The sequence below is a fragment of the Bacillus sp. KH172YL63 genome (genome assembly GCF_011398925.1).
Taxonomy (GTDB): domain Bacteria; phylum Bacillota; class Bacilli; order Bacillales; family Bacillaceae_B; genus Rossellomorea.
In genome coordinates, this window is record NZ_AP022842.1 from 1,742,625 (window position 1) to 1,800,295 (window position 57,671).

Genomic DNA, 57,671 nt, shown 5'->3' on the forward strand with positions numbered 1-57,671 from the left:
TGGATGAATATAAAGAGATAATGGGTGTGCCCCTTCCCGTCGTCTGGGGCACACTGCTTCCCCATCACCCGGTGGATGTGAGGAAGACGATGAACGAAATTTTTCACGAACGATTGATTGAAAATATATACAGAGGAAACGGTTCGCTGTATCCACACGCTGCTGACCTGTTTGAATACTTATCACAAAGAGGATACCCAATTTATATTGCCAGTAATGGACAGCCCAAGTACTTAAAGGCAATCGTAGAGCATTACAGGCTGGGCAGATGGATATCAGATTATTACAGCATCCAGAGTATTCAATCGGGGGATAAAGGTGAATTGATCCGGAGTATCAAGGAGGAACATCAACTGTCTTATGGAATGGTGATTGGTGATAGACTTTCAGATTTTATGGCGGCACACGCGAATCAGTTTCTTTCCGTCGGATGCGCATTTGATTTCTCCCAGGCACATGAATTAGCTGAAGCCGATATTGTTGTGGATGATTTGATTGAGGTCAAAAAGTTCTTGGAGAAAGTCAAGGAATGACAGGAGGGTTAGCGATGGAAGACGAGAAGTTAAAAATATTTGATGAAAACGGAAATGAGCGGGGTGCAGCAAGCAGGGCAGAAGTCCATCGCAAAGGATATTGGCATGAAACCTTCCACTGCTGGATTACCCATTTCGATGAGGCGGCAAAAGAAACCTATATTTATTTCCAATTGAGAAGTAAGGGCAAAAAGGATTATCCTGGCCTGCTTGATATCACAGCGGCAGGACACCTGCTGGCTTCAGAAACGATTGAAGACGGTGTCAGGGAGCTTCATGAAGAGTTGGGTCTAGACATTCCCTTTCATCTTCTGCAGCCACTTGGCAAGCTGAAGGGGGAACTTCATCAACCAGGCATGATCGACAGGGAAATCACCCATCTGTTCCTTTATTCAAAACCTGTCGATTATGGTGAATTTCATCTCCAATTGGAAGAAGTATCAGGCATCTTTCGGTCTACATTAAAAGATTTTAAGGACCTGCTCCTTGAAGTGATAGAGGAAATCTTCGTGGAAGGCTTTGAAATAAACGGGGAAGGGGAAAAGAAATTCCTCGGACGAAAAGTAGGGTTTCACCATTTCGTACCCCATGAAAAATCCTATTTGTTAGAAGTACATAAACGCATTTCCCAGTTTCTTTAAGAAAGTGATTCTTCCTGCCCATGGTCATAGAGGAGTGAAAAAGGGTATGATATTCATTTAGTACATACCAATCGGTGGAAATAGGGGGACTCAATTGAACGGCACAGCACATATGGCAATCGGAGCAGCAACAGGATTTACCGTGGCCAATTCATTCGGTTCAGATCCCGGCATCACAGCGACACTCGTCACGATCGGAGGGATCTCTGCCCTTATGCCAGATATGGATATTGATGGGAAACTCAGCAACAAACTGACTTTCTCTTCCTCCATGATAAAGGCAGTGGCGCAGATCATCGGGTTTCTTATGATGGTGTACAGCTATCTTGAGGGCTTTGGAAGGGAACGATGGCTCGGCATTGGATATGGTGCCGGCATGATGATCCTTTCAGCATTCATTACACAAAGAAGGATGCTGACAATCACAGGTATTGGAGTGACCGCCTGCGGATGGCAGTTGGATGAAACCTGGTTATGGTTGATCGGACTATTCATCTTCATCGCTTCCTTCGTTTCTCACAGAAGCTATACCCACTCGATCCTTGGTATCCTTTATTACGGAATTGTGGCCCATTACTTAGAGGCTTCCCTCATGATAGACGGTGTATTTGAGGCGTGTGTGACAGGGTACGCAAGTCATTTGATAGGGGATATGAAATTCCTTCCCTTCAATAAAAGGGGCATCAAGCTTTTCCTTCCGTTGTCTACGAAAGAACTGTAAAAATAAGCAATTGCCTATTGACCATTATTTTCCCATACATTAAAATAATGGAAACAGTTGTATATGGATATGCAATGATGAAGAGAAGTAACCGGTCGGAATACTGAAGAGAGCTGATGGCAGGTGGGAATCAGTGTAGGAAACCCGGTGAATGGACTTCTGAGCATCCATGCCGAACATAAGTAGGCTTTGGCGGATCCGGCCCACCGATAAAAGGGCAAGTGTATCGGAGTTGAACTCCAGTACATGACAAGTGCGTTTGCGAAATTGCAAACGAATGAAGGTGGCACCACGGGTTTCTCGTCCTTTTTATAAGGACGGGGAGCCCTTTTTGTGTTCCTGAAAACATAAAGAGAGGGGAATCGCTATGAAAAAACAAGTACTGACCGGCATCAAGCCAACCGGACGCATTCACCTGGGAAATTACATCGGCGCCATCAAACCCGCCATGAAGCTTGCAGATTACGAGACCTATGAAACAGCTTATTTCGTAGCCGATTATCACGGTCTTACAAAGATACATGACCGGGATGAAATGAAGGATCTTTCCTACGGTGTGGCAGCTGCATGGTTGGCACTCGGCCTGGATCCAGAAAGGTCGATCTTTTACAGGCAATCGGATATTCCGGAAATCTTCGAGTTAAGCTGGATACTTGCATGTTTTGCTCCGAAAGGATTATTGAACCGTGCCCATGCCTACAAATCGATCGTGGAAGAAAATGCCGTTGCCGGCCGGGAGTCCGATCATGGAGTGAATATGGGGGTGTTCACGTATCCGATCCTGATGGCCGCAGACATCCTCCTCTTTCAAACAGAATTGGTCCCGGTGGGAAAAGATCAGGTCCAGCACGTGGAAATTGCACGGGACATCGCTGAGAATTTCAATAAAGTCTACGGGGAAACATTCACTCTGCCAGAGTATGTCATAGAAGAAGATACGGCTGTCATACCAGGATTGGACGGCCGGAAAATGAGCAAAAGCTATAATAATACGATACCTCTATTTGAGGAACCGAAAAAGCTGAAGAAATTAATCAATAAAATCAAAACAGATTCTTCATTGCCTGAAGAACCGAAAGATCCTGACACATCGATCATTTTTTCCTTATATAAAGAATTTTCAACTCCTGAACAAGCGGCTGTCATGAAGGAAAAGTATCATTCAGGAATCGGATGGGGTGAAGCCAAATCAGAGCTGTTTCAAGTGATGGATTCCTACTTAGAGAAACCAAGGTCCAGATATAACGAATTGATGGCCAATCCGCACGAAATCGACCGGATTTTACAAAGAGGAGCGGAACGGGCGAGGGAAAAGATCACTCCATTCATGAAGGAAATCAGAGAAAGAATTGGCATGTGATCAGGAAAGAGCCGCATCCGGGGAAAGATGCGGCTCTTTATTTATGGTTTAAGAATGACTTTGATATTTCCATCCGCTTTCTTATCAAAAATATCATATCCTTTTGCGGCATCTTCCAGCGGCAGGACATGGGTGATGATGTCTGTAGGATCAAATTCATTGTTCTCGATCATATCATATAGTTTGGGCATCAGGTGGATGACAGGTGCCTGTCCCATTTTCAAAGAAACATTTCGGCTGAAGAAATCTCCCAATGGGAAGCGGTTGGCTTCCGTTGCATACACGCCGGTCAACTGAACAGTCCCAAATTTACGGACGGCTTGTGAAGCGGTTTTAATCGGGCTGATTGTCCCGAACTGATTATCGAACTCAGAACCGAATGTTTCATTTGGCTGGACGGTTCCATCCATCCCTACACAATCAATCACAACATCAGCACCGCCCTTTGTATCTTCATGTAAAAGGGAGCCGATATCTTCATAGTTTTTGAAATTATAGATGTCCACTTGATTGGTCCGTTTCGCATGATCAAGACGGTGATCGACCTGGTCGACAGCGATGACCCTTTCGGCACCTTTCAATTTAGCGAATTTCTGTGCCATCAATCCAATCGGCCCACTCCCAAGTACGATGACCGTATCTCCTTTTTTGACGCCACTGTGCTCTACACTCCAAAAGGCGGTAGGGATGACATCTGACAGAAACAGGACGCTTTCATCTTCCAACTGACTTGATTCAGGGACTTTGAATGATGTGAAATCGGCATAAGGAACGCGTAAGTACTGAGCCTGACCTCCGGGATATCCCCCGTTCATTTCAGTGAAACCGAACAGACCCCCTACCTCACCATGAGGGTTGGACTCATCGCATTGACTCTCCATCTGGTTCTCGCAGAAAAAGCAGCTTCCACAGCCAATGTTGAAAGGGATAACGACGCGGTCTCCTTTTTTCAGTGTTTTTACGTCAGGTCCGACCTCTTCTACGATTCCCATCGGTTCATGACCAACCACGTAATCCTTCTCAGGCTCGATCCCTCCTTTATAAAGATGAAGATCAGAACCACATATGCCACTAGCCGTAATTCTCACAATCATATCTGTTCGTTCTTGAATGGCAGGGTCCTCTACTTCTTTCACGACCATTTTTTCTTTTCCTTGAAATGTAACACCTTTCACCTTCATCACTCCTGTCAATTTTGTAAGATTCTTCTATGTGTATACACCATTTCCATGGGACGTAAACCAACGAATGTTTTAAACCTTAGGGGATCACATCCTTGGTGTTCAATAAACGTTGCTAACCAGCAGTGTGAAAAAGCATAAGTATGGAATGAATTACCAAATGCATGGTGTGGAAGATTCAATGAGAACATTCCACATTGATCTAAAGTTTGTTCTGTTAAATGACCGGTTGTGAGTCATAGCGAATAAAAAGTAATTGCGTTTCTTTTTTAAAAATTCTCACTTTTCATTGACAGCCATGCTTACTTGTTATAAAGTATGAGAAAGTTAAACTTCACACAATCAAATAATTTCTTATCTAGAGAGGTAGAGGGACTGGCCCGACGACACCTCAGCAACCAGCCGCAGTTACAGGTATGGTGCTAATTCCAGCAAGTTGATGTCAACTTGGACGATAAGAGGGAGAAAGAATAGACAAAACCTTCTTATTTTATAAGAAGGTTTTTTGTTTTTTCCCTTTTCGATTTCAGTGGAAGAAAAGGAGAGAATGAACGTGAGTAAACATATTGAAACGTTGCTTGTTCAAGCGGGTAACCGGAAGGACCCTGCTACGGGAGCGGTGAGTCCGCCCATTCATTTATCGACCGCTTATGAACATAAGGGAATCGGGCAATCGACCGGTTATGATTATTCAAGAACAGGGAATCCGACGAGAGCCACGTTAGAGGATGTGTTGGCCGGACTGGAAGAAGGTTATGGTGGATTTGCCTTCAGTTCAGGGATGGCAGCGATTCAGGCCGTTTTGTGCCTTTTCTCTTCAGGGGACGAACTGGTTGTCTCGAAAGATCTCTATGGCGGCAGTTACCGTTTATTTACTCAATATGAGAAGCAGTATGATATGATCTTTCATTTTGTAGATACAAGTGATATTGCAGCCATCACCAATAAAGTGAACGGAAGGACGAGGGCGATTTTTCTTGAAACGCCTACCAACCCGTTGATGAATGAAGCTGATATTTCGGAAGTTGCACACTTTGCGCAGGATAATGGGTTACTTCTGATCGTAGACAATACGTTTTATACTCCGGTTCTGCAGAAGCCATTAACAGATGGGGCAGATATAGTGGTCCACAGCGCCACCAAGTATCTGGGCGGACATAATGATGTATTGGCGGGGGCAGTGATCGTACAGTCCAGGGAGCTCGCTGAAAAAATCTATACGATCCAAAATTCAATCGGATCGGTGTTGGCACCCTTTGATTGTTGGCTGTTACTGAGGGGGATGAAAACACTCAGCCTCAGAATGCGCCAACATGAGGAAAATGCCCGTGCACTTGCCCGCTATCTTGAAGAACACCGGTGTGTAACGGACGTACTGTATCCGGGAAGGGGAGGCATGCTTTCTTTCCGCCTTGAAAAAGAAGAATGGGTCTCCCCGTTCCTTCAAAGGTTAAAGGTCATTACGTTTGCAGAAAGTCTCGGCGGCGTGGAAAGTTTCATCACCTATCCAGCCACCCAGACGCATGCGGATATTCCGGAAGACGAACGAAACAAATTGGGCATTTGTAACCGGCTGTTAAGATTTTCAGTAGGAATCGAGCATATCGACGACTTAATCGAGGATTTGGAGAATGTTTTTCATCAATTGGAAAAAGAGGTGCATACGTATGAGTAAAAAACCATTTTCAATTCAGACGTCACTCATCCATTCCCACGGTATCCATAAAGAAACAGGGGCAGTTTCAACACCGTTACATCATGCCACCACATTTCATCAACAGGATTTTGATCAGTACGGCAAGTACGACTACAGCCGATCAGGAAACCCGACAAGGGAAACAGTGGAAGAAACCATCGCTGAGCTTGAAGGTGGCGTGAGGGGCTTTGCCTTTTCATCGGGAATGGCGGCCATCTCAACAAGCTTTTTATTATTATCGAGCGGTGATCATGTGCTTGTATCTGAAGAAGTTTATGGAGGAACTTATCGCATGATCACAGAAGTCCTGACCAAATTCGGCATAGACTATTCGTTCGTAAACATGAAAGATCTTCATGAAGTCGCCTGTTCAATCAAAGAAAACACAAAAGTGATTTATATGGAGACACCATCGAATCCACTCCTGAACATCACGGATATACAAGGGGTAGTGAAGCTGGCAAGGGCGAATGGATGTATGACATTCCTGGATAACACATTCATGACGCCCCTTCTTCAAAGGCCGATCTCCCTGGGTGTGGATGTTGTGCTGCACAGTGCAACAAAATTCCTTGCCGGACATAGCGACGTTCTGGCGGGCCTTGCTGTGACGGGAAGTGAAGAAATTGCAGAGAAGCTTTCCTTCCTGCAAAATTCATTTGGTGCCGTATTGGGTGCACAGGACTGCTGGCTTTTGTTGAGAGGTTTGAAAACACTTCATGTACGATTGAAGGAATCGTCAGAATCGGCTTATAAGATCGCTACGTTTCTGGAGAAAAGAAAAGAAGTCGAGGAAGTCTACTATCCAGGTTTGAGCTATCATCCTGGACGGGAGATTCAGATTCGCCAATCAGAAGGTCCGGGAGCGGTGCTTTCGTTTAAGTTAAAGGGAGAAGAAGAGGTAAAAAGATTCATAGAGAATATCAATATACCTGTTTTTGCAGTAAGCCTCGGGGCGGTCGAATCGATCCTTTCCTACCCTAGCAGGATGTCCCACGCCTCTATGCCGAAAGCAGAAAGGGAAAGGCGGGGAATCACCGATGGATTATTGAGGCTCTCGGTAGGGCTTGAGAACGCCGAGGAGCTTATAAAAGACCTTGAACAGGGGCTGGACAGTTTAAATAGAAATAAAGGAAACAGCGTCATTAATTTATAGAGAAGGAGGGAATGTGTTGAAACCGTTACTGGATGCACTGAAAGAAAAGATACTGATCGCAGACGGGGCGATCGGGACCCTGCTGTACTCATACGGAGTGGACCGATGCTTTGAAGAGTTGAATCTGTCTCATCCGAATGAAGTGGTAAAGGTTCACAGGGAATATATCGAAGCTGGAGCCGATATCATTCAAACGAATACGTACGGAGCGAACTATCAGAAGCTGTCAAGGTACGGCCTTGAGGACTCTGTGAAGGAAATAAACACTGCGGCGGTCCGTCTTGCCAGAAAAGCAGCAGGTCAGGACACATACGTTCTTGGCACCGTCGGCGGGATCCGGGGGATCAAGCAAAATGTCCCCTTGGAGGAAATCAAAAGAAGCTTTCGGGAACAGCTTTATTGTTTATTATTGGAGGGCGTCGACGGGCTCTTGCTTGAAACGTATTATGACTTTGAAGAATTGACAACTGTATTGAAAATTGCCAAACGTGAAGCAGACATCCCTGTGGTTGCACAAGTTTCCCTTCATGAAACCGGTGTGCTGCAAAATGGCATGGAGGTAGGGGAAGCGCTGAAGCAGCTGGAGTTACTCGGAGCGGATGTCGCAGGAATAAACTGCCGAATGGGACCGTTTCATATGGTCAACTCACTGGAAGAGGTCCCATTACCGAAAACAGCTTTCTTATCGGTTTATCCGAATGCAAGTCTCCCGAACTATGAAGAAGGCCGCTTCTATTATTCTGCTGAACCGGGGTATTTCGGGGATATCAGTAATGAACTGAGGCTGCAGGGGGCAAGGATCATCGGCGGCTGTTGCGGTACAACACCCGACCATATCCGGTCTGTTGCCGAAAAATTAAAGAGCAGGGAACCGGTGACTGAAAAAGTGGTGAAAAGAAAAAAAGCCGTGGAAATTTCTTCACCAGCAATCAGGGGGAAACTGCTTCATGAACAAGTGAAGGAAAAGAAAACAATCATTGTGGAACTCGATCCGCCGAAACATCTCGATACCACATTGTTTTTTCAAGGGGCGAAGGCTTTGAAGGAGGCAGGAATCGATGCGTTGACCCTTGCTGATAATCCGCTTGCCTCACCTCGTATCAGCAATGATGCCATTGGGAATCTGATCCACTCGAAATATGACCTTACCCCGCTCGTTCATATTACGTGCCGGGACCGGAACTTGATCGGACTTCAATCCCACCTGATGGGGCTTCATACGCTTGGCATCCATAACATACTCGCAATCACCGGTGACCCTGCAAAGATCGGGGATTTTCCGGGAGCGGCTTCAGTGTATGATTTATCTTCCCTTGAACTCATAGAGTTGATTAAACAGAATAATGAAGGTTTATCTTTTTCGGGTAAATCATTAAGGGAGAAAACAAGATTCTCGGTGGGGGCTGCATTCAATCCGAATTTCCGACATCTGGACGCTTCTGTTAAAAGACTGGAAAAGAAAAAGAAGGCCGGTGCAGATTATTTCATTTCTCAGCCGGTCTTTGGAAGGAATCAGCTGATGCAAATTCACGAAGCTACGAAGCATCTGGACATTCCCATCTTCATCGGGATCATGCCTCTGATCAGTTCTAGAAATGCCGAGTTTCTTCATCATGAAGTACCGGGCATCAACGTTCCTGAAGAAACAAGGAGAAGAATGAAAGAAGCGGGTGCTGATCCTGTCATAACAAGGTCGGTCGGAATGGAAATGGCCAAAGACCTGCTTGAAACAGCACTTGAATTATTCAACGGGATTTATCTTATCACACCATTTGTAAGATACGACATGAGTATCGAATTGATCCAGCATATCCAACAACTCAATGCAGAAAGAGAGGTTCCCTATGGCCATCACATTATTTGAAGAACAACTGAGAAAGAAAATACTTGTCCTTGATGGGGCGATGGGAACAATGCTTCAGCAGGCCAATCTATCCCCTGAAGATTTTGGCGGGGAAGCGTTTGAAGGGTGTAATGAAAACCTTGTATTGACAGCTCCGGAAGTCATTCACCGCATACATTCAGAATACCTGAAGGCAGGGGCTGATGTGATTGAAACGAATACATTTGGTGCAACGCCTGTCGTGCTTGATGAATATGATCTTGGCTATAAGGCGTATGAAATCAACCGGGTGGCAGCAGAAATAGCCAGGAATGCAGCAGATGCTGTTACTACACCTGAATGGCCCAGATTTGTCGCCGGGTCCCTCGGCCCCACAACCAAGACACTATCGGTTACAGGGGGGATCAGTTTTGACGAGCTGACAGAGAATTATCGCATTCAAGCCGAAGGCCTCCTTGACGGGGGAGTGGATGTGCTGCTCCTTGAAACAAGTCAGGATGCCTTAAATGTGAAAGCCGCGAATCTCGGAATACGATCGGCATTTGCATCAAGGGGGATCGAGATTCCCATCTTATTATCAGGTACGATTGAGCCAATGGGAACGACACTGGCCGGTCAGAATATCGAATCATTTTATATTTCCCTGGAGCATTTAAATCCATTGGTGGTTGGCCTGAATTGTGCGACGGGCCCTGAGTTCATGCGTGACCATATCAGGACTTTATCGAATCTCGCCACATCCTATGTTAGTTGCTATCCCAATGCAGGATTACCGGACGAAGAGGGTAATTATAATGAAACGGCCGAGTCATTAAGTGTGAAAATGAAAGGTTTTGCCGAGAAAGGCTGGTTGAACCTTGTTGGAGGCTGCTGCGGTACGACGCCTGAACATATCTCTGCCCTTTCAGAAGCCGTGAAGAATTTTCCTCCACGAAGGCCAAACGTCTCCCATCCTCATGCCGTTTCTGGGATTGAAGCATTTGTTTACGAGGATGAAGACAGAAGGCCGATTCTAGTAGGTGAACGGACCAATGTCATCGGTTCACGCAAATTCAAGAGACTGATAGCAGAAGGGAAGATTGAAGAGGCATCAGAGATTGCCCGGGCTCAAGTAAAGAATGGGGCACAGGTGATCGATATTTGTCTTGCCGATCCCGATCGTGAAGAAGAGGAAGATATGGATCAATTTATTCAAGAGGTTGTAAAGAAGGTGAAAGTTCCCCTCGTTATAGATTCGACTGATGAAAAGGTGCTTGAGACAGCATTGAAATATTCTCAGGGGAAAGTGATCATCAATTCAATCAACCTCGAGGACGGGGAAGAGCGGTTCGAGAAGGTTGCAGAGCTCATGAAGCAGTACGGGGCCGCGGTAGTGGTCGGAACGATTGATGAGAAAGGGATGGGGGTATCTGCTGAAAGAAAAGTGGACATCGCTGTCCGGTCTCATCAGCTCTTAACCGAGAAGTATGGCATCGCGTCTGAAGATATCATTTTCGATCCCCTCGTCTTCCCTGTCGGCACAGGTGATCAGCAATATATCGGATCTGCCAATGCAACTGTAGAAGGGATCAGGCGGATCAAGGAAATCTTGCCTGAATGCCCTCATATATTGGGGGTGAGTAACGTTTCGTTTGGTCTCCCGCCAGTCGGAAGGGAGGTTCTCAATGCGGTATATCTTTATCACTGTACAAAGGCTGGCCTTGATTACGCGATTGTGAATACGGAAAAGCTGGAGAGGTTTGCTTCCATCCCGGAAAAAGAAGTGAAGCTTGCCGAGAAACTGTTATTTGAGACGACAGATGCTACCCTGGCTGAATTTACTGCATTTTATCGTGGGAAAAAGAAAGAAGTCAAAGTTCCCGTCAATACGATGAGCCTTGAGGAGCGGCTTGCACATTACGTGGTGGAAGGAACGAAGGAAGGACTGCTGCAAGACCTTGACCTGGCCCTTGAACAATATGAAGCCCCCCTTGATATCATTAATGGTCCGCTCATGGAAGGAATGAGTGAAGTCGGCAGATTATTCAATGACAATCAACTGATCGTCGCAGAAGTATTACAAAGTGCAGAAGTGATGAAGGCTTCGGTTGCACATCTGGAACCGCATATGGAACAAAATGAACATTCCTCTTCAAAAGGGAAAGTAATCCTGGCTACGGTAAAAGGTGATGTTCATGATATCGGGAAAAACCTGGTAGACATTATTCTCAGCAATAATGGCTATAACGTCATTGACCTGGGTATCAAGGTGACGCCACAGCAGTTGATCGAGGTCATCCGTGAAGAAAAGCCGGATATTGTCGGTTTATCAGGCTTGCTTGTAAAGTCTGCCCAGCAAATGGTCATCACTGCCCAGGATCTGAAGCAGTCGGATATTTCCGTTCCCCTTGTAGTAGGAGGAGCAGCGTTGACCCGAAAATTCACCACTGGCAAAATCGGTCGTGAATATGACGGTCTAGTGCTATATGCAAAAGATGCAATGGATGGTCTTTCTATCATGAACGGAATCCAGCATGAAGAAACCAGGCAGCAGTATGAAGAAGAAAGCAGGGAAAAGCTCAGTAAACTTTCAATAAGCGAGGAAACAGTGGACCAGACAGATTCCAGCGTAGCGCTCAAGGTCAAATCGGATGTATCAAAGGACGTTAGGGTTCATGTACCTTCAGACCTTGATCCACATACCATCAACGGTTTTTCCCTTGATCAAATCCAGCCGTACATCAATCAACAAATGCTCCTTGGTCATCATCTTGGGATCAAAGGAAAAATCAGCAGATTGTTGGAAGAAAGAGATGAACGTACTGTCGGATTGAAAAACATGGTAGATGAATTATTTCAAAGTGCAAAAAGAAAAGGCATGATTCAGGCATCGGCCCGTTATCAGTTCTTTCCTGCACAGTCTGATGGGGATGATGTGATCGTTTATCATCCGGAAGATTTCTCTGTCGAGATCGAACGCTTTCACTTTCCGAGACAAAAAGGAAACCAGCATTTATGTTTGGCAGATTATTTACGATCTGTTGATAGTGGAGAAATGGATTATGTCGGCTTTTTTGCCGTTACCGCAGGTGTAAAGATCAGACAGTGGGCAGCTGAACTCAAGCAGGAAGGCAGATTTTTGGAAAGTCATGCATTACAGGCGCTGGCATTGGAAACGGCAGAAGGCTTGGCTGAAAGGGTCCATGAAATGATGAGGAGCCGCTGGGGATTCCCGGATCCGGTGGATATGACGATTCAAGACCGGTTCAGGACCCACTACCAAGGTCAGCGATTTTCATTTGGCTATCCTGCCTGTCCCGAACTTGATGATCAGAAGAAGCTGTTCAAACTGCTTCAACCGGAGAAAATCGGTATCCAATTGACGGACGGATGCATGATGGAACCGGAAGCATCAGTAACAGCCATGGTATTTGCCCATCCGGAAGCGAGATACTTTAATGTTTTATAAGAAAAGAAAAGGCAACTCCTAAAAATGGGGTTGCCTTTTGGTGTAAATATAGTTGAAAGTCTGTTCTAATCGCATAAATTGAAAGTGATTGACGAAAAATTGGTGTTCGACAGTGGTGGCAATTCAATATACATGAGAGAGAAGAGTTTGGAGAATATGATAGGGAAATACGATGCTTGTAGAGCTTAGCCTTCTTTGGTAAGAGGATTTTCACAATAATTTGCTTCGATTATTTCTAGAATTCTTTCATCCGAGAATCCGGTGATTAAGGATAGATTCGTTATAGTGGGTTTGATCCCGATAGAATCGCAAAAATCATATGCGCTTTGAATACTAAGGTTTTCAATGGACCGTCTTGATAGATTATTTTTCATTCTCTCATCAGCTCCCAACTTTAATAACGAAGAAGGAGGGATACGAAATTGGATAAGATCTGTTGCAGGAATCTTATACGAGAATCTCAATTTCAAGATCGTGAAACTTTCTAAGTTATTAACCCCATTATACACTTTATATTTTGAATTGTAAGAGGGAATCTCATTATTTTATGGAATTTTTAGAATCATCCTATAATTACCGCGGAAATCTATATAATCAGAAGTAAGTATATGGAAAGACATCTGACAGAGAATGATTGAACTATTGTTTCAGGGAGGGGAATCTGTGAGGAACCAACAGGTGAATATTCAGGGAATTCTAAAAGAATTGAAAGTTGGTGAAGTGGAGTCCTTCACTTCAATATCTAATGGAACGGCGAGCATTGTATGGAAAGTCAGCAGGAAATGTGGCAGGTCACTTGCTGTCAGATTGGTAGGAAGCGGCCAGCTTCATCAATGTCGAAAAGAACAGAAAATTATGGAAGTGATGCGGGAGGAGGGGATGCCCGTCCCAATCGTCCATCAGGTCAAGGAAGTGGACAGGTATGCTGTGATGGTATTGGACTGGGTCGATGGAAAAACAGTGGTTCAGCATCTGCTCGAGAGGCCGGGGGATGCACATGTGATAGGGGGTGAATTCGGAGAGATGCAGGCTGCGTTACATCGTCTCCCCCTGAACTTTGAACCATCAGGTGAAGGGGACTGGCTGACAGCTGAAACCCCTGCGGAAAAGGAGCTGTTTATCCACTTGAATACGGGGGATCGTTCATATCTCCATCTTGATTATCATCCTTTGAACGTCATGCTTTCTGAAAGAGGGATCATTGACTGGACAAATTTCGCTTTGGGTGATTACCGTTTTGATCTGGCCAGAACATTATCAATACTAGAAATTCATGGAGGGCAATACTTTTCGGAAGAAGTGCTTCACTCTTTTATAACCGGCTGGAAAGAAGGCTATAAATCGAAACGGGGATCGATCGGGAAACTGACCTCCTATATTGCGTGGGCAGGGGAACGGATGAAGAGGGATCTTGGTGATTCTATGGATAAAGAAGTGGAAGCAAGGATCGATGATTGGGTGCATAAACAAAGAGGGGAGGGCTTTTAATATGGGGTCGAGGGTGATGCATAGTATTATCGCTTATCAACTTGCAGCCAAATTCAGGTGTGAAAATAAAGCATCGTTTGTCATTGGGGGGATCGCTCCGGATGCCGTCACTTACAAAGATAGAAGCCACTTTTATACAGGAGATGTAGAGGATCATTCAAGAGAAATCGATTATGAAGGGTTTCGGGGTAAGTACGCCTCCCGTCAACACACGCCATTTATCACAGGGTATGCAGCACACCTCATTGCCGATGACTTATGGCTACAGGGATTCTATTTGCCATGGCTGAAAAATCGACTGACAGCCGATCCCTCCCTGCATGAAGCATATCATCGGGATTTTAGAAGATTGAATGCCCAATTGATACATCACTATAATCTGAAAGAAGAATTCACCCATCTACTCCGTGAAGTGTTTGATTATGTTGAAATAGAGGAAGTGAGCAGAGTGGAGCTGGAAGAGTTTCTCCCGTTATTGAGAGGGGACCTTGACTATGACCCTATAGACATTCAGCAGCCTTTATCTGTCTTCACCCTTCCACAAATCATCGGTTACATGGAAACATCCATAGAGATTGCCGGGCAGAAATTACGTATCGGAGTATAACAGAGGCTCCATTTCTAACTCAGGGGTTTGGAGACTGATCAATCATGTGATTGGAAAAGTTCCCTCGATCTGTTATATAATAGTGGTTGGTAAGGGAAGTGTCGAAAAATTCTTGATACATGGACGCCTATAGCGTTTCTTTAAGTACGGTATGGTTTCCCACCTGTTTGCAAGCCTGAATGAACCTTAATAGAGAGAGTGAATATTTAATAATTTAAGGAGGGATCATACATGCATCGAAATAAGGAACTACATACATATCTATTGAGTAAAGCCCGTCAATTAACAGATGAATGGTATGAATCACTTGATAAATCCACCGCCTCAGGTGTGTATTCATCCAATGATCCGAAGGTGATCAATAGATTAAAAGAACAGAATTTTGAGTTTCACGGCATCCTTTGCAACATTTTCGCTGAGGACAAAGAAACCTTTAAAAAGCATCTAGATGAGTGGGTATTATCCATTGCGACAGATAAAGAACATCTGAACACACCAAACCATTCCATCCTTTACGAGTTCATGAGAGTAAGGAATCAATACCTTGAATTTGTGTTGGAATATGTGAAAACTCATTTGGACTGTGACATATTTGAGCAATTCAACCTGTGGAATGATGTCATTATCGAAGCGTTTGACCAGGTGATGCTGCGATATGTGGAACTGCAGACAGAGGTGATTGAGCAGCAAATTCATACCCAGCAGGAAGTGATCAATGAATTAAGCTCGCCGATCATCAGCCTGAATGCACATACAGCACTTCTGCCACTTGTTGGAAATATCGATCCAACAAGAGCCGGTCTGATCTTGGAAAACGCACTTCAACAATGTGTCAGTAAAGAAGTGTCCCTTCTATTCATCGATTTATCTGGCGTGGTGTTGATCGATACGATGGTTGCCCATCAGATTTTCCAACTCATAGATGCCCTCAAACTGATCGGTGTGAGACCCGTCCTTTCAGGGCTGCGTCCTGAAATCGCCCAAACCGCAGTGCAGCTTGGCTTGAATTTTGACAATTTAACGATCACGTCGACTTTGTCACAGGCTCTGACCATTAAGAATAATGATGTGTAAAGGGTCAAGGAAGCTTGCACAAATGTATACAATAAAAAATGACGAAAAAACCGTTCGAAACATTCGGATGGTTTTTTTATACGTCCAAAACGATATTAACCTATAAACCTCGAAATAAAATATCTTGAATTAAAGATAAAAACCGTGTATGATCATATTAGAGAATGAACACCTTTATAAGGAGTGAATGCAAGATGAACATTAAACCATTAAAAGGGCAGCATCATGTTTCTGCCATTACAGCCAACGCAAAAAAGAATTTTGAATTTTATACAAAAGTACTCGGTTTAAGACTTGTAAAAAAATCCATCAACCAGGACGACACATCCGTCTATCATTTGTTTTATGCCGACGAACGAGGAAATCCGGGGACGGACCTCACATTTTTTGAAATTCCCCATGCGGGACAAACGTATAAAGGGACCAACTCGATCTCTTTAACTTCCCTTCGGGTGAAAACGGATAAAGCATTAACATACTGGAAGAAGCGCCTGGAAGAATACGGAATCGAGCATGATGGTATTTCAGACAGAAGCGGACGTGCGACGTTGCGTTTTCAAGATTTTGAAGGGCAGCGTCTCATGCTGGTTTCAGATGAACATAACAAGGGAGTCCCTGGTGGGAAACCGTGGGATAAAAGTCCGGTACCTGTTGAATACGGCATCATCGGCCTTGGTCCGATCACATTGACAGTCGCACAGAGCGAAAGTACGGCAGCAGTACTGACAGACCTATTAGGGTTTAAAGAGACTAGAAGTTTTCCATCAGATCAACAGGGGCAACCGGACATCCGTGTGTTTGAAACAGGAGAAGGAGGAACCGGTGCAGAAGTGTTCCTCGAAGAACGCAGTGATCTTCCACGGGAAAGACCAGGCAGGGGAAGCGTTCATCACGTTGCCTTCCGGGTAGAGGATGAAGAGGAATTGAAGAAATGGGTGAAATGGATTTCGGAGAATCGCCTGCCGAACTCCGGGTTTGTGGAACGGTATTATTTCCGTTCACTCTATTTCCGTGAGCCGAACGGTATCTTATTTGAACTTGCGACAGACGGCCCTGGATTTGAAACCGATGAAGAGTTTAACAGTTTAGGGGAGAACTTATCGCTACCGCCATATTTTGAAAATCAAAGAGAGTCCATCGAGGCGAAATTAAAGCCGTTGGAGACAAAAGAGTAAGGAGGGAAAGCATGAAACATATTTATAAAGAAGGGAATAAGCAATTACCTACACTTCTATTGCTACACGGCACAGGTGGGGATGAACGTGATTTACTTCCCCTTGCACAAATGATTGCGCCGGAGTGTGCTGTTCTGAGCGTGAAGGGAAACGTGGATGAAAACGGGATGGCACGCTTCTTCGCACGCCTCCGGGAAGGTGTATTCGATGAGGAAGATTTATTATTCCGTACAAAAGAGCTGAAAGAATTTATAGATGACAGCTCTGTTCAATATGGCTTCGACAGGGAAAATGTGGTGGCATTAGGGTACTCGAACGGTGCAAATATAGCCGCGAGCTTAATGTATCATGAGGATGCTTCACTAAAAGGCGGTATATTGTTTCACGCGATGGTGCCGAGACGTGGAGTCGACCTGCCTGATTTGAGTAAGGTGTCAGTTTTCATCGGAGCCGGTAAAAAGGATCCTCTGATTCCGCCTGATGAAACCAAAGAACTGGTAAAGGACCTGCAGAATGCAGGTGCACCTGTAACTGAGTATTGGACCGATGGTGGCCATGAGCTCCGCCGTGAAGAAGTGGAAGCTGCGGCACAGTGGTTCGACAATCAATATAAATAGGAATGCAAAACGCCGGAAGTTTCAATTCCGGCGTTTCATTCGTTTCAGACCAGGCCGTATGCTTGATATGTTCTCAACATTTCAAGAGTCAAAATCCCCCTCCATTCTTTTTCTGCAATCGGCCATGTTTCATTGAATTGTCCAAACCATGTCCAATTGGGCTGCCAATAGCCTTCTTCAGATTGTGTTCTTGTTTCATGCTCCAGCTGAAGAAGGATGTCTGCTTGAAGAACTCCGAAAAATGGTGAAGATGGACTGCCTGCCATTTGGAGTGGTTTGGCGACATATTCATTCCACCGGGCCGGATCTGAACACACCGTCCCATTGATGCTGGAAGAAAGAATATCAAATAGATACGTTTTTACTTCACCTGTCACAACATCCATAAGCCGCTGATAACAAAGGAAATCGTGCATCCCGATAGGAAGGGACATTGATGAAAGTTCATCCTTGGCTCTTTCCGTCCACTCATGAAGACGGGGATGATCTGGCCTGAACAGATGGAAATAGCTCACGATTTCTGCATTGGGATTTGCCCAGGTCGTTTGTACGCCACAACGGCCTTTTTCCTCATCGACATGCCACCACGGTGCATGGGGGACCGAATTGACTTCTTCAGGCACGGCATTCCATCCATGCATCCCTTCATCATATGACGCTTCTAAATAATTCATTGCTTTTCTGACAATGGGATTCTCCATTGATAGCCCAAGCTCTTTCACGTGTTGTAAACCAATCGTCGTGGCAAGGGGAGATGAAGCTTCCAGTCGAAAATCAGGTTCGATGGAACGGCCGAAACCGCCGTCCGGATTTTGGAAGTGAGATAACTCTTTTATGACATCCTCTTTACTCCCGTTTTCAAAATAAAAGGTGAATAATTTTTGTTCCAGTGGCCTTGCGTGCGTTTTGATGAAGGATTTTGCATTTTGCCATTGTTGATGGGTTAATTTCATGTGGGACTCTCCTAACATGGTTGGATTGATTCTATAAGTATACATTTTGCTTCTTTTGCATTAAATCCTTCTTTTTACGAAAGGGAGGTCCGTCCCTCATGAATGAGAGCAATCATGAAACTTTTTAAGGAGTTGTTACGTAGGTAGAAGAAATAGCTTTTTTAAAGAGGGGGAATTTTATGTTTTTTGTTTTAGGGTGTGTGTTGCTTGGAATCGTCGCAGTATTCATTGTGGCTCGGAGGGTAGCCCCCCAGTCGGAGTTGATGAATTCATTCAGCAGGGCAAATTCGTTTCGCAATGTGATCACTTCGTTGGTGGTGCTTGCAGGATTATTGTTCATCGTTCAATTTTTTGTAGCCCAAAGGGAAGAGTGGAGAGAGGATGCCATTATCCAGATTGAAGACAGTGACGGGAAGATCAATCTATTTCAAGGTGAAGAGCATAAAGCGGCCATCGCCTTTGATGAGATACCACAATCAAAAGTGGAATATCAAACGTCTTTGCTGTTGTGGAGGCAATATAACGACCTGTCGATCATCCTGAGTGAAAAAGGGTATGAAGAACAAGGTGAAAAGATTGACGTGGATGAAGCGAAAACATCATCATTCAACGATGAGACCCATACAGTTCCAGTCTCCCTATTGTTCGAAAGGGCAGGAACCTGGAAGATCACCGTTGAAAATGCTGGGGAAACCGTCGGTGACATCGTAGTAGAGGTAGAATAGGTCTTCACAGAGTCATCTTAAAAATAGATGCCTGATTTTCGGCGGCATCTATTTCTTTTGACCGCTATACTATAAGTAATAAGAAAAGCGGAGGGTTGAAGATGATATCAAAAGGGCATCAAAAGGAATATTATCAAGCGCTCGTTGACAAGAAGACAGAGTATGAAGGAGTATTTTATGTAGGGGTCAAGACGACAGGTGTATTTTGCAGGCCCACTTGTCCGGCCAGGAAACCAAAATTTGAGAACTGCGAATTTTTCGAGTCTGCAAAAGATGCATTGCTTGCATCATTTCGCCCCTGTAAAAGGTGTAAGCCTTTATCCCATCCGAACAGCGTCACAGACGTTGTAAAAAGACTGGTGGAAGCGGTAGAGGCAAATCCTGAAAAGCGGTGGAGAGATGCGGATTTTCAAGCACTGTCGATTGATGCGTCTACAGCCCGCCGGCAGTTCAAGAAAAGATTCGGGATGACGTTCGTTGAATATGCACGGTCAAGAAGGATGGGGGTCGCCATGAAACAGATCAGGTCCGGCGGTTTAGTGCTTGATGCCCAGCTTTCGAGCGGATATGAGTCAGGGAGCGGCTTCAGGGACGCATTTTCTAAAATCATGGGTGCTCCCCCGGGACTGTCCCAAAGTTATCAAGTACTGAAAGCTGCGTGGATCGATACGAAATTGGGTCCGATGATCGCTATCTCAGATGAGAAGACCCTTTTCCTGTTGGAGTTTGTAGACAGACGTGGCCTGGAGCTTGAGGTGGTCAGGTTAAGAGAGAAAACGAAATCAGCCATCATACCGGGGATGACGGAACCGCTGCATATGATTGAAAAGGAACTGAACGCCTATTTCAACGGAGAGTCTGCGGTGTTTCAAACCCCGATTTCTACCATTGGTTCCCCTTTTCAAACATCTGTGTGGGAAGAACTTCAGAAAATCCCGTCCGGGGAAACCCGCTCCTACACCGACATCGCTGAAAAAATCGGCAATCCGGCAGCAGTCAGGGCCGTCGCCAGGGCGAACGGCTCAAACCAGCTCGCCATCATCGTCCCTTGTCACCGGGTGATCAGGTCAAATGGTGATTTAGCAGGCTACGCCGGGGGATTGGCCAGGAAAAAGTGGCTGATTGATCACGAAAGAAAAATGAAGCCCGGTAGTCTAACATAAGCTTGAAGGAGGCTACATAGCGTGCATGAAATGTGGAAAGATTTCCTGACCAAACAGCAGCTGTCCCTTGAGACGCCGTATGAATCCTGGCATTTCTGCATTGAAAAGCAGGATGCGGATGAACTAGCGTCCCTTGTGCAAAAAGGGAAAAAAACTGCAACCTCCTCATTACACATCTTGTATGATGCAGAAAATGAACCGCTCCCTGAGGTTGGTGAATATCACATCATCACCGACTATGACGGTGATCCAAAAGCTATCATCCAGACTGAAAAAGTAACCATCGTACCTTTTAGGGATGTGGGAGAGGATTTTGCCCGGAAAGAAGGAGAGGGCGACCTGTCGCTGTCGTATTGGAGGAAAATTCATATAGACTTTTTTATGAAGGAATTAACAGCGATCAACAGGTCCTTCACAGAAGATATGTTGGTTGTATGTGAAGAATTTAAAGTCGTGCACACTTGAATGTGAGCCCCATTGATGAGGAGGCTCACGCAGCTGTTTTTGCCCCGTACAGGAGTTCACCTGGCCGCATACTTAAGATAGTTCCTTCAAAATAGACTTGACCGTATGGGACGGCGAGTTTTCGAACAGTGAGATATATTGAAAAAGTTTATTTTTGGGCAGCAGATGTTTTCGGATTTCTTTGGCCGATTTCCCCTCTGTGTAAGCGGCGGTGACGGCATCCTGAAGCTCTTGAAGGTAGTCCCGTTTCTTCTCCAGAAGCCTTCGCCCATGTTTTAAATATCCCTGATGGGAACAATATACTTCTTCAAAAGAATACGACAGCGTTTTGTTGATGGACCGTATGAGTTCCGGTACAGATTCAAAGGAGAAATTTGAGGTAGGGGAATGAAACAGGTACAGGTCCCCTGAGAAGCAAATCCCTCTTTCTTCATCAATCAAAACGATGTGGTCGTCTGCATGTCCAGGTGTATGAACAATACGAAACGAGTGATGCTTGGTTTCGAAAACGGTACCTTGAAGGGATTGTGGCTTGAAAGCAGGGCGGTTATGCCAGAACATCGCCCGGTAAAACGGGAGTCTTGTTCTTTGTACGCATTTTTCCACCCCTGACGGATGAATCCACTGGGGAATACCGTAGAAACGTTCTATCCAGGCGCTGTTGCCTGTATGGTCCTCATGATGGTGTGTATGGATGACTTGTTTCACATCAAGCTCTTTGAAGATTGTTCGTACTTCCTTTTTCATACTGAACGGTCCTGTATCCACAAGAACATCGTCGACTTGAAAGATATAGACCGGCATTTTCTGTCCAAGGGTTTGGACGTTTAATTTAAATGGTTGTATCACATCAGTTACTCCTTATGAAATAGTGTTATAGTACATAATTCGGATGAAATCCCTGGATTCCTGCATGAAGTCATATTTTTTTGCTCTCTTTTAAAAGGCTCTCTTCGCATTTTGCTATTTTTATACGTTATGTGAACATCTTCGGTAATTTGAGGCTATGGAATGAATAATTTCCAAGCAATGAATCAAGGGCAATGTACTTAAATTACGTTGATCACTACTATTCAGAAGATGATTAAAGCGGAAATCAACCGCATCTCGCTTCTCTAAAAGCCACAATGTTTACGAAAACATCCGAAATGAGAGGAGGCGGCCCTGAGCATGGCTGGACAGGTTCTATTCCTGGAGGACAGAAAGTGGTAAACAGGAGGGAGACAGAAGATTTTTTAGGGGGATTTTGTGTGCAGTCATGTGATCGTTGCCATCATTCATTTCAATGGAAAGAAATATTATTCTCGATTTGGGGATCGTATAAACCGATAGAGTGTAAACAGTGTGGGAAAAAGCATACAATCAGTTTCACATCGAAATTTTTCGTTTCGTTCCTTATCATTGTACCGGCCGTTCTATTTGGATTAGTGTTGGCCCCGGAGAAAGGCCTCTCAAAACCTGTGACATTTGCCATCATTGTTTCTATGGCATTTCTCATTTCACTGGCTTTACCATTCTTTGTGAAGTATGAGAATAAGAGCGGCTGATCAAGCATGACAGCTATACCATAAATGTGGCTGGTACAGCGTGCGTAAACAAGCTGTTTCAGTTCTCGACTTTCACCATTCTAAAAAAATCCGAACGCCTTCGATTTTCATCAAGAATCTCGAAGCACGTTCGGATTTTCATTTGCTAATTGTTTTCCCGAAAGAGCAGTATGAATTTTCAATGTCCCTTCTTATACTGGTCAAGCACTTCGTCCAACCGATCTGGGTAATTCGTGAACATCCCTGTCACGCCCCAATCCAACAATCTTTTCATGTCTTCTTTCTCAAGCACCGTATAGGGATGGATCAGCAATCCGTGTTCCCGCACTTTTTTCACATATTCCTCATCAATTTTCTTATAGCTCATGCCAAGGCCCACAGCATAGGTTTCATAATGGTCCAGTTCTTCATCTGTAATGGAAGCTTCGGTTTTGTAATCGATAAGCTGGACAAGGGGAATATGCCCGTTTAAATCATGTATCTTTTGCAGGCTTGCTTCACTGAAAGATTGAATGATCACCCTTTTGGTTGTTTTATTCTGTCCCGTCAGTTTATATTCCTCCAAAATCTTCAGTAACTTCTCTTCCATTCCTGGATAGACGTCAGGTGATTTGGTTTCGATATAGTAGTGTTTGTTTTTTCCAAAATGCTCTATGATTTCTTCAAGCGTCTGAACCTTTAAATCCTTATAGGCAGGATCCGCTTTTTCCGGATATGCTTCATTAAACCATGAACCTGCATCCAAACTCTTTATTTCTTTCAATGTATGGTCCTTTGCCAGTCCTGTTCCATCCGTCGTCCTGTCCAAGGTCTCGTCATGCATGGCCACCAACTCGCCGTCTTTAGTCATTTGAAGGTCAATTTCTATGTAGTCTCCACCCATGTCTTCACCAAGCTGATAAGAAGGGAGTGTATGTTCCGGAGCGTAAGCAGAAGCCCCCCGGTGTGAAATATTCAGGATGTTGGCCTTCTTGTGCGAAAAATGGGATTGTGCCAATGCGGGCTGGGCAACTGAAGCACCGAGACCGATGATGGCTGCTGACAGACAAAGCTTTTTGATGTGCTTATTCATGATTTTATCCTCCTTGATTTGAATTCATTTCAAGGATAAGGAATGAATATTGAATGAAATCCGAGTTTTAGCAAACACAATGTAAACATTGGATTAAGAGAAGGTGACAGATCATACCTTTGGCACAGGTCAAAAATCAGGGAAAGATAAACGAAAATAGGGGATATTTTACAGGATTAGGAAAATAATAAAGAAAAATGAAAAGGAGCCGGAAGATGGAGAAAAAAGACATACGATTGACGACGGCAGAAATCTCCGCCATGTGGACAACTTATATTAAGAGCTCGGCATTGAATTGCTTTTTTGCTCATTTCCTTACATTTCTAAAAGATGAAGAAATTAAGAAGCTTACGCAAGAAAGTCTGGACGCAAACATAGAAGTCATGAAGAAGATTGAGAACCTGTTCCATTCTGAAGGTTTTCCGGTTCCACATGGATTTACAGAGAAAGATGTGGATTTGTCTGCACCACCCTTATACTCTGATTTGTTCGCACTGAGCTTTGTATACCGGGGGGGACAGGTGACGAGCGATCATTACACCACATTGGTTGGAATGGTTGCACGGACCGATATTTATGATCTCTTTGAGAACGCATTGAAAATCAACTTGGCTATTTATAAGAAATCCTTGGGGTTGATGCTCGAGAAAGGCATTTATGATCGCCCGCCTAAAATGAATTATCCCGATTCCATTCAATATACTTCCCACCAGCCTTCTCTGTTTGAGAACTGGTTTGGGGACAGAAGGCCATTGAATGCACTGGAACAGAGCGAGTTATTTTTCGTGATCGAACGAAACTGCATAGGCATCATCCTGCTGAAGGGATTCATCCAGACTTCGAGAGACAAGGAAGTGAAAGAATATCTGAAAAAAGGGAAGAAGCTGAGTGAAAAGCAGATCACCACCTTCAACGAGGTGCTGGTGAAAGATGATTCTTTTCCCACTTATCCTGTTTCCATGGAAGTGACTGATTCGGTGATCCCGCCATTTTCAGAGAAGCTGATGCTGTTTTTCATCTCTTCCTCAAATTCTGTGGGTCTATCGACTTTATGCCATGCCATCACGATGTCTACCAGGAAGGACTTAGCCGTGCACTATTCCCTGTTTGTGACAGAAATCATGAGATATGGTGCATCAGGCCTTAAATTATTGGTTGAGCGGGGGTGGCTGGAACAACCCCCGCAGCAAAGGGATAAAGACAAACTGTATGAATGAATAGATTCGCTTTCCTTCCGATGGAGGTCCCGTGAAAACACGAAAGCTGAGTACCAAGAAAAATCCATGTCTTTACAGGCATGGATTTTCTATTGGTTATGAAGGATTTTTAATGGATAATGGAGAGAAGACGATAGAAAGCGGGTGATGAAGTGACGATCACATACGAATATTATCAAAATGAAGAAGATATAAAGCGCCAATATGATTTTTGGAAGGAAGTTACACGGAATCTTCCTTATGCGTGGAAACCGACGAAGTCTCCGTTAATGTTCAGGGAACAGGCAGAGTTTGATCCGAGAACAAGGTGTTTCGCATACGAGGATGGGAAGCTGGTCGGCTATATGAGTTTCACCGGCAGAGGGGATTTCGTTTCTTTAGGATATCCGTGGGTCTTACCCGGATATGAAATCATTCAGGATGAATTGTTTCATCACGTTCATGATTTTGCAGTAAGCAATGAATATGGGGGAAGATTCCTTGCTCAACGTTTTAGGCACCAATGGGAGGAACACATCCTCTATTTTGAACAAAAGGGGTTCGAAATCAGAAATGAATCTGATATCATCGGCTGCACTTTGACTGAAGAAAATATTCCGGAAGAAACGTCACTTGAATGGCGACGTTCCACAGGTTTGCCGGTGGAGGAATGGAAAGGGATCGTAAGAGGAAATGAAGAAGCGTCAGAAGCCCAGATCAGTATGATGGAAGAATACTATGAATCGGTTGATTGGGACGGATCCCTGATTTTCTCCTGTGAAGGAAATACCGTTGGGGTAATGGCATTTACGATACGGGATGATACAGCGTACAGTGAAGTATTGGCTTTTGGTATTTTACAAGAGTTCGAGGGTTTAAAGAGAAATATGATCCAAAGGCTGATGAAGGAAGTCGCTTTATCAGGTGGCAGAGTGATAGCCTTTCACGCATCAGATATTCCGGATGAGGATATGAAGAATGAGCTGGGACTTCAACTACTGACAAAAGATGTCATGCTGGTAAAGGAAGTGTGACCTCCATCAAAGAACTGATTTCCTCCTTGAAAGTGAGCGTGCCTGGGGGATTTCTCACAAAATGTTCGGAAAATATTTAGGATCACATATGACAAACCACCCGTATATAGGATAGAATGGTAGGTACATAAAGGTAAGGCTTCAAGAGCTTAGAATGGGACATGCGTATCGAATGAAACCCTTTTTTACAGGAAGTAGTAAAAAGGTGCTCGGTCGCACGCCTGACCCATTCCATTCTTTTGGTAGGTTGTGCTGTTTTTAAGGAGAGAATGGATGCTAGAATACAATGTTCAACAGGGAGTCGGCAAAGAATATGTAGTGTTCCTCCATGGAATCGGAGGGAACTCGAAGATTTTCTGCAAACAACTGGAAACGTTCAAAGAGTTCTATAATATTGTGACAATCCACTTACCGGGCCACGGCAGGTCTCCGGGGATCGAATCCTATCAGGAGCCGTTCACGATCGATTTGATTGTACGTGAAGTGGTCGCCGTTCTTGATGAGATCGGGATGGAAAAGGCTCACTTTGTCGGGATATCGCTGGGATCGGTGGTCATTCATGAATTGATGCAGAAAGTTCCCCACCGTGTAAAATCGGCTGTCATGGGAGGCTGCATCACCCGGTTCACGTTATTTTCAAACACACTTCTGAAAATCGGTCACGCAGTAAAGAATATTGTACCGTTCATGTGGTTATATAAATTATTCGCATATGTCATGATGCCGAAGAGTAATCATAGAATCTCAAGGAAGCTGTTCATCCGGGAAGCCAAAAAGATGAGGCGGAAAGATTTCCTCGGATGGTATCGACTCACTCCGTATGTGAAATCAACATACGCAGACGTTCAGGAACGGGCTGCACATGTTCCTAAGCTTTATATTTCCGGGAAAGAGGATCATCTGTTTGTCCGTTCACTCACCGAGGATACAAAGGGAGACAGCGCGGCAACGAGAGTGTTTCTTGATGGCTGCGGACATGTATGCAATGTGGAGAAGCCTGTTGAATTCAACAAGCTGGCACTTGAGTTTTTATACAAGCATCAGGATGTATCACTGCGACAGGTTCAGTAGCGTGAAACCTCCCAGGCCGGATTCGGTTTGGGAGGTTTTTCTTTTTCAGGATTTTGGAGGTCCGTCCCTAATTAAAGGGATAGGCGCCTTGTTGGGAGAATATTGTATAAATAAGGTAACAAGGAGGGAGCCTTTTGCTTGGAGGGTTATTCGGTTTTGAAGTTGAGGGGTATGCTTTTAAGTTATTTTCGGTGTCGCACGTTGCTGCATTGATCATCTCTGCTGGCTTGATGGTCGGTTTATATGTATACAGGTCGAGTATAAAGGGGAGTAGGAAAAGTGGAGTGAAATGGACGCTGATTACGCTTCTCTTTATGAGTGAAGCGTTCTTTCACATGTGGTACTTCGTCAACGGCCGATGGGATGTAACCATCAACTTGCCACTGCAGCTATGCTCAATCTCATTGTATCTTTGTATGATCATGCTTTATACAAAAAGCTACCGAATCTTTGAAGTGGCATTTTTGGTCAGTATGTCAGGGGCGTTGATCGCGATTATCACACCTGAATTATTTTTTGGGCTCCCTCATTTACGTTATTTTCATTTTTTCATCGCTCATGGCGGGATCGTTCTGTCGTGTCTGTATATGGTATGGGTAGAACGGTATAGATTGACATTCTCTTCCGTCTTCAGGGCATTTGCTGTGCTGAATGGAATCGCACTGCTTGTATATGCGGTGAACAGGTACGTTGATGCGAATTACATGTTCCTCCTTCACAAACCCCATCACACAAGTCTGATTGATTTCCTCGGACCTTATCCATGGTATCTTCTGTCTCTCGAAGCAGTCAGCCTGATGCTGTTTTTCCTTCTGTATATGCCGTTCCATTACGTACAGAAGAGGGGATAAATGAAAAGTTCTGATCATCCCATCACTTAAGAAAGCCGGGTGTCTCTATGTTGATATTGACGGTACTCATTTTATATTCCTATATTCTGGGCAGCGTGACGGGAGCTTATTTTGTTGTTAGGATGCTCACTGGAGAAGATGTCCGGAAGCTCGGCAGCGGCAATGTCGGGGCGACAAATGCCGGCAGGATCGCAGGTAAGAAAGGTTTTTTGCTTACTCTATTGATTGATGCCCTTAAAGTGTACTTCGCTTTGTCATTGACTGCCCATTTGGCAAATGGGGAAATGTATGTCGTGTTAAGCGCCATATTCGTTATGATCGGACATGGATTTCCGGTGGTACTCGGATTTCACGGCGGTAAGGGGGTCGTGGTATATTTGACAACTGCCTTGATTTTTTGCCCATGGAGCATCGTCATCTTTTCCCTTGTCATGGGGAGCCTCTATTTAATCATAAGGAGGTATAAGTTCTCAGGATTTGTTTCCATGGCTTCTATCCCTTTGACAGCTTATATGATGGATGGGTCACTTATCATGTTCTCAGGATTAGCGGCTCTATTCTTCATCATGCTGCTTTTGCATAAACGTTCCATACTTCAACCGCTGAGTCCATAGGAAATGAAACTGGGAAGCATGGCTGTCAAGTAAGGTCTTTCAATAAAAAATAAAAATCCGATCGATTTCGGATCCATCTGTGGATTTCGAAAACGATCGGATTATTATATAGATAAACCATAATTACATTATGTAAACTTCGCTAAATTTTATTCCTCATTCATTTAAATGGGTCGGATAAAACCTGCCATTGAATCCGACTGCCTGAATATGGTGGATGTCTCCGGATTCTTTTATACTCTCGTAACGTCCATTGACCTCAACCGTAAATATGCCTTCGGAGAAAGCAAGGGGTTCTGTGGCAACCAGGATATATGGGAGGCTGGTTCCATCGCTGGATTCACCCGTTAGTATCGAACAATCTTCATTACACGATAAGGAATATTCTTTCCTCAGCCATTCTGCATATTCATCCTGAGTCGGTTTGTTGAGGATCGTGACGGCAGCGAGCATGAAGCCCGTTGCAAATAAAAAGAGGAAAGTCCACTTGAAGCTCATCGATCATCGTCTCCTTGTGACGTATTTTAATATCTTGATAGTGTGAGTGTATCACAAATTACCGTGGTGGTAGCGGAAAACGACGGAGGAATATGAACATTCATAGGGCAAAGAAGACAGGAGATAAAGCATGTTTCCTTTTAATCTATTAAAAAAATGAGGTTGGGACAAAACGGTGTTCGTCAATAGAAAATCCGAACGAGTGATTTATCATAAATCTACTTCGTTCGGATTTTTTGTGCTGTCACTTCTTATATGTATGTAGCAGGTTCCAGCTGTTGATTGGAGTGCAAGGCGGAGACTCCTACGGGAAAAGCGGGGTAGGTGAGACCCCGCAGGAGCGTCAGCGAGGCCACTGATAATATGCCGATTATAAAAATTTAATGAGTGTTTTAGAACAAAAAAAGAGTGGATCTTGGGATTTCTATCCCAAGATCCACTCTTTTCCTTTGTTTATTCTTACTTTTTGTCATTTATTAGTTTTATGATTCGTTTGATATTTACCGCGAAGATGGAAGTGGCGCCTTGTATTTGCATACCTAATAGACCCGCGGCGTGGGCTTTATTGTACCCGTGTCTATTTTTAAGTTCACTATTCTTAGCTTCTATTTTATATCGGGAACGTGCGAGTTCTTTGAACTCTTCAGAATGTTGGAAGCTCTCGTGCTCCGAATGTTCCTTTGACTTAATGGTCAGAGAGTAGCTCTTTGTCTTCGCCCCTTCTGTGTAACACCCCTCTCGTATCGGACACTTTTACATTTTTCTATGTCCCAATAGAACTTAATTCTTGTGTTGCGATTTTTATCTCTTTTAATGTGCCCGTCGTTTTTAGACAAATGGCCTGCCGGGCACATATATCGCCCTGCATCTTTATTATAAATAAATTTGTCGTCTTTTCTTGTGCCATTGGTTATAAGTGGATGTAGCTTAGAAACGAGCTTGAATTTTTCTTTATTGGCATAAATGATGTTCTCTTTTCGAGTAAGCTGTGTCACCAATAACCGCCTCAATTTCCACCCCGTTGTTTTTCGTTTTTCCAATTAAGTCTGGAAGATAGTTACCATCCGATTTTTCGCCTGAAGTAATAATGGCCGCAGTGATAATTCTTTCATCCGAAAGGGCAAGATGGGTCTTATACCCAAGGAAAGAATGGTCTTCAGATTTGTGTCCGACTCTCGCATCTGGATCTGTTGAAAAATGGGTATTATGTTTACTATCTTCAACAGCTTCTTTTAATACGTTCATTTTTTCCCTTCACGGAAGGTACTTTAGCGATTGTTGGAGTTTGTTCAATCACGGACACTAACTGTTCGGTGTACGCGAGCTCTTCTTGGAAGCCCCCACCGACTGGTTTACTGGGGAAGTGTTCTTTCATCTTTTCATCATATTCGAAAATTGTCTTACGAAGCTTTTTGGACAGTTCTTGTAAGTGTTGGGTAGCTGACTTAGCGTTATAGCGGGAAGTGGAATGGGTGGCGTCTATGATAATAGATTTTCCTAATAAAAGATTGTGTTCAAGTGCTATTTCAACGGTCTTCCCGATTAATAAATCAAGTAAATTCATATCCTTAATACGCAACCGGCGGAATTTAGTAAGAGAACTTGGATCAATAACTGGATCCTCTGGGGCCATATCGAGGAAATACTTAAATGACAGATCGTATTGAGCGCGTTCGACAACATCGACATCTGATAAGTTATAAAACACTTTAAGTAAGAGATATTTGAACATACGAATGGGTGGTATGGCGTTTCGGCCATGATCGATACTATAATTCGTTTTCAGTTCGTCCAAGATAAACGAGAAATCAACCAGTTCTTTCGTTTGTCTAAGTAGGTTATCTTTGGGACGACAAGGTTGTATAGCTCGTTGTAAGGACTTAAAATAAACTCTTCTTGTTTTGATAACATTAAGAACACCACCTATTCACTAATGTTTTCATTATAATAAAACAGTTATACATGCTTCATAAAAATGAAGCATGTATAACTGTAAAAAGACTTTTTCAGTGGCCTCAGCGTCAGCGACGAGGAGGCTCACCGCCGCCCGAGGAAAGCGAAGCCTTGCACGGAAATCAACAGCGGCATATCAAAAAATAGCATTTTTTATAGTTCGTATTTTGAGTAGGAGAGCATAGTGATGTCCCAGCCTTATTCATTGTGGTTTTGACGTAAGAGGAAGCTTGATTTTAACGACCGTCCCCTTATTCAGTTCACTTTCATATTCAATCATCCCGCCCATTTCACGGACGAGCTTATTCGTGACCATACTGCCTAAACCTGTCCCTTTGGTTTTGGTTGTATAAAAAGGTAATCCGATTTTCTTTAGTTCATCCCCGGTCATGCCTTTTCCGTTATCGGTTATGATGATGATGATGGAATGGGGAAATAGATCTTCTTTTAGCGTTATATTGATTTCCCCATGTTGTTCGATTGATTCGATGCCATTTTTGATCACATTCATGATGGCTTGTTTAATATGATCTTCATCACCTTTTATATAGTTGCTCCCAGATCCGTCAAATATAATCGATGTCCCTGAATAGGAAGCGAAGGGACTGAGAAGATCAACACAGTCCTGAATGATGTTCTCAAGATTCAAGGTCGATAATTGAGAGCCGCTTGGCTTTGCCACACTCAGGTAGTCGGTGATGATTTTATTCGTCCGGTCCAACTCAGTTAAGATGAGGGGAGAGTATTTTTTTAATTGTTCGTCTTTCGTGTCTTCGCTCAAATGCTGGATGAATCCCCTGACGGTCGCCAGTGGATTACGGATTTCGTGAGCAATGGATGCTGCCATTTGCCCCACCATATTCAACTTGTCCAGATACACCATTTCTTCTATTTGTTTATTCGTCCGGATCAGGTGTTCAATGATGAAAACGAGAGCGATAAACGTAAAATAGAAAATAGTAAAATATGTAAAGTAGAATGGTAGATGAAGAATCGGTATGAAAATATTAATAATGATCACGTAAATCAACGTATGAAAGAGAAAGATGAACGTAGAGACAATTAACTTATATTGTGTGTTCAGTAGCTTTTTTCGAAAGAGGACTCCGATTACAAATGCCAATATGGAAACAGCGATGCCCACCGTCACATATGGTCCGCCAATTAAATAACGGAAGATGATGACACACGTAAGAACCATCGATCCCGATAATAGCCCGGCATAAATGGTCACAATCAAAATGGCGATCATCCTTAGATCAAAATGGGTCTCACCCAGTGTTTCAATGGGATATAACATACACAACAAAGCACCGAATGAAGCGACAAGACCATATGTAATCTTGTGTTTGAACGGGGCTTCCTTCTTTTCTTTAAATGGAAATAATACGTTGGCATTATAAGTAAATGAAAACAATATCGTAATATTGACCAATAGAGATTTGATTAATGTAATCAAAGAAAATCCTCCAAAACCTGATTTGCCTAAGAACACCAAACGTTCCCAGCCTTTACAAAACATGTACATACAACTAATAAAAATACTTCATTTTTCCCTATTAGTCAAATCCTAACACTGACTGAGGGACGGACCTTCATTTGTGGATTACAATAAAAGGAAATTATATCTCTAAAGTCAGTATTAAAGCGGTTTCTTATGAGTATAGCAAACTTATTGGGAGTGGGGTGTAGAGGTTTAGAGAGGTCCGTCCCTCTTCTTTGGAAGGAATTATGTGGTGGGGGAGAGAATATAGTAGGTAATACAAGCTTTTGCTGGGTTTTGATTTTGTGTGGTGTTTTACATATAAAGGGTGAACTTTCGGTGTGGAGGGGTTGTGTGCTGCTGTCACGGAGAATGATTGATTGGGGAGGAGAGGGATGAGAATGATAGAGGGACAGGTCATGAATGAGCGGCAGCAGGTCAAGGTGATGCATAAGAAGATTCCCCTGAATGAGGTGCTGAAAAGGGCTTTTCTGATCACAATAGGTGCTGTGATCATGGCGGTGGGTCTGGAGATTTTTCTTGTGCCCAACCAGGTCATTGACGGGGGCATCGTCGGGGTTTCCATCATGCTGTCCCATCTGAGCGGAATGAACCTCGGTCTCTTTATCTTCGTACTCAACATCCCCTTTTTCTTCATCGGTTATAAACAAATCGGAAAGACCTTCGCTTTATCTACATTATACGGAATCATCGTCTTATCGGTATCCACCACTTTTCTGCATCCAGTTGCAGCATTTACACAGGATATTCTGCTCGCTTCATTATTCGGTGGGATTGTCCTCGGAATCGGGGTTGGTCTTGTGATCCGTTATGGCGGTTCACTTGACGGTACGGAAATCCTAGCCATCCTATCGAGTAAAAGACTGCCATTTTCCGTAGGTGAAATCATCATGATCGTCAATCTTTTCATCCTAGCTTGTGCAGGTTTTGTGTTCAGCTGGGACCGTGCCATGTATTCCCTTCTTGCGTATTATGTTGCCTTCAAGATGATCGACATTACGATCAAGGGGCTGGATGAGTCCAAATCGGTATGGATCATCAGTGAGAATCATGAGCAGATCGGCGATGCCCTCCTTCATCGATTGGGGAGGGGGGTCACCTACTTGAAAGGGGAAGGGGCTTTCTCCGGGGATGATAAGAAAGTGATATTCTGCGTGATTACAAGATTGGAAGAAGCGAAGCTGAAAGACATTGTCGCAGAACATGATCCTTCTGCCTTTCTCGCCATCGCCGATATTGCAGAAGTAAGAGGGGGTAGATTTAAGAAGAAAGATATTCATTAAATTTGCACGGCTGTTTTTAAAAAAAGGTTCTTTTCGCATAGATTGTTGCTATTAGATGTTAATGTGAGCAACTCCAGTAATTTGAGACTGCGTAATAAATCAATGAATCAAGGGGAATGTACTTGAATTAAGTTTATCACTACTATTTAGAAGATGAATAAGCAGTTAATTCCGTGGATTTTTGGTTTTTATCTAGGATGGTTGATTGGAGCGGAAGATGCTCGACTCCTGCGGGAACTGATGGACAGGTGAGACCCCGCAGGACGAAGTCCGAGGAGGCTCACCGCCATCCCCGCGGAAAGCGAGCATCTGTAGCGGAAATCAACCGCATCTCGCTTGTCTAAAAGCCACAATGTTTACGAAAACAGCTAAAAAAAATTACTGAAACATTCAGGTGCAGATGTCCCTCCGATCTGGATGCATTGGAAAATGAAAGAAAGAATTGACATATTGAAAATATTGCCATATAATTTCAATAACATATTGAGAGAATATTGAATATATTATGACAAAGCATTGAAGAGGACATGATTCATTCCGGAGTCTCTTTGTCAGAGAACAGGGTCATCGGCTGAAAGCCCTGAAGAGAAAAAGAATGCATTACCACCTCGGAGCTATTATGGAGAACAGCGCAGTATCCATGATCGGTATAACCGTTATCTTACTTAAGCGAAGCATAAGTATGCTTCGGAATTTGGGTGGAACCACGACCGCACTCGTCCCTTGGTTAGGGACGGGTGCGGTTTTTTATTGATATAATACGCGATGAAAAGGACATGAATCATCTTCACTTTTCTTTCCAGAGAACAGGGTCACCGGCTGAAAGCCCTGAAGAAAACAAGGTGATTTACCGCCTGGGAACATTCGTGGGGAACATGGGAGTATCCACGAACGGGAAGACCGTTATCTTAGAAGAGCGAGGCACTCCGGATGGAGAACCTCGGAATTAGGGTGGTACCACGACCGCATTCGTCCCTTGCATAGGGATGAATGCGGTTTTTTTATATAACATACTGGGAGGAATGAACATGTCGATTCAATCAGAGGTAGAAAAGAGAAATCATCGGAAGATCGGTCAAGAGCTTGAGTTATTTGTATCAATGGAGGAAGCCCCGGGAATGCCTTTCTTTTTGCCGAAAGGGATGCAATTGAGAAATGAGCTTGAAGATTTCTGGAAGAGAGAGCATCGGAAGGCAGGATACCAGGAAGTCAGAACACCGGTGATGATGAAACAACATTTATGGGAACAGTCTGGTCACTGGGATCATTATCATGAAAATATGTACTTCTCAGAAGTGGATAATCAGCAATACGCAATCAAGCCCATGAGCTGTCCAGGGGCCGTATTGATATACAAGCATAAAAAGCGCAGTTACCGGGAATTGCCCATCCGCTACGGTGAGCTGGGCTTGGTGCACCGCCATGAACTGTCAGGGTCGTTGAGTGGATTATTAAGGGTCCGTTCTTTCACTCAAGATGATGCCCATCTGTTTGTAAGGGAAGATCAAATCCGTGCTGAATTGCATCATGTGCTGGATTTAATCGATTTGTTTTATAGTCGATTCGGATTCGACTATAAAGTGGAACTGTCAACACGTCCAGAAGATTACATGGGATCTCTCCCATTATGGAATCAGGCCGAGGAAGATCTGGAAACAGTATTGAAGGAGAGAGGGATCAAATATCAGCTCAATGAAGGTGATGGTGCTTTTTATGGACCTAAAATCGATTTTCATATTCTCGATTGTCTTGGCAGGAGCTGGCAATGCGGAACAGTGCAACTCGATTTTCAAATGCCTGAGAAATTCGGATGTGAGTATATCGGGGAAGACAGCCAGGTACACAGGCCGATCATGATTCATCGGGCGATTTACGGATCTCTCGAGAGATTCATGGCGATCATCATTGAACATTACGGCGGAGATTTTCCTCTGTGGCTAGCCCCCCATCAGATCAAGATCCTGCCAATTTCCGAAGGGCATATGTCATATGCAGAAGAGCTGAAGTTCCAATTTGAGAAAGAAGGGTTCCGGGTGGAGTTAGACAACCGGGTTGAAAAGGTTGGTTTGAAAATCAGGGAGGCTGAGATGCAAAAGGTACCCTATATGTTCATCATTGGTCAGAAAGAAGTGGAGGAGGGGTCTGTTTCTCTCCGTAAAAGAAAAGATGGAGATCTCGGCATGTTCAAAGTGGGAGAAATCATAAACAAGCTGCATGAGGAATGTGCGAAATAGCGTTGGCGATATGGAAAGATATGCTCCATTGTGAAATTCAATTGAAAAAATTTACAATCATTCTTGAACGGGGTTATTATTTTCTATACACTAACAGAAGAATAATACAGAATATTCTGATGAGAGGAGAAACAAATGAGCTATCAGTTTACAATCATGAGCCAGGAGCAGGCGGAGGAAATCGCATATCAATGGAAGTATGATGGAGAATATGCCTTTTATGATATGACGGCAGATGAAGAAGATTTGTCTGAATTCCTCGACGACAAGCTCCGCGGGCATACTACCTATTCTGTGCATCATGAAGGGGAAATGATGGGTTTCTTCACTTATCATGAATCCCCAAAAGGGACGGTTGATATCGGTTTGGGTATGAAGCCGTCACTCACTGGAAATGGAGGGGGGATGGCGTTTGCGAAGGCAGGCATGGATTTCGCCGGGACACTGTATGACGTGGCATATTTCACCTTGTCTGTGGCGGCGTTCAATAAGCGTGCAATAAAGGTTTATACCAAATTGGGCTTTGAACCCCAACATCATTTCAGTCAGCAAACAAACGGAGGCAATTATGAATTCATTAAAATGATCCTCACCGTGGGGAAGGGAGGGCATCAACATGAACATCACCATCCAAAACGAATTTACCCCTGATCTGATTGAAGGGATAAAGGAGGTGTACATGTCAGTCGGATGGGAGAAGCATACCCCGGAAATGATCGAAAAAATCTATGGCAGAAGTGATATCGTGTGTATTGCAAAGAAGAATGGTTTGATCACAGGAGTGGGACGGGCACTGACAGACGGAGTTTTCAATGCTAGCATTTACGATGTCGTTGTCCACGCAGACTTTCAAGGAAACGGGATCGGCAGTTTGATCCTGGAGGACATCCTTTCACAACTAAGGGAGATTTCCTGTATTATGTTGATCGCTACAACCGGAAATGAAGGCTTCTACAGGAAACATGGAATGAAACATGTAAAAACCGGGATGGCCCGCTACTTGAAACATTCCCTTGAAAATGAGTATTTGGAATGAAAAGGTAATAGGAACCAAGTGATGAATGGCTTTATGCCCCGCCCTAAAAAAAGCAGTCAAACAAAAAACGCCAATTCAGGCGCTTCATCTAGAGATTTTCTGTTTTTTCTTTAGGGTCCTGGAGTTTCATCCGCTCCAATTCAAGACGCATTTTTTGCGTTTCAATAACGAAATTTTCGTGCTTAAGCTTTTCAAGCTCCAACTCATCCACAATCATCTTTTGTTTAAGCTTGGACTGCTTTTGAAAATGGTCGGTGATGATCCCGAGAATGGGAATGGAAAAAATCATGATCACAGCAATGGTTCCAGTCATAGTAACCCTCCTAATCTCCAGTTCAGATTCAGATATCATAGTTAAATTATAACAAAATCCAAGCTGGAAAAGTATAATGTGTACCATATATATTGAAACGATATACATGATATACGAAATAAAGGTTGTGAGGGTTTCAAGTAATTGAAAAAAGGGGAATGGGCGATGGTGGCAAGCCGTCGTCTCGGCGGAAGCCCAGGCGGTGGGGGAATGAAACCGGGGACAGGGTTTGACTTAAAAAGTGATGCACGATGACAGGGGAAAAAGAGATATTGTTAAAAATTCCATTTTCTGTGTACGAAGGTTAGCATGTTACCCCGGTAGCGTCTGAAAACTGAATTCATGATGGTATAGATGAGGAATCCAAAGATGAAAATATTGATCAGCATACCTGTCACAAAAACTTTTCCCAAGTGTAATCCCATTCCCATCACGTCACCGGTAGAATGCACGGTATGCATTGTCGGGTTGATGCTGTCAATTGGGTAAATGAGATGGCCGACAACTAGATTCAAATAGAAGAAAAAAGGAAATGCCCATATCAAAGAAACGCCGCCGATCAATCCTGCAAAGGAGTTTCCTTTGAAGATCCTGGCACAGGCGGTAGAAATGACCGGACCGATCCCGAATGAAGGGACGAAGTTTATTAGTAAACCCACAGTAAACCCGAGCGCTATGCTGTGTGCATTATCTTTGAGACGCAATAGCTTAAGGGTGAGGCATTTGAATTGGCGTAATTTTTTTCTTATCATCGTATCATCACCATTTATGTCGATATTTTGCATAAAGTCTGTCATCTGTCCTAATATATAGTATGGCTATTCGGCTGGATTGTAAATGGGATTGGCCGATTTTTGGTGATGTTTTATGAATTTTTTTGTCCGAACGTCAATACGGGCATGAATTCCATGGTATTCTAGTAGAAAGAGAATTTTTTGACAGAGCGAGGATGAAAAATGAAATTTACGAAAAAGATACCCAATATGGTGACCTTGGGGAATTTATATTGCGGATTCTTATCGATTGGATTCGCCGCAAATGGACAATTTAAGAACGCAGCCGTCCTCATCATCATCGGCATGATGCTGGATAGTATGGACGGAAGGCTTGCAAGGATGCTAAATGCAGACAGCACCCTTGGGAAAGAGCTGGATTCACTGGCAGACATCGTCACATTCGGTGTTGCACCATCTTTTCTTGTGTATTATACATATTTCTTTCAATTCGGATTAATTGGATTCATCGTTGCAGGATTATTTCCATTGTTCGGTGCATACAGGCTTGCCCGCTTTAATACAAGTCCCCCGAAAGCGTCTCTCCATTATTTTGTCGGGGTACCGATCACGGCCGCCGGGGGGATACTGGCGATTCTCACTCTTTTCGGCGAGTGGATCCCGAATATCGTGACGACAGTCATCTTCACCGGGATGTGCTTCCTTATGGTAAGCAGGATCAGAATACCAAGTTTGAAAGAAGTACCGCTTCCGAAATATGGCACGATCGTGACGGTCTTTATCGGAGCATTGTTATACGTCATCTACAAAGGGACATATGAAGAATTCCCTTATTTAATCTATATTGCGACACCGTTATACATTGCTTATCTTGCATACCGATTCATTAAAAGATAAAGCACCTAAAAAGGAGGATCTGGTAAATGCCAGATCCTCTTTTTTATTCCCGTATGATAAAGATCGTTTCCTGCCATTTGTGGTAACCGTATATGACAAACGATAGCCCGTAGATCACCAGAAGGTACTGCCAAGGTGAAATCGAGTGGTATTCAGCAATACCGAGCAACGACAATAATGGAAGAGCTGCAAAACTCATAAAGACATCCATAATGAAATTGACAACCGTATAAACAAGGAACTTGTGGGAAGTGAATCGGAATATCCAAAACGTCCCGACAGCGAATATACCATAGGCAAAGCTTACATCGATCATATAGCCCCAAGGAACAATATACTCATGTATGATCCACCATTTATATGTATAAGCAATCTGAAAAATGACCGTCATGAGTAAACAGGTCAAGATGGTGACCGGCATGAACCTTTTAATCGTTTTTGATGAAGCGAAAAATAAACTGAACCAAGGCAGCAGAAAGGCAATGAAAAGAATCAATTTGACATGCATCATAAAAACTCCAAACGTTGTGTTTAGGAATAGTTTTACACAACGTTTGGAGGGATATACGTCTATATTGAGTTGTTATAAGTACCCTAACAGAAGACCGCCGACTGCACCTGTCAGTACAACGATCCAGGGTGGGAGTTTCCAAAACACCAGCATGCTGAACAATACAGCGGCAAAAGCAAAATCAATGGCCGTTTGGATGGAAGATGTCCAAATCGGCTGATAAAATGCCGATATCAGGATTCCGACGACTGCTGCATTCACACCCATCAATGCAGCTTTAATCTTTGGATTTTTCCGCATGGAATTCCAGAAGGGAAGACTTCCGAAAATAAGCAGGAATGCAGGCAGGAAGATTGCGACCGTGGCAATCAATCCGCCCTTCCATCCATCAATGACCGCCCCAATATAGGCAGCAAAGGTAAAGAGTGGACCAGGAACTGCCTGAGCGGCACCATACCCGGCTAAGAAAGCTTCCTCCGATAACCAGCCTGTCGGAACAAATTCACGTTCAAGCAATGGCAACACCACGTGTCCACCACCAAAAACCAGGGACCCGGAACGATAAAAGCTGTCAAACAGGGCAATCCAGTGGAGAGAAGTCATTTCTCTCAAAATGGGCAGGAGAATGAGTAATCCAAAAAACAGCGACAAAGAAATCAAGCCAAATTTACGGGAAACCGGGAAATCAAGCTGTTCAACTTCCTCTGCTGCAGCATGTTTATATAGAAAAAAGCCTATCAATGCTGATAATAAGATGACGATGATTTGGGAGACGGACGTTTGCCAAATTAATATCGTGACAAGAGCGAACAGGGCAATGGCTTTCCGATTTAAATCAGGCGTCAATTTTTGTGCCATCCCCAAGATGGCATGTGCGACCACGGCGACCGCAACGATCTTCAATCCGTGAATCCAACCTGCATCACTTCCTGGAGAAGCCGAGGGCAATCACTTCCTGGAGAAGGAGTAATATGAGGGCAATCACAAGGTCAGCATACGTTTTGTCATCCATCCACTTTCGCCGGCGAACATATTCTTCGTGAAAGTATCCGAGATGTGCGACCGGTCCCCCGAATGATGAGAACCCCAGCTTGGAGGAGATGAGGAGAAGTTCAATCAGGGTTTTGATGTTAATATTTCTTTTCATTATTTCACCTTCTTCATTCGTCTTTGATTTCTTTAAAAAGTTCGTACGCTTTTTTTCTTGCTTCGATCAATACGGCTTCGCCTTTTTCGGTGGTCGTATAATATTTTCTGATTTTACCGTCAACGTTTTTCTCGTTTTTGATCAGTAGATTGTCTGTTTCCATTGAATGCAGGATCGGGTACAATGTCCCGGAACTGATGCTGTACCCATGTTCCTTTAATTCTTCCAACATCCAGGACCCGTAGATGGGCTGCTCCTTTGCATGATGAAGAATATGGATATGGATGAATCCGAGAAACAGTTTTCGCATAACTCTATCTTCCAATGTCACACCTCCATACGCCGATATCGAAAACCGATATTGGAAATCAATATCGGAATTATACATCATAATAGGACTCATTTCAATGATTATCTTATTGATGTATATGGAAAAGGGATAAGCAAAAAGCCATACCGTTATGCTTGGTATGGCTGCGATTCATCCTTGGTGAGATGAAAATATGGATATGACCTGATCAATCCGAACACATATAAGCTCAGAGCAAAATAGGCAGGTAGGAGATGGATGAAAGTTGTATAGCCAATCGCAAAGTGAATATAAATACCAGCGAAGAAGGCAGGTATGCCTCCAATGAGAAGGGTCCGCCATACCCATCGGTTTCCTTGCTGGAATCCCCAAAGGGAAAGCGTCAATACGAGCAGCCCGACGCTGAAGAGCGCACTTCCAAACCCTGCCCGGTCATGGGCGATGACTGGAATCAGTTTATCGTTGAAATCTGAGAGCATCTCAGGCGGCATACAAAGGTAAAGCAGGTCTGTTGGTACAAAAACAGAAGTGATGCCAAGATACGAGATGACAATGCCTCCGGTCAGGAACGAAAAACCGAGCAGTACAAAAGCAAGCTGACCCTGGAGTGAATGGGCCCAGCCTTTATGGTTCCGGCGATTTCCTGAAGATGGGGTCCCGTAGATTCCTTTCGTTCGGATCCAACCGTGCACGTGAAAAGGAAGTAACAGCAGCCAAAATAATAGGTGCAGCCAGTCGAAATAGCCGTATCCGATGAACAGGAAAATACCCAAAAATCCTGTCAAAGCTGCCAAGTCAATCGCCTGTTTGGCCCATAGAAGGCCATTCCTCACACCGTGATAAGCGAGCTGGCAATATACAATCCCGCCTGATATCATCGTTCCCGCCAACGTCATGCGATCGTGGGCCATGAATGGGATGATGCGTTCATTGAATAAGTAGATACTGTCCTTCGTCATCCCTAAATAGAATTCATCATAGGACAGCATCACCGAAGTTAAGCTGAAAATGAGGGCAAGCAATCCGCCAAGCACAATGAATAACCCGAAAAACCAATATGATAGCCAACCGCTCTGCGCCTTTCTCGGTGCATCTATTTCATCCATCAATGCTTCCGTGATTCTCTTTGGCAATCCTGGACCTGAAAACACATATCCGTCAGAGAGAAGGATAAAATCTGCCCCGTTTTCCAACAAAGAGAGAGCTTGAGCCGGTTCGTGGATAGCGCCTGATGCGATGATGGTCATGGAGAGGAAAGCTTTTCTGAAATCAGAGAGTGTTTCTAAAAGAGTAAGATTGTCATTGTACTCAAATAGAAAACCTTCTATACCGTTCCGATCCATGTTTTCTGCCCGATCCATCGTTGGATTGATGATGAAAACGGGCTTAGTCCCATTTGAAATAGGAAGGGGATCATCTGAATGAATGACATAGCCGTCAGCATATGGACTGAGTGTATCCATCATGGTGGATATTTCTTCTTCCGTACCGGTTAACCTGAAAAGGAAAGGCTGCTTCTTATGGACCCCCTTTATTTTCTTTACTGTCCTCTCAAGACCGGCCGATTCAAGTGGCGAAGGGAAAATGATCTGTTCTTCTTGATGAATCACAACCGGAGTGGCAGGATTGGTTTCCTTCGATAGCGTGACCGGTCCAATTTCAATGAAGCCAAACCCCAAATTTGCAAACGCGGAAGTACCTGACAGAAGCGGGTCGATCTTTCCGCAGAGTCCTACAGGGTTGGGATATGTGATTCCATTCATTTTTTTCTCCAAATGAGGAGAACATTCTTCCCGGCCAAGGAAATGTATAAGAGCAGGACCTCCGGGAAGAGAAGCGATTGCATTCATCCCTCTGTGGATCAACTCTCTTGAAAATACCGGGGGAGCTTTTGACAATAAAGGTTTGAATATATTGTGATAAGACCAATCTGGCATCATGCATTCCTCGCAATGTAGAGATAGTAACCTCATTTTAACAGGAAATGGGAGGATGTGCGGGGTAAGTTGAATACTGTGGAGGACCTTTGAATGCGGATGAGATAAATGTTAAAGAGGATCGTTGGCTGTTTGTAATAATCCTACAAAAGGCTGTAGAACAATCCTGAAGGTGAAAAAATCCGAATGTTGATTCGAAAACTTCTGCGAAGATCGAGTCCATTCGGATTTTTGATTTCTTCCTATTTAACAATCATCACAGGACATTTTGCCCTTTTCGCCACTTTGTGGCTGACGCTGCCGAGCACCATTTCCTGAAAAGTATTTAATCCCCGGCTTCCGATGACGACCGCATCAAATTGATGTTTATTTGCATATTCGACAATGGTCGGTCCCGGTTCACCGTGTAAAAAAACTGTTTCGAAGTGGATTCCTTCATGTTTCGCCTTTTGCTCAATCAGCTGCAGCTTTTGTTTTCTCTGATCTGCTGCATCTAGTCCCCAGTGATGTAATACATCTTCTTTAGAATGCTTTCCATCGATCACATAAATGATTTCCATTCTTGAGCCTTCATGGCATTTTGCGAGAGCAATCGCTTTTTCTCCCGCCCGCAAGGAGTGTTCGGACCCATCTGTTGCAAGAAGAATATTATTGAACATCGTGTTTCCCCCTATCCAATGAAAGCGTTAAGTATGTAGTTCTCTCTTATTATATAATTTCCTCCATAGAAACTTAATCTTTTTTACACATTTTTGATTAAGGGGTGAATTCAGAAGAAAAACGATGAAAAATGGAGTAAGTGAGTTGTGTGGGCGCTTTCTCTGATGGTTCACAAATTGTCCCATCCATTATATAATGTCCCTTGTGTTTAACGGCCCCGACTTTCATGAGAGTTGAAAGTCACAAAGAAAGAGGAAGAAGGTGCATTATGAATTTAAGTGAAAAAATTAAATATGAATGGTTTGGTAATGTGAGAGGGGATGTGCTCTCAGGTATCGTTGTTGCAATGGCTCTGATTCCAGAGGCGATCGCGTTTTCCATCATTGCCGGCGTTGACCCTATGATCGGATTGTATGCTTCATTCTGTATCGCTGTGGTCATTGCGTTTGTTGGTGGTCGTCCTGGAATGATTTCCGCAGCGACCGGGGCAACTGCCCTGCTGATGACGACGCTTGTAGCAGATCACGGGTTGCAATATCTGTTAGCTGCAACGATTTTAACAGGGGTGCTTCAAATTATCATGGGTGTCCTTAAATTAGGACGTTTAATGAAATTTGTGCCACGCTCTGTCATGGTAGGATTCGTGAACGCATTGGCCATCCTGATCTTTACGGCTCAATTGCCTCACTTTGTCGATGAGACATGGATCATGTATGCGATGGTAGCAGGTGCGCTTGCAATCATCTATATCCTGCCACGTTTCACAAAAGCTGTGCCGTCTGCTCTGGTTGCGATCATTGCGGTGACTGTGTTCGCAGTTCTGACAGGAAGCGGTGTGCGTACAGTCGGGGATATGGGTGAACTAACGCAAACCCTGCCGATTTTCTTGATTCCGGATATTCCGTTTACGTTTGAAACATTACAAATCATTTTCCCGTATTCCTTATCGATCGCGATTGTCGGATTGGTTGAATCCTTGCTGACTGCTTCCATCGTTGACGATATGACTGATACATCCAGTAATAAGAATAAAGAAGCAAGAGGACAGGGGATTGCCAATATCGTGTCTGGATTCTTCGGAGGAATGGCAGGTTGCGCAATGATTGGACAATCTGTCATCAACGTGAAATCGGGAGGAAGAGGCAGACTCTCAGCTCTTGTTGCCGGGGTATTCTTGATGATCCTGATCCTTGTATTGAATGATTTCCTTGTACAGATTCCGATGGCTGCTCTCGTTGGCGTCATGTTCATGGTTTCGATCGGGACATTTGATTGGTCTTCATTGAAGAACCTTCACAAAACACCATTTACCGACACACTTGTTATGCTTGTGACGGTTGGTACCGTATTATTGACACATGACCTATCTAAAGGGGTCCTTGTTGGAATCATCTTAAGCGCAGTATTCTTCGCTTCAAAAATTTCAAAGGTGAAAATCACTACAATGGCTTCAGAAGAAACCCATAAGAAAGTGTACAGAGTGTCTGGACAGCTGTTCTTCGCTTCTGTTACTGAGTTTGTAGAAAGCTTTGATTTTAGTGAAAATATCTCTGAAGTGACGCTGGATCTGACTCATGCCCACCTTTGGGATGACTCAGCTGTAGGCGCGATTGATAAAATCGTGATTAAGTATCACCAGAATGGGGTAAAAGTAAATTTGATCGGCTTGAACACAGAAAGTAATCAATTGATTGACAAACTGGCTGTTCATAATAAGCCGGGCGGATTGAATAAAGCTGCCAATCATTAATGATATAGTAAAAGCCCTTGGTCGATCTGACCAGGGGTTTTTCTGTACATATTCAGAATGGAGGAAGAGGGTTGACAAAAATACATTCAAATCTCCCATTTCAGTCAAAAACTTACTATGGATGGTCCATCGTGGCAGTATCTGCCCTTTGTGTCTTTTTTTCAGGACCGGGACAAACTTATTCGGTTTCTGTTTTCATCGACGCGTACATAAAGGAATTTGGTTGGGGGAGGTCTGAAATTTCCAGTATATACTCTGCCGCGACCCTGCTGGCAGGGTTATGCATGTTTATGATCGGTCGACTCATTGATCGATATGGGCAGAGGACAATGTTGGTTACGGTGTCGTTTCTGCTTTCCTTTGCATGCTTCTTTAATAGTATCGTGACGAACCTCGTGATGCTTTTTATCGGCTTCTTCCTTCTCCGCTTACTCGGTCAAGGCTCCATGACACTTATTCCAAATACACTTGTTCCCCAGTGGTTCATTACGAAGAGGGGAAAGGCATTAAGTTTCATGGCAATCGGCGGCTTTGCAAGTTCTGCATTATTTCCTTTGGTTAATACGTATCTTGTCTCAGCCCATGGATGGAGAAACTCGTGGCTGGTATGGGGTGGGTTGCTGCTCATATTGGTCCTTCCAATCGTTTACTTCTTCGTCAGGAATAAGCCTGAAGATGTTGGCGTGCTGCCTGATGGGCATATCGATACTGCGTCTGAAGAAAGATCTGGTCATTCCGATTTAATCGAAGACAATTGGTCACTGAAGGAAGCGATGCGCACGAGGGCGTTTTGGCTGATCCTCTTTTGTGTCAGTATACCGGCGCTGATCAATACCGGCATCACGTTTCACTTGATCTCCATTTTTAAATGGAATGATCTCTCGGTTGGTACGGCTGCCTTTGTACTCAGCCTGATGGCCCTGATCGGATTTCCGATCACACTCATAGCAGGAAGGGTACTGGACAGGGTGAAAGTGAATGTTGTGTTGACGGGTATATTTGTCGGAGAAGTGATCTTCACTCTGTTTCTGATCATAACAGATACACCATTAAAAGCGGTCATATTCGGTGTATTATGGGGGATAAGCGGCGGCTTCGAAAGGATTGCACTGAATTATGTCTGGCCAAGTTACTTCGGCAGGGCGTCCCTGGGCAGCATTAAAGGGACAGCGACCACCGTGATGGTGCTCGGGTCTGCTTTCGGTCCACTGCCATTTGGGTTTGCTTTTGATACCTTTCACGGTTACAAAGAAATTTTGCTGCTTTCCCTTGTTTTCCCCGTCCTTGGAATCATTTGTTCAATCGCTGCCAAAAAACCGGAAAGGCTTAAGGTTTGAAGGACCATAAGAAAATCCGAACGATTTCGCCATGTGTGAAATCGTTCGGATTGAATGAAACAATCTTCTAAGCTTTTGGATTTAAGGGTGTGTTAATTAATGCCGACTGCGTCAAAAGATAGTTTCACAGCATTTACTTCTGCCGAGGAACTTCCGTATAAGTCGGTTGCAGCCTGCACAGCAGCAGCCCGTGCCTGGCTGAATGTAGAAGAAGCAGTCAGGTATACCGTATTCATGCGGTAGTAAATCTTACCGAGCTTTTCACGGCCGATTCCAGGTACATTCACACCGTAATGGGTACCGCCTTCACTTAATAAATACGCCTGCTTGTTAATGATCCCGGAATTGGTATGAACGCCACCATTATCACTTGTCCCTGTATAACGTTTGGAATAATGATCAGGGTCTCCATATTTGGTCGGATCACTCATTGAGCGAAGGGCGTCTCCGGATGTTCCTGGAGTATAAATGTCTTCACCAATTTCAAAATCAGGATTGAATCCGTTCTCATATTCAACCAATGTTCCGAAAATATCCGAAATCGCTTCGTTCAGCGCACCAGATTCGTTTTGGTAAACAAGATCGGAAGTGAAATCTGTCACCGCATGCGTCAACTCATGGGCCACAACATCAATTCCTCCAGACAGCGGGGCGAAAGTCGTTCCGTCACCATCTCCATAAACCATCTGAGAACCGTCCCAGAATGCATTATTGTAGTTGCTGCTATAGTGGACCGATGATACCAGCTTGGCTCCCTGGTTATCATATGAATTCCGGTTAAATTTATTTTTATAATAATCGTACGTGACGCCGGCAAAATAATGAGCGTCGACAGCAGGCGCATCATACGCATCATTCAGCACATTATCACTGTCAGACCAAAGTGTGCCAGGCAAGAAGAATTGCGGGAAAAACGTCCGGTTGTTCATATTATATGTATAAACACCCTTCCCCCTTGTATTGTCCTGTAAATAGTATTTACCGCTTGAAAGGGTGGTGTTCAATGATTTTGAAGCCCCCAATACCCCTTTACCTGTTCCGACTGAATTGGTTCCGGTCACCTCGTGCATATCATTATACTTGTTCAGGATTTCCCCTGTTTTTGCATCGATGAAATAATTCCAATTACCTGGAGACGGCTCAAGGTAATGCAAGTTTACAAAGTAGGCGTACGTCGCAGAATCCCCATCTGTATAAACGACAAGCTCCGGCTTCGCTTCTGATTCAAATGTCGGATCCAATTCAAGATCCCCTTTGGCGATTGTCAGGGCTTTTTTGCCATTCAGCTTCTTTTTGGCCCCCTTCATCTTTTGATCAAGATCGGCAATCACTGAACCGGAAAGGGTTTGAAGGACGCCGTTGCTTTGTACGACAGCTGATTGTGTCGAGCCCCAGACAGGCACACCTTTATACGTCTGCTGGATACGGACGACTGTGTTCCCGAGTTCATCTTTTTCAGATGAAAGAAGCTTGAACTGTTCGTCCGACTTTCTGTCAGAAAGCTTAAACTTCGCTTTGTTTTTTTCCAAGAAGGAAAGGACGATTGCATCTGCCTTTTTACCCGAAGGAGAGGACAGTGACCCTGACACAAATTCCGGCGTTCCTGATTTTTTGTTCATTTGAAAGTGAAGTGAATCGCTTGGTGCGGCCAAACTTCCTGTCGTGATCATCCCTGATAATAATCCGACTGAAAGTCCCACAGTAATCAATTTTTTCTTTTTCAATGCATTTCCTCCTCTTTTTTTCTAATAATTCTGTCAAATAAAGATTATCATAGGATTCAGCGATGTGGTATTGAGAAAATCCGGGACTTTATACCGATAGAGAGTCAGGTGTTTAGGAGCGAATGAAGGAAATATTTCATCATAACGGGCAGAAATGGACAAGGGAAAAAGATTGCTTCTTTTATGGTAAAATATGCTAACATGAAGAAGTGAAGGGAGGGGTCGGATTGATGGGTACGTTATTTCTGTCAGGAGGAGGAGACCGTGAACAGACGAGGGAAATTGATGCAGCATTCGCTGCAGAAGTGGATAGGTCAAAACCGGTCCTTTATATACCGGTTGCCATGGACGAATCCCATATTTCTTATGACTCCTGCTATGAATGGATTAAGAGGACGCTGTTTCCGCTTGGATTGCGGGAAATTTCGATGTGGGTCGATTTATCTCAAAGGACAATTGAAGAGTTGCGTGGCTTTTCTGCCGTATACATTGGCGGTGGAAACACATACAGCCTTTTGAAGAATTTCTCGGAGACAGGTTTTCATACGTTGCTGGATAAGTTCCTGGCTGAAGGTGGCATCGTCTATGGAGGCAGTGCCGGTGCCATTATCATGGGGGCATCCATTTTGACCTGCGCACATATGGACGAGAATGCCGTTGGCTTGAATTCGTTCAATGGCTTGTCATTGATGGAGGACTATTCCATATGGTGTCATTACGAAGAGAAGGACGATCCGCTCGTCCGGGGGTTATGGATACAACGGGAACACCAGTCATTGCTTTAACGGAGAGAACAGGATTGAAAATGCAGGATGGAAAAGCGGTGGTCCTCGGCACGATGGATGGGTTTGTGTTCACTGGAAGAGAGAAAATCAGGCTCCAGCCAGGACAGTGGCTGGAGGATATATTTTAAGAAAGCAGGTGGCAAATGAAACAGAATATATATGATCATCCGACATTTTTTAAAGGATATCTGGAATTAAGGGACAGCGGAATCACATATAATGATTTTCTTGAGCAGCCGGCCATGAAAGCGGAAATACCCGATCTGAAAGGGAAGAGAGTGTTAGATTTGGGCTGCGGCACGGGCGTTCTCTCTTCTTATTGTGTGGAGAAAGGGTGCACTTCCGTTGATTCTGTCGACATCTCAAGCAAAATGATTCAAAGAGCTGAGGAGAGAAACCCTCACACGAAGATAAATTACATATGCACACCCATTGAAGAATTCGAAGGGAGGGACAATGCTTACGACGTGATTGTCAGCTCCCTGGCGATTCATTATATAGCAGATTATGAAACGCTCATGAAGGGATTGGCAGACTGGCTAAAAGAAGACGGAAAGCTGATCTTTTCCATCGAACACCCGGTTGTAACAGCACGACAGGAAATGAACAATTGGGCCAAGGATGAAAACGGGGAACGGCTTCACTGGGCTTTGGATGATTACCATAAGGAAGGCAGGAGGGAGCAGCATTGGTTTGTTGATGGTGTGATAAAGTACCACAGGACGATCTCTACCCTCATCAACGGGTTGACCGCTGCAGGTTTCATGATAGAGAAAATAGTCGAACCGCTTCCTGATCAAGAAGGACTGGAGCATCTACCCAACTTGGCAAATGAGTACAGAAGGCCATCCTTTATGATCATCAGATCGAGGAAGATCAATCAAACCCAGGTGTAGAATTGAATGTAAAAGTGAATTTTATTTAAAAAACGGTGGGATATATTGACAAAAAGGAAGTTATTCCTATATAATTTCAATAATTTAAAATATTTCCATTTTGACAGTGAAAAGACATTCATCGAGATAGAAATGATGTACAGAGAGCTCTTAACTGCTGAAAAAGAGACTTCATGATCCCGTTGATAAAATCCTTTGAGTCATGCATGAAGCAATTTGTTTGTAAATGCATCGGGTTCTCCCGTTATAGAGACAGGATATACTAATATCCGACAAGGTTGATATGGTGACATATCAATAAACTGAGGTGGTACCGCGATCTGAACTCTCGCCCTCAAGATTTTATTCTTGGGGGCGGGGTTTTTTTATATTGAAAAGGAGTGGTCATGATGAACCCAGTATTACTCGATATTCCAGAAATCATTGAAACAGAAAGACTAGTATTAAGGATGCCAAAGCCTGGGGATGGCACTGTTGTGAATGGTGCAATTAAGGCTTCCATAAATGAATTAAGGCCTTGGCTGGGCTTTGTGCAGGAAGAGCCTTCAGTCGAAGATACTGAAACGAACACAGTGGAAGCACATGCAAACTTTCTCACAAGGGCGAGCTTGAGGTATCTTATTTTCAAAAAAGGGACAAATGAATTTATCGGTTCGACCGGTTTTCATAATATTGACTGGAACGTCCCTAAATTCGAAGTTGGCTATTGGATCGACACCCGTATGGGAGGACACGGATACATGGTGGAAGCAGTAGGGAAGTTGACTGAATTCGCTTTAAGCGAGCTGAAAGGGAAAAGGGTCGAAATCCGATGTGAATCCACCAACATGAAAAGCAGGGCAATCCCGGAAAAGCTTGGCTATGAATTGGAAGGGATCCTCCGGAATGAAGATCTTTCAGTCGACAATGAAAGACTAACGGATACGTGTGTGTACGGAAGGATATCTTGATTGATGAGAAGCCGGACGAATATTGGCAGAATTCAATATTCATAGATTCTTATCGAATTGGTGTAATGTTATACATTCATTGAAACAGGAGGTAATCTACATGAAACGATATATATGTGAAACATGCGGGGTACAGTATCAAGCTTCTGAAGAGGAACCGGAAATTTGCATCATTTGTGAGGAAGAGCGACAATATGTCAACCCCGCCGGACAGTCCTGGACGACTCTCGAGGAAATGAAACGGGGCTCATTCCAAAATTCGATTACACTTGAAGAAGCGGGCTTATACAGTGTGAAAACTCAGCCGCAGTTCGCGATTGGCCAGACCGCATACGTTATTCAGGAGAACGGTTTCAATCTTCTTTGGGATTGCATCTCTTATCTTGATGAGAAAACGTTTCAGGAAATACATAAGCTGGGGGGACTTGATGCAATTGCCCTGTCCCACCCTCACTACTATTCCACGCAGGTGGAATGGGCGGAAACGTTCCAGGTTCCACTTTACATTCACGAAGACGACAGAGAATGGGTGATGAGAGAAAGTGACTTCATCCACTATTGGAGCGGGGAGTCCCTCGAACTTCATGAAGGTGTGACCATCCATAGGTTAGGTGGTCACTTCAAGGGTGGAGCGGTACTGGAATGGAAAGCGGGCTTTGAAGAACAGGGGGTATTGCTTACAGGGGATATCATTCAGGTTGTCGCTGACCGTAATTGGGTGAGCTTCATGTACAGCTACCCGAACCTGATCCCTCTTCCGGCTGCGAAGGTGAAAGAAATAGCATCGAAAGTGGAGGGGTTGTCCTTCGACCGGATTTACAATGCTTTTCACAAGGTCGTGGAGGAGCATGCCCATGAAAAGGTGCAGAAATCGGCAGAAAGATATGTGCGTGCTTTGGAGGGGCTGTTATTTGATACGTAAGGAGCGGTTAAGGGAGGAGATCCTCGCAGTAATCCCGGGGAATATGAGACTGGGTTTTTATTTATACGACACTCATTCCAAACAATCAATCGGAATCAATGAACATGAATGGTTCCCCTTGGCAAGCATCACAAAATGGATCACATCCATCTTTGTGGCGGCCCATCATACAGTTGAAGAGGATGAGCTTTTCTCTGCTGTCAGTGAACATAGCGGGTCAGCATACGGAAAGTTATGTGAAAAGCTCCCAGAGAACACGCTTAACGAGCGATTAAAGGGGCTCGAGATCGATTGCAGGGTTACTTCTGAAAATGATGACACGATTCATAATTGTGGAACCCCTGCAGGCCTTTTTAAAGTGATGAACCTTCTGTTTTTTGGTCCTGACCAGGAAAAGATGACTGCCATAATAGAAGGAATGAAACTGCAGACGGATCCCGATGGCTTTCGCTTCAATGGTCATTGGAATCATATGACAGGTGGTCTGGCCGGGGTGTGCAATGACGTCGGTTATGTGAAAACCGAAGAGGGGGAAGTCATGGTGATCGGCCTGCTTCACACCAATGATGAGACCGTTGAATGGGAATCGCTTGAAAAGGTAATGAACAGGATAGGTGAGTTGATCAGTGAGGCAAATTTACTGCCACTCTCTGAAACAAAGTACAACCGGCTTCAAATATGATGCCGGTTGTTTCAATTATACTTTCATCCAATCCCTTTTCAGTAAGCTGTATGTGACAATATCCTCATAATGGTCATACAGCCATTGGCCGTCCCTCGTGATGCCCTCTTGTATAAAACCCAATCTTTCCGGAACTCCGATGCTTTTCTTGTTGCTGACTGCACACTGAATGTCTATCCGGTTAAGGTTCATTTCAATAAAAAGGTACGGTAATAGTGCAGAAATCGCTCTTGTAATGATCCCTTTCCCTTCTGCAGACTGGGCGAGGAGGTATCCGATACTCGTGCTCCGAGTTTTCCAGTCAATGTAGTGAAGGCCGACCATACCGACCAATTCCCCCTGATAGCGGATGCCGGCATCAAAACCGTTGTTGTCTGCGTATTTCTGTATCCATATGGGGATCACCGGTTCCAGGTCCTCTGGACATTGCCGTTTATCCACCCAAAGCAGCCACTGCCTGAGATGACTGCGGTTTGAATCGATCAATTCATATAATTCTTTTTTATGCTGCTGTTGGAATAACTCAATTGAAATTTCTTCATCCACTGTGAAAGAAAACAAGATGCTCCACTCCTTACTTTGATTTAGAAAATTATACCATGTGAAAAATGGAACATGCCTGTTTTTTATAACTTTTCAGAAAGGAATGTGTTTTTCTTTCCATCCTTGGATTACTTATTCACTTGATTGTCGGTATGGAGAGAACCAATTGATTTCCGCTATATTGGGCAAAACCCTTCTGCAAGAGATACCGTAAGAGCTTTACACCGCCCCGTTAACATCGACTGCCCCTATAAGTTTCAGCGCAAACCTGTTCAAAATTCAGCCTTTGAAATACAAATCATACTGTATTACGGAATTCCAATTCTTCACAACACTTATAAATCCCTTGAAACATTACCATACTTTAAGTAGTATAGATAAGTAGAAAATTGTAGAGTTTTGAAATGAGGGTTTTAAATGGAAAAGAAATCCATATACGGATTAACATTAGATCAATTGACCACATGGCTTGTAGAGAACGGACAAAAGAAGTTCCGTGCAGCACAAGTATGGGATTGGTTATATAAAAAGAGAGTGACAAGCTTTTCAGATATGAAGAATCTGAATGGGGATTGCGTACAGCTGCTTGAAGAGCACTTCCATCTTCATACGCTTAAGCAGGAGATCAAGCAGGAATCCAAGGATGGCACGATTAAATTCCTGTTCAAGCTGGAAGACGGCAATTTGATTGAGACGGTATTGATGCGTTTCAATTACGGCTTGAGTGTATGTGTCACCACCCAGGTCGGATGTAACATCGGCTGTACATTCTGTGCAAGTGGTCTCCTGAAGAAAAACCGTGACCTCTCAAGCGGCGAGATTGTTGAGCAGATCATGAACGTGCAGCACCACTTGGATGAAGCAGGTAACGGCGAACGTGTGAGTCACATCGTTGTGATGGGAATTGGTGAGCCATTTGATAATTATGAAAACATGATGGACTTCTTCCATGTCGTGAATGATCAGAAAGGTCTTTCCATCGGAGCGCGTCACATTACCGTATCAACGAGCGGTCTTGCCGATAAGATCTATCAATTCGCAGATGAAAAAATTCAAATCAACCTGGCTGTTTCCTTGCATGCACCGAATAATGAGCTGCGTACGAAGATCATGAAAATCAACCGGGCATATCCGCTGGAGAAATTGATGCCGGCAATTGATTATTATTTGGAAAAAACAAATCGACGCATCACTTTTGAGTATATCCTACTCCGTGACGTCAACGATCATAAGGAAGAGGCCCTGCAGCTTGCCAAATTGCTGAAGAACAAGCGTCATCTTTCATATGTGAACCTGATCCCGTATAATCCTGTTGATGAACACAACCAGTATCAACGAAGCACGAAAGAGGCGATCGTCGAATTCTACGGTACATTGCTTGAGCATGGAATCAACTGTGGTGTACGTGTAGAACAAGGTACAGACATTGATGCGGCCTGCGGTCAGTTGAGAAGTAAGCAAATTAAAAAAGATAAAGTCAAATCATAAGAGATGTATTCAGCACACAGACCATTTTAGGTTTGTGTGCTTTTTTATGGTTCTTGTAAAGTCGTTAGGATAATTCTAAAAATATTGAATTTTACGTTCTAATATTTTAGAATGAATATGAAATGAAAAATGTGGAAAAGGGGTGGATCCGTTGGGCGTTTTACATATGTCCGGAAGAAAGAGAGAGACATACGAGGTTGAGGTGCAGGCCTCAATCCTGTGGGAGAGTGCACTTGGAATTGCTGCCATCACGAATAAGAGACTGATCGATACGTTAGAAAAGTCAAATCAATCATGGGAGGAGCTTCGTAAGTCCCTGTCACCCTCATTACGAAAAGAACTGGCCACTGTCGAAAAGACAAACACTTGGAAAGCGCTGCTGCTGCTCCTTCATCAGAAAGAATGTCAAACCCTTCCTGAGTTCCTTACCTATGTGGATCACCTGCAGGAAACGGATCTTCGGTATATATGCCTGCCTTATATCGGAAGCAGGTGGCAGGAACATCGAAAACGGGCATCTCTTGGCGACGGGGGATCCCGGGTGGAACTCCAACAAGCCGTGAAGGATCATCCGTTTTTTCCTGACTATATCCATCATATTTGTACGGAGGAGCCTTCAACGTTAAAGGCCCATATTAAGGAAGTGATGAGCGGCTGGTTTGAAGAAGTAATGGTTTCAGAAGCTGACAAGTTAAAGGAAATCCTCGCAAGAGATAAAGACATGAAGTTGAAAATGAAAGAAAAACTGAATCCTGAAGCTTTGGTTGAATGGGCGACCGGGGGCATCACTTACTTACCTGAGCCAAGCGTACATAAAGTGCTATTGATTCCCCACACGATATACCGGCCATGGAATGTAGAAGGCGATATTGAAGGTGTCAAAATCTTTTATTACCCTGTAGCCAATGACAGCATACATCCAGATGATCCTTATATGCCAAGTTACTTCCTGGTCCAAAAGCATAAAGCGCTTGGGGATGAGGCAAGGCTTCGTATGGTGAAACTACTGAAAGGATCGGGGCGTACGCTTCAGGAAATCACCAATGAGCTGAACATGGGTAAATCAACCGTTCATCACCACTTGAAGATCCTCAGGTCTGCAAGGCTCGTTGAGTCACGGGAAGGAAAGTATTTTTTGAAAGAAAATGCCGTGCACTCATTAGCGAAAGAATTGTTACAGTATTTGGCCGACTGAATAAAGGAGTGAGAGAATGTGGGGGAGCATGCAGTCAAGTATGAGCAAAGGGGCGAATTACCGCCGTTAAAAAGAAATTATCCTGTTTTCAGGTTCATGGGAGGAAACTTGATTTCATTTTTTGGAGATCAAATTTACCTCATTGCGATTCCGCTATTGGTGCTGGCGCTTACAGGTTCGCCTGTGAGCATGGGGATTGTGGCAGCCCTTGAGCGGCTGCCGATATTATTGCAGCCATTCGCAGGGATATTATCGGATACTTACAAACGTAAACGTCTGCTTCTCATATGTGATGCAGGAAGAAGCGTGCTTGTAGGTGGGATCGGCATCCTTTTCATCCTTGGTATGTTGGAAATGTGGATCGTGTATCCGGTCGTGTTTGGTATAGGCTGTTTGAGCCAAATCTATAACACGTCCCAATTTGCTTCGATCCCCGGTCTTGTGAAGAAGAAAGACCTCCAAGCTGTGAATGCACTGAATTCAGGGGCATTTAATTTGGCCTTGTTCTTGGCGCCCGGAGTAGGGGGATTGATTATTTCCGTATTCAATCCAGGATACGCCCTGTTGGTGAACAGCTTTAGCTTCCTTGTATCGTTTGCTGCCATTTTAAGCCTGCAAATGAAAGGGGAAAAGAAGGCTTCATCAGGTTTATCGATCTGGCGGGATATGGGGGAAGGATTTAAATTTGTCGTACATACGAAACCTATCTTGTATACAAACCTCGCCATGGTGTCTTCAGTGTTTGGAACGACGTTATTTCTTACCCTGCTTGTGTACCATCTGAAGGATACAGTGAATGTAGATCCCGTGCATATCGGCTGGTTGATATCAATCGGCGGTGTCGGAGCCGTCACCGGTGCTTTCACGTCCACTATGATCCGGAAGCGATTTTCATACCGGAGGATTTTATTTATTTCTTCATTCATCGGCGGGATGTCCATTGTATGTTTTGGTTTGGCAGATTCCTATTATTGGCTCATGGTCATGAATGCTGTCGGGACTTTTACGGCAGCACTGATGAGTCCATGCATCATCACTATCCGTCAGACTTTGACTCCGGACCGCCTGCTTGGAAGAGTCCAGGCGACCAGCCGCCTGTTAACATGGATGCTCATGCCCCTGGCCGCTTTCCTGGCAGGCATACTAGCAGAAACCATAGGGACAAACACCACCATCATACTTGCCGGCACCATTTCAACACTTGCCTCCTTTCCCTACCTTCACCGCAGTTTGAAAGATAAATAGAGGGACGGACCTCCATATGATAGGATGAAAGGAAAGCCATAATGAAAAGAGGCATGACGCCATGATCACAGAAACGCAATTGAAAGAAAAATTAAGAGAAATTGACTTTACCCAATTTGCTTCAATCGAAGGAGTTGATATGGACCTTCTACTGGGTGAAATGATTTTCCACATAGGCTCTGTTGACGGACAACTGAGGGATAATTTGATTTATTCAAGCTTTTATAGACTGATCGAACATAACGCTCTTTCTTCCCCTCAAATGCTCCTGCTTCTCGATACTTGCATGGATGAAAACCATTTGTTTCTTGGAATCGGAAGCAGGGATGACACAGTCTTCACCCGGGCGTTTTCTTCACTCGTCCTTGCCTTGCTGTTGAGAAAAAATCGTACCCAGTCTTTTCTGCCGCCTGAGAAGGTTCATCAAGCAATTTCTGCCTGCTTTCATTACTTGGAACGGGAAGAAGACACAAGGGGATATGTGGAAGGGAAAGGCTGGGCTCATAGCATCGCCCACGGAGCGGATCTTTTAGAGCAGGTGATCCGCCATCCTGCTTTTTCTCCGGCATTACACGTAACGGCCCTAGCTGTCATCGAGAACTGCTTATTGAAAGATACAGCTTATATGGATGAAGAGGATGGACGACTATTTTATGCGATAGAAGCCCTTCTTGACAGAGGGATGGAGATTGATGTACTTTATCGCTGGCTGTCCGGACTGAAGAAAGAGATAAGTGAGCGATTTATTGAACAGGGGTACTCCAATCCCTTCTATCGAACCAAACTGAATATAGAAAACTTCTATAAAACCTGTTATTTCCGATTGAAATGGAGGGGGACAGGTGAAGAAATCTGTGCATTTATCGAAAAACTACTCGAAAAATGGCATAACCACGATTACAACTA

At 43.9% G+C, this 57,671-nt stretch carries 53 protein-coding genes, 2 pseudogenes, 1 riboswitch and 2 other annotated features (2 of these 58 cut by a window edge); of the genes and pseudogenes, 39 read left to right on the forward strand and 16 right to left on the reverse strand.

Annotated features, from left to right (window positions below):
* From KH172YL63_RS08645 to KH172YL63_RS08660, 4 genes are all read left to right on the forward strand, one after another.
* A protein-coding gene (locus tag KH172YL63_RS08645) for an HAD family hydrolase (protein WP_173105727.1) crosses the window boundary here: on the forward strand, positions 1-533 show its 3' portion. The gene continues 127 nt to the left of window position 1, outside the view; only the last 533 of its 660 coding nucleotides appear in the window; the start codon falls outside the window, past its left edge; it ends in the stop codon at positions 531-533.
* A 14-nt stretch (positions 534-547) separates the two neighbouring features.
* Positions 548-1,174 (forward strand): NUDIX hydrolase, encoded by a 627-nt coding sequence (locus KH172YL63_RS08650; RefSeq protein ID WP_173105728.1) that lies wholly within the window; start codon positions 548-550, stop codon positions 1,172-1,174.
* Between the two features lie 94 nt (positions 1,175-1,268).
* A complete protein-coding gene (locus tag KH172YL63_RS08655; RefSeq protein WP_173105729.1) occupies positions 1,269-1,895 on the forward strand; it encodes a metal-dependent hydrolase in 627 nt (208 codons plus the stop codon).
* Between the two features lie 65 nt (positions 1,896-1,960).
* Positions 1,961-2,206 (forward strand) — a binding site (T-box leader).
* 56 nt (positions 2,207-2,262) lie between these two features.
* Positions 2,263-3,255 (forward strand): tryptophan--tRNA ligase, encoded by a 993-nt coding sequence (locus KH172YL63_RS08660; RefSeq protein ID WP_173105730.1) that lies wholly within the window; start codon positions 2,263-2,265, stop codon positions 3,253-3,255.
* 41 nt (positions 3,256-3,296) lie between these two features.
* On the opposite strand, the gene KH172YL63_RS08665 is transcribed toward KH172YL63_RS08660, so the two are convergent.
* Entirely contained in the window at positions 3,297-4,430 is a 1,134-nt protein-coding gene (locus tag KH172YL63_RS08665) for a zinc-dependent alcohol dehydrogenase (protein ID WP_173105731.1), read from the reverse strand.
* 357 nt (positions 4,431-4,787) lie between these two features.
* A riboswitch (SAM riboswitch) is annotated at positions 4,788-4,897 on the forward strand.
* An 86-nt stretch (positions 4,898-4,983) separates the two neighbouring features.
* Between KH172YL63_RS08665 and KH172YL63_RS08670 the strand changes: the two genes are divergently transcribed.
* The 9 genes from KH172YL63_RS08670 to KH172YL63_RS08710 all read left to right on the forward strand — a co-directional run bounded on the left by KH172YL63_RS08670 (position 4,984) and on the right by KH172YL63_RS08710 (position 17,540).
* On the forward strand, positions 4,984-6,111 hold the full coding sequence (locus KH172YL63_RS08670; RefSeq protein ID WP_173105732.1) for a methionine biosynthesis PLP-dependent protein: 1,128 nt from the start codon (positions 4,984-4,986) through the stop codon (positions 6,109-6,111).
* Positions 6,104-7,288, forward strand: coding sequence for a cystathionine beta-lyase (gene metC / locus KH172YL63_RS08675; RefSeq protein WP_173105733.1), 1,185 nt, complete (start codon positions 6,104-6,106; stop codon positions 7,286-7,288). The genes KH172YL63_RS08670 and metC overlap by 8 nt, the downstream gene beginning before the upstream one ends.
* Before the next feature lie 16 nt (positions 7,289-7,304).
* Positions 7,305-9,152 carry a bifunctional homocysteine S-methyltransferase/methylenetetrahydrofolate reductase gene (locus KH172YL63_RS08680; RefSeq protein ID WP_173105734.1) on the forward strand — a complete coding sequence of 616 codons (1,848 nt, stop codon included), beginning with the start codon at positions 7,305-7,307 and terminating at the stop codon, positions 9,150-9,152.
* Complete coding sequence (gene metH, locus KH172YL63_RS08685; protein ID WP_173105735.1) at positions 9,133-12,579, forward strand: methionine synthase; 3,447 nt, start codon at positions 9,133-9,135, stop codon at positions 12,577-12,579. The genes KH172YL63_RS08680 and metH overlap by 20 nt, the downstream gene beginning before the upstream one ends.
* Positions 12,580-13,242: 663 nt before the next feature.
* Complete coding sequence (locus KH172YL63_RS21545; RefSeq protein WP_197747089.1) at positions 13,243-14,067, forward strand: phosphotransferase family protein; 825 nt, start codon at positions 13,243-13,245, stop codon at positions 14,065-14,067.
* 16 nt (positions 14,068-14,083) lie between these two features.
* Positions 14,084-14,674 carry a hydrolase gene (locus tag KH172YL63_RS08695; RefSeq protein WP_232066151.1) on the forward strand — a complete coding sequence of 197 codons (591 nt, stop codon included), beginning with the start codon at positions 14,084-14,086 and terminating at the stop codon, positions 14,672-14,674.
* 231 nt (positions 14,675-14,905) lie between these two features.
* Positions 14,906-15,748: an STAS domain-containing protein gene (locus tag KH172YL63_RS08700; RefSeq protein ID WP_173105737.1), complete on the forward strand. Its 843-nt coding sequence runs from the start codon at positions 14,906-14,908 to the stop codon at positions 15,746-15,748.
* 194 nt (positions 15,749-15,942) lie between these two features.
* Complete coding sequence (locus tag KH172YL63_RS08705) at positions 15,943-16,923, forward strand: ring-cleaving dioxygenase (RefSeq protein WP_173105738.1); 981 nt, start codon at positions 15,943-15,945, stop codon at positions 16,921-16,923.
* Positions 16,924-16,934: 11 nt separating this feature from the next.
* Positions 16,935-17,540 carry an alpha/beta hydrolase gene (locus tag KH172YL63_RS08710; protein ID WP_173105739.1) on the forward strand — a complete coding sequence of 202 codons (606 nt, stop codon included), beginning with the start codon at positions 16,935-16,937 and terminating at the stop codon, positions 17,538-17,540.
* Between the two features lie 44 nt (positions 17,541-17,584).
* On the opposite strand, the gene KH172YL63_RS08715 is transcribed toward KH172YL63_RS08710, so the two are convergent.
* Positions 17,585-18,493, reverse strand: coding sequence for a prenyltransferase/squalene oxidase repeat-containing protein (locus KH172YL63_RS08715; protein WP_173105740.1), 909 nt, complete (start codon positions 18,491-18,493; stop codon positions 17,585-17,587).
* A gap of 179 nt (positions 18,494-18,672) precedes the next feature.
* Between KH172YL63_RS08715 and KH172YL63_RS08720 the strand changes: the two genes are divergently transcribed.
* The 3 genes from KH172YL63_RS08720 to KH172YL63_RS08730 all read left to right on the forward strand — a co-directional run bounded on the left by KH172YL63_RS08720 (position 18,673) and on the right by KH172YL63_RS08730 (position 20,846).
* Complete coding sequence (locus tag KH172YL63_RS08720; RefSeq protein WP_173105741.1) at positions 18,673-19,218, forward strand: hypothetical protein; 546 nt, start codon at positions 18,673-18,675, stop codon at positions 19,216-19,218.
* A gap of 101 nt (positions 19,219-19,319) precedes the next feature.
* Positions 19,320-20,381 carry a bifunctional transcriptional activator/DNA repair enzyme AdaA gene (locus tag KH172YL63_RS08725; RefSeq protein WP_173105742.1) on the forward strand — a complete coding sequence of 354 codons (1,062 nt, stop codon included), beginning with the start codon at positions 19,320-19,322 and terminating at the stop codon, positions 20,379-20,381.
* Positions 20,382-20,411: 30 nt separating this feature from the next.
* Complete coding sequence (locus tag KH172YL63_RS08730; RefSeq protein WP_173108101.1) at positions 20,412-20,846, forward strand: ASCH domain-containing protein; 435 nt, start codon at positions 20,412-20,414, stop codon at positions 20,844-20,846.
* A gap of 72 nt (positions 20,847-20,918) precedes the next feature.
* Here KH172YL63_RS08730 and KH172YL63_RS08735 read toward each other — a convergent pair whose 3' ends face one another.
* A complete protein-coding gene (locus tag KH172YL63_RS08735; RefSeq protein ID WP_173105743.1) occupies positions 20,919-21,695 on the reverse strand; it encodes an MBL fold metallo-hydrolase in 777 nt (258 codons plus the stop codon).
* Positions 21,696-22,096: 401 nt separating this feature from the next.
* Between KH172YL63_RS08735 and KH172YL63_RS08740 the strand changes: the two genes are divergently transcribed.
* The gene (locus KH172YL63_RS08740; RefSeq protein ID WP_173105744.1) at positions 22,097-22,393 is read left to right on the forward strand and encodes a TIGR04104 family putative zinc finger protein; all 297 of its coding nucleotides are present in this window, start codon (positions 22,097-22,099) and stop codon (positions 22,391-22,393) included.
* A gap of 178 nt (positions 22,394-22,571) precedes the next feature.
* Here the strand turns inward: KH172YL63_RS08740 and KH172YL63_RS08745 are convergent, their stop codons facing one another.
* Positions 22,572-23,465, reverse strand: coding sequence for a glycerophosphodiester phosphodiesterase (locus tag KH172YL63_RS08745; protein WP_173105745.1), 894 nt, complete (start codon positions 23,463-23,465; stop codon positions 22,572-22,574).
* Between the two features lie 215 nt (positions 23,466-23,680).
* On the opposite strand from KH172YL63_RS08745, the gene KH172YL63_RS08750 reads away from it, so the two are divergent.
* From KH172YL63_RS08750 to KH172YL63_RS08770, 5 genes are all read left to right on the forward strand, one after another.
* Positions 23,681-24,682 (forward strand): DUF3231 family protein, encoded by a 1,002-nt coding sequence (locus KH172YL63_RS08750; protein ID WP_173105746.1) that lies wholly within the window; start codon positions 23,681-23,683, stop codon positions 24,680-24,682.
* Positions 24,683-24,834: 152 nt separating this feature from the next.
* Positions 24,835-25,695 carry a GNAT family N-acetyltransferase gene (locus tag KH172YL63_RS08755; RefSeq protein WP_173105747.1) on the forward strand — a complete coding sequence of 287 codons (861 nt, stop codon included), beginning with the start codon at positions 24,835-24,837 and terminating at the stop codon, positions 25,693-25,695.
* 273 nt (positions 25,696-25,968) lie between these two features.
* Positions 25,969-26,766: an alpha/beta fold hydrolase gene (locus KH172YL63_RS08760; RefSeq protein ID WP_173105748.1), complete on the forward strand. Its 798-nt coding sequence runs from the start codon at positions 25,969-25,971 to the stop codon at positions 26,764-26,766.
* Between the two features lie 134 nt (positions 26,767-26,900).
* The gene (locus KH172YL63_RS08765; protein ID WP_173105749.1) at positions 26,901-27,617 is read left to right on the forward strand and encodes a YwaF family protein; all 717 of its coding nucleotides are present in this window, start codon (positions 26,901-26,903) and stop codon (positions 27,615-27,617) included.
* Between the two features lie 50 nt (positions 27,618-27,667).
* Positions 27,668-28,231, forward strand: coding sequence for a glycerol-3-phosphate acyltransferase (locus tag KH172YL63_RS08770; protein ID WP_173105750.1), 564 nt, complete (start codon positions 27,668-27,670; stop codon positions 28,229-28,231).
* 156 nt (positions 28,232-28,387) lie between these two features.
* Here the strand turns inward: KH172YL63_RS08770 and KH172YL63_RS08775 are convergent, their stop codons facing one another.
* The 3 genes and pseudogenes from KH172YL63_RS08775 to KH172YL63_RS08785 form a co-directional block, all read right to left on the reverse strand.
* Positions 28,388-28,729 carry a hypothetical protein gene (locus KH172YL63_RS08775; protein ID WP_173105751.1) on the reverse strand — a complete coding sequence of 114 codons (342 nt, stop codon included), beginning with the start codon at positions 28,727-28,729 and terminating at the stop codon, positions 28,388-28,390.
* 459 nt (positions 28,730-29,188) lie between these two features.
* Positions 29,189-30,640 (reverse strand): annotated as a pseudogene (locus KH172YL63_RS08780) (IS1182 family transposase).
* 244 nt (positions 30,641-30,884) lie between these two features.
* Positions 30,885-32,141 carry an ATP-binding protein gene (locus KH172YL63_RS08785; protein ID WP_232066152.1) on the reverse strand — a complete coding sequence of 419 codons (1,257 nt, stop codon included), beginning with the start codon at positions 32,139-32,141 and terminating at the stop codon, positions 30,885-30,887.
* A 470-nt stretch (positions 32,142-32,611) separates the two neighbouring features.
* Between KH172YL63_RS08785 and KH172YL63_RS08790 the strand changes: the two genes are divergently transcribed.
* The 4 genes from KH172YL63_RS08790 (at position 32,612) to KH172YL63_RS08805 (ending at position 36,739) form a co-directional block, all read left to right on the forward strand.
* Positions 32,612-33,469, forward strand: a complete 858-nt coding sequence (locus KH172YL63_RS08790) for a YitT family protein (RefSeq protein ID WP_442858776.1) — start codon at positions 32,612-32,614, stop codon at positions 33,467-33,469.
* Positions 33,470-33,976: 507 nt separating this feature from the next.
* Positions 33,977-34,196: a binding site (T-box leader), on the forward strand.
* A gap of 301 nt (positions 34,197-34,497) precedes the next feature.
* Positions 34,498-35,703: a threonine--tRNA ligase gene (gene thrS, locus KH172YL63_RS08795; protein WP_173105753.1), complete on the forward strand. Its 1,206-nt coding sequence runs from the start codon at positions 34,498-34,500 to the stop codon at positions 35,701-35,703.
* Between the two features lie 135 nt (positions 35,704-35,838).
* Positions 35,839-36,354, forward strand: a complete 516-nt coding sequence (locus tag KH172YL63_RS08800) for a GNAT family N-acetyltransferase (RefSeq protein ID WP_173105754.1) — start codon at positions 35,839-35,841, stop codon at positions 36,352-36,354.
* Positions 36,320-36,739: a GNAT family N-acetyltransferase gene (locus tag KH172YL63_RS08805; protein ID WP_173105755.1), complete on the forward strand. Its 420-nt coding sequence runs from the start codon at positions 36,320-36,322 to the stop codon at positions 36,737-36,739. The genes KH172YL63_RS08800 and KH172YL63_RS08805 overlap by 35 nt, the downstream gene beginning before the upstream one ends.
* Positions 36,740-36,827: 88 nt before the next feature.
* On the opposite strand, the gene KH172YL63_RS08810 is transcribed toward KH172YL63_RS08805, so the two are convergent.
* The gene (locus tag KH172YL63_RS08810) at positions 36,828-37,052 is read right to left on the reverse strand and encodes a hypothetical protein (protein WP_173105756.1); all 225 of its coding nucleotides are present in this window, start codon (positions 37,050-37,052) and stop codon (positions 36,828-36,830) included.
* A 275-nt stretch (positions 37,053-37,327) separates the two neighbouring features.
* Positions 37,328-37,804, reverse strand: a complete 477-nt coding sequence (locus tag KH172YL63_RS08815; protein WP_173105757.1) for a DUF2062 domain-containing protein — start codon at positions 37,802-37,804, stop codon at positions 37,328-37,330.
* A 204-nt stretch (positions 37,805-38,008) separates the two neighbouring features.
* Between KH172YL63_RS08815 and pssA the strand changes: the two genes are divergently transcribed.
* Positions 38,009-38,683: a CDP-diacylglycerol--serine O-phosphatidyltransferase gene (pssA, locus tag KH172YL63_RS08820; protein WP_173105758.1), complete on the forward strand. Its 675-nt coding sequence runs from the start codon at positions 38,009-38,011 to the stop codon at positions 38,681-38,683.
* Positions 38,684-38,726: 43 nt separating this feature from the next.
* On the opposite strand, the gene KH172YL63_RS08825 is transcribed toward pssA, so the two are convergent.
* The 5 genes and pseudogenes from KH172YL63_RS08825 to KH172YL63_RS08845 form a co-directional block, all read right to left on the reverse strand.
* Positions 38,727-39,191: a hypothetical protein gene (locus tag KH172YL63_RS08825; protein WP_173105759.1), complete on the reverse strand. Its 465-nt coding sequence runs from the start codon at positions 39,189-39,191 to the stop codon at positions 38,727-38,729.
* 75 nt (positions 39,192-39,266) lie between these two features.
* Positions 39,267-40,341, reverse strand: a pseudogene (gene chrA, locus KH172YL63_RS08830) (chromate efflux transporter).
* Positions 40,342-40,354: 13 nt separating this feature from the next.
* Positions 40,355-40,666 (reverse strand): PadR family transcriptional regulator, encoded by a 312-nt coding sequence (locus tag KH172YL63_RS08835; protein ID WP_173105760.1) that lies wholly within the window; start codon positions 40,664-40,666, stop codon positions 40,355-40,357.
* Between the two features lie 134 nt (positions 40,667-40,800).
* The gene (locus tag KH172YL63_RS08840) at positions 40,801-42,414 is read right to left on the reverse strand and encodes a beta/alpha barrel domain-containing protein (RefSeq protein ID WP_332066926.1); all 1,614 of its coding nucleotides are present in this window, start codon (positions 42,412-42,414) and stop codon (positions 40,801-40,803) included.
* Positions 42,415-42,830: 416 nt separating this feature from the next.
* The gene (locus KH172YL63_RS08845) at positions 42,831-43,247 is read right to left on the reverse strand and encodes a universal stress protein (RefSeq protein ID WP_173105762.1); all 417 of its coding nucleotides are present in this window, start codon (positions 43,245-43,247) and stop codon (positions 42,831-42,833) included.
* Positions 43,248-43,516: 269 nt separating this feature from the next.
* Between KH172YL63_RS08845 and KH172YL63_RS08850 the strand changes: the two genes are divergently transcribed.
* Together KH172YL63_RS08850 and KH172YL63_RS08855 are read left to right on the forward strand one after the other, a co-directional pair.
* On the forward strand, positions 43,517-44,998 hold the full coding sequence (locus tag KH172YL63_RS08850; RefSeq protein WP_173105763.1) for a SulP family inorganic anion transporter: 1,482 nt from the start codon (positions 43,517-43,519) through the stop codon (positions 44,996-44,998).
* Positions 44,999-45,078: 80 nt separating this feature from the next.
* Positions 45,079-46,335: an MFS transporter gene (locus tag KH172YL63_RS08855; protein WP_442858777.1), complete on the forward strand. Its 1,257-nt coding sequence runs from the start codon at positions 45,079-45,081 to the stop codon at positions 46,333-46,335.
* Positions 46,336-46,427: 92 nt separating this feature from the next.
* On the opposite strand, the gene KH172YL63_RS08860 is transcribed toward KH172YL63_RS08855, so the two are convergent.
* Positions 46,428-48,059 (reverse strand): M4 family metallopeptidase, encoded by a 1,632-nt coding sequence (locus KH172YL63_RS08860; RefSeq protein ID WP_173105765.1) that lies wholly within the window; start codon positions 48,057-48,059, stop codon positions 46,428-46,430.
* 230 nt (positions 48,060-48,289) lie between these two features.
* On the opposite strand from KH172YL63_RS08860, the gene KH172YL63_RS08865 reads away from it, so the two are divergent.
* From KH172YL63_RS08865 to KH172YL63_RS08890, 6 genes are all read left to right on the forward strand, one after another.
* On the forward strand, positions 48,290-48,844 hold the full coding sequence (locus KH172YL63_RS08865) for a Type 1 glutamine amidotransferase-like domain-containing protein (RefSeq protein WP_173105766.1): 555 nt from the start codon (positions 48,290-48,292) through the stop codon (positions 48,842-48,844).
* Positions 48,811-48,972 (forward strand): hypothetical protein, encoded by a 162-nt coding sequence (locus KH172YL63_RS08870; RefSeq protein WP_173105767.1) that lies wholly within the window; start codon positions 48,811-48,813, stop codon positions 48,970-48,972. The genes KH172YL63_RS08865 and KH172YL63_RS08870 overlap by 34 nt, the downstream gene beginning before the upstream one ends.
* Positions 48,973-48,987: 15 nt before the next feature.
* Positions 48,988-49,740: a class I SAM-dependent methyltransferase gene (locus tag KH172YL63_RS08875; protein ID WP_173105768.1), complete on the forward strand. Its 753-nt coding sequence runs from the start codon at positions 48,988-48,990 to the stop codon at positions 49,738-49,740.
* A 389-nt stretch (positions 49,741-50,129) separates the two neighbouring features.
* Positions 50,130-50,690 carry a GNAT family N-acetyltransferase gene (locus KH172YL63_RS08880; RefSeq protein ID WP_173105769.1) on the forward strand — a complete coding sequence of 187 codons (561 nt, stop codon included), beginning with the start codon at positions 50,130-50,132 and terminating at the stop codon, positions 50,688-50,690.
* Positions 50,691-50,790: 100 nt separating this feature from the next.
* Entirely contained in the window at positions 50,791-51,612 is an 822-nt protein-coding gene (locus KH172YL63_RS08885) for an MBL fold metallo-hydrolase (protein WP_173105770.1), read from the forward strand.
* The gene (locus KH172YL63_RS08890; protein ID WP_173105771.1) at positions 51,602-52,294 is read left to right on the forward strand and encodes a serine hydrolase; all 693 of its coding nucleotides are present in this window, start codon (positions 51,602-51,604) and stop codon (positions 52,292-52,294) included. Before KH172YL63_RS08885 ends, KH172YL63_RS08890 begins: the two co-directional genes overlap by 11 nt.
* Before the next feature lie 15 nt (positions 52,295-52,309).
* On the opposite strand, the gene KH172YL63_RS08895 is transcribed toward KH172YL63_RS08890, so the two are convergent.
* Positions 52,310-52,855, reverse strand: coding sequence for a GNAT family N-acetyltransferase (locus KH172YL63_RS08895; RefSeq protein ID WP_173105772.1), 546 nt, complete (start codon positions 52,853-52,855; stop codon positions 52,310-52,312).
* A 399-nt stretch (positions 52,856-53,254) separates the two neighbouring features.
* Here KH172YL63_RS08895 and rlmN point away from each other — a divergent pair, with 399 nt between their 5' ends.
* The 4 genes from rlmN to KH172YL63_RS08915 all read left to right on the forward strand — a co-directional run.
* A complete protein-coding gene (gene rlmN, locus KH172YL63_RS08900) occupies positions 53,255-54,325 on the forward strand; it encodes a dual-specificity RNA methyltransferase RlmN (RefSeq protein ID WP_173105773.1) in 1,071 nt (356 codons plus the stop codon).
* A 166-nt stretch (positions 54,326-54,491) separates the two neighbouring features.
* Complete coding sequence (locus tag KH172YL63_RS08905; RefSeq protein ID WP_442858778.1) at positions 54,492-55,520, forward strand: ArsR/SmtB family transcription factor; 1,029 nt, start codon at positions 54,492-54,494, stop codon at positions 55,518-55,520.
* Positions 55,521-55,538: 18 nt separating this feature from the next.
* Complete coding sequence (locus KH172YL63_RS08910) at positions 55,539-56,765, forward strand: MFS transporter (RefSeq protein ID WP_232066153.1); 1,227 nt, start codon at positions 55,539-55,541, stop codon at positions 56,763-56,765.
* 61 nt (positions 56,766-56,826) lie between these two features.
* Positions 56,827-57,671, forward strand: the 5' portion of a protein-coding gene (locus KH172YL63_RS08915; protein ID WP_173105775.1) for a DUF2785 domain-containing protein. It continues 1 nt past the right edge of the window; only the first 845 of its 846 coding nucleotides appear in the window; it begins with the start codon at positions 56,827-56,829; its stop codon straddles the right edge of the window (only 2 of its three bases are visible, at positions 57,670-57,671).

Bases quoted from the DNA above. Each gene is read 5' to 3' on its own strand.
- KH172YL63_RS08745 (WP_173105745.1), bottom strand. From the start codon at position 23,465: ATGAATAAGCACATCAAAAAGCTTTGTCTGTCAGCAGCCATCATCGGT.
- metH (WP_173105735.1), top strand. From the start codon at position 9,133: ATGGCCATCACATTATTTGAAGAACAACTGAGAAAGAAAATACTTGTC.
- KH172YL63_RS08760 (WP_173105748.1), top strand. From the start codon at position 25,969: ATGCTAGAATACAATGTTCAACAGGGAGTCGGCAAAGAATATGTAGTG.
- KH172YL63_RS08660 (WP_173105730.1), top strand. From the start codon at position 2,263: ATGAAAAAACAAGTACTGACCGGCATCAAGCCAACCGGACGCATTCAC.
- KH172YL63_RS08800 (WP_173105754.1), top strand. From the start codon at position 35,839: ATGAGCTATCAGTTTACAATCATGAGCCAGGAGCAGGCGGAGGAAATC.
- KH172YL63_RS08870 (WP_173105767.1), top strand. From the start codon at position 48,811: ATGGATACAACGGGAACACCAGTCATTGCTTTAACGGAGAGAACAGGA.
- KH172YL63_RS08905 (WP_442858778.1), top strand. From the start codon at position 54,492: ATGTCCGGAAGAAAGAGAGAGACATACGAGGTTGAGGTGCAGGCCTCA.
- KH172YL63_RS08710 (WP_173105739.1), top strand. From the start codon at position 16,935: ATGAAACATATTTATAAAGAAGGGAATAAGCAATTACCTACACTTCTA.
- rlmN (WP_173105773.1), top strand. From the start codon at position 53,255: ATGGAAAAGAAATCCATATACGGATTAACATTAGATCAATTGACCACA.
- KH172YL63_RS08810 (WP_173105756.1), bottom strand. From the start codon at position 37,052: ATGACTGGAACCATTGCTGTGATCATGATTTTTTCCATTCCCATTCTC.
- KH172YL63_RS08650 (WP_173105728.1), top strand. From the start codon at position 548: ATGGAAGACGAGAAGTTAAAAATATTTGATGAAAACGGAAATGAGCGG.
- KH172YL63_RS08695 (WP_232066151.1), top strand. From the start codon at position 14,084: ATGCATAGTATTATCGCTTATCAACTTGCAGCCAAATTCAGGTGTGAA.
- KH172YL63_RS08865 (WP_173105766.1), top strand. From the start codon at position 48,290: ATGGGTACGTTATTTCTGTCAGGAGGAGGAGACCGTGAACAGACGAGG.
- KH172YL63_RS08875 (WP_173105768.1), top strand. From the start codon at position 48,988: ATGAAACAGAATATATATGATCATCCGACATTTTTTAAAGGATATCTG.
- KH172YL63_RS08720 (WP_173105741.1), top strand. From the start codon at position 18,673: ATGTTTTTTGTTTTAGGGTGTGTGTTGCTTGGAATCGTCGCAGTATTC.
- KH172YL63_RS08840 (WP_332066926.1), bottom strand. From the start codon at position 42,414: ATGAATGGAATCACATATCCCAACCCTGTAGGACTCTGCGGAAAGATC.
- KH172YL63_RS08705 (WP_173105738.1), top strand. From the start codon at position 15,943: ATGAACATTAAACCATTAAAAGGGCAGCATCATGTTTCTGCCATTACA.
- thrS (WP_173105753.1), top strand. From the start codon at position 34,498: ATGTCGATTCAATCAGAGGTAGAAAAGAGAAATCATCGGAAGATCGGT.
- metC (WP_173105733.1), top strand. From the start codon at position 6,104: ATGAGTAAAAAACCATTTTCAATTCAGACGTCACTCATCCATTCCCAC.
- KH172YL63_RS08880 (WP_173105769.1), top strand. From the start codon at position 50,130: ATGAACCCAGTATTACTCGATATTCCAGAAATCATTGAAACAGAAAGA.
- KH172YL63_RS08845 (WP_173105762.1), bottom strand. From the start codon at position 43,247: ATGTTCAATAATATTCTTCTTGCAACAGATGGGTCCGAACACTCCTTG.
- KH172YL63_RS08750 (WP_173105746.1), top strand. From the start codon at position 23,681: ATGGAGAAAAAAGACATACGATTGACGACGGCAGAAATCTCCGCCATG.
- KH172YL63_RS08715 (WP_173105740.1), bottom strand. From the start codon at position 18,493: ATGAAATTAACCCATCAACAATGGCAAAATGCAAAATCCTTCATCAAA.
- KH172YL63_RS08815 (WP_173105757.1), bottom strand. From the start codon at position 37,804: ATGATAAGAAAAAAATTACGCCAATTCAAATGCCTCACCCTTAAGCTA.
- KH172YL63_RS08825 (WP_173105759.1), bottom strand. From the start codon at position 39,191: ATGCATGTCAAATTGATTCTTTTCATTGCCTTTCTGCTGCCTTGGTTC.
- KH172YL63_RS08670 (WP_173105732.1), top strand. From the start codon at position 4,984: ATGAACGTGAGTAAACATATTGAAACGTTGCTTGTTCAAGCGGGTAAC.
- KH172YL63_RS08805 (WP_173105755.1), top strand. From the start codon at position 36,320: ATGAACATCACCATCCAAAACGAATTTACCCCTGATCTGATTGAAGGG.
- pssA (WP_173105758.1), top strand. From the start codon at position 38,009: ATGAAATTTACGAAAAAGATACCCAATATGGTGACCTTGGGGAATTTA.
- KH172YL63_RS08775 (WP_173105751.1), bottom strand. From the start codon at position 28,729: ATGAGCTTCAAGTGGACTTTCCTCTTTTTATTTGCAACGGGCTTCATG.
- KH172YL63_RS08790 (WP_442858776.1), top strand. From the start codon at position 32,612: ATGCATAAGAAGATTCCCCTGAATGAGGTGCTGAAAAGGGCTTTTCTG.
- KH172YL63_RS08885 (WP_173105770.1), top strand. From the start codon at position 50,791: ATGAAACGATATATATGTGAAACATGCGGGGTACAGTATCAAGCTTCT.
- KH172YL63_RS08730 (WP_173108101.1), top strand. From the start codon at position 20,412: ATGTGGAAAGATTTCCTGACCAAACAGCAGCTGTCCCTTGAGACGCCG.
- KH172YL63_RS08725 (WP_173105742.1), top strand. From the start codon at position 19,320: ATGATATCAAAAGGGCATCAAAAGGAATATTATCAAGCGCTCGTTGAC.
- KH172YL63_RS08700 (WP_173105737.1), top strand. From the start codon at position 14,906: ATGCATCGAAATAAGGAACTACATACATATCTATTGAGTAAAGCCCGT.
- KH172YL63_RS08850 (WP_173105763.1), top strand. From the start codon at position 43,517: ATGAATTTAAGTGAAAAAATTAAATATGAATGGTTTGGTAATGTGAGA.